The sequence below is a fragment of the Natronorubrum sulfidifaciens JCM 14089 genome (genome assembly GCF_000337735.1).
Classification (GTDB): domain Archaea; phylum Halobacteriota; class Halobacteria; order Halobacteriales; family Natrialbaceae; genus Natronorubrum; species Natronorubrum sulfidifaciens.
Genome location: NZ_AOHX01000037.1, coordinates 54,980 through 109,400, shown reverse-complemented (window position 1 = coordinate 109,400; position 54,421 = coordinate 54,980). Strand labels below are relative to the sequence as shown.

Genomic DNA, 54,421 nt, shown 5'->3' with positions numbered 1-54,421 from the left:
TGCTCGCGAACGTCATCACCCCAGTCGCGACAGTGGTGTTGATGAGCCCCATCGCAATCAACGCCGCGACGAGTCTGGACGCCTCGGCGTTTTCGTTCCTGCTCGCGGTGATGTTCGCCTCCGCGACCTCGTTTATGACGCCCGTGGGCTACCAGACGAATCTGATGGTGTACGGCCCCGGCGGCTACGAGTTTACGGACTTCCTGCGCGTCGGTGGCCCACTTCAGTTCCTGCTGGCGGGCGTCACGACGGCCGGCATCGTCCTCATCTGGGGGCTGTAGCGACGGCCGCCGGATTTCGGCCACCAGTGCCGGTACTCGAGAGGTTTACACGCCACAGCCGCTAGGCTCGCCATGATCCTGTTCTGGCATCGCCGCGACCGACGGACCACGGACAACCGTGGCCTGACCGCGGCGGTCGACGCCGATGAGGGGCTGGTCGTCCCCGTCTACGTCTTCGATCCCGCCGTCACCGAGCAGATGGGTGAGCGCAAACGCGCGTTCGTCGAGCGCACCGTCGGCGCACTTAGACAGCTATACCGAGAGCTGGGGGGCGAACTGGTCGTCAGAACCGGGCCCGCAGCCGACGTGCTTCCTCCCCTCTGTAAAGAGTACGGCGTCGATCGAGTCGTCACCACTGACTGCTTCGATTCGACACACAGAGCGCAGGCTGATGCTGTCGAGGCCGCCCTCGAGATCCCACTCGAGTCCCACGTCGATTCGGTGCTCGTCGATCCCGCCAGCCTCGAGCCATCGTATCCGACGTATTCGCAGTTCGCCGCCGACTGGGAGACACACACGAACGCACCGCCGGCACCCGAACCCACCCCCGACGCGCTCGCCGACATCATGGACACCGAATCGATCCCGACGACCGCGACGGACATCGAGCTTCCGACGGCGGGATACGACGCCGCAAGCGCCCGTCTCGAGTCGTTCTGTGCGTCGGGAATAGTCCACTATCGTGAGACACGGGACGACCTCGCGCGGGCCGTCGCCGAGCCAACACAGGCCGTCTCTCGGCTCTCGCCGTATCTGGCCGTCGGCGCGATCGGAATTCGGGAAGTCTGGCAGCGAGTCACGGACGTCCTCGAGACAGTCGACGGCCGCGACCGACGAAACGTCGAGAAGTACGCCGACGAACTCACCTGGCGCGAACACAACTATCATCTGCTCTCCGACACGCCCACCCTCGAGACCGAGAACTACGACGATCCACCGAACGAGATCGCCTGGCGAACCGATGCCGACGAGTTTGCGGCCTGGAAACGCGGCGAGACGGGGTATCCACTCGTCGACGCCGGAATGCGCCAACTCGAGCGCGAGGGGTACATTCATAACCGGCCGCGACAGGTCGTCGCGAGTTTCCTGACCAAACACCTCCTGATCGACTGGCGACGCGGCGCGGCTCACTTCAGGGACCGACTGCTCGATCACGACCCGGCAATCAACGCCGGCAACTGGCAGTGGATCGCCTCGACGGGCACCGACTCCGTCGACGTGCGAATCTTCGACCCGGTCGCGCAGCTCGCGAAATACGACGCCGAGGCCACGTTCGTCCGCGAGTACGTCCCCGAACTCGAGTCGGTGCCCGCCGACTACATCGTCGAGTGGCCGACGCTCTCGAGCGACCGGCGACAGGCGCTTGCACCCGACTACCCGGCCCCGATCGTCGATCGAAACGGTGCCTACGAACGAGCCCAGCGGGTCTTCGAGCGAGCGCTCGGAAAACGAGACTAAATCGTCTGGCGGGCTACTCGAGTAGCGACCAGAACCGCTCGACGTCGCCCTCGAATCGCTCGAGCAAGGCACGCATCTCCGCGCGGTGGTCGTCGGTGACTTTTACGTGGACCATCCCCTCGTTGGGTTGGCCGTAGACGACGCTTGCCCCCTCGGGAGCGGCGACAATCGCCGGCAGCGCGACCAGATCCTCCTCGCCGTCGACCAGAATCGTCGTCGGCTCCTCGCGGTCGACGGCGTCGACGAGCGCCTCGATCATCGCCGCTGACAGTTCGGCGGGCGGGTTCGTGGCCTCGAGTGTCGTCTCTTCGGTGACGGTCTCGCGGATCTCCTCGTCGACGGCCTCCCGTTTGGTCCGCTCGTCGACGACGGCGACGTCCGGCGGCCGTCCAGCCTCGAGGAAGTGATAGGTAACGACGTCGCCGACGGCGATCAGTGGGCCGTCGACGGCCTCGAGCAGCCGGTTAGCGTCGGTTTCGATCGGACCCATCGGCTCCTTGAGTTCGTGTCGGAGCGCGTCGGGAAGAACCAGCAGTTGCTCGCCGCTGTCGGCAGACACCGAACGGTCGTCCTCGCCAGTCACGGTTACCGGACCTTCAGTGCGTACGAGCCGGGTTCGGTCACCTGCATTTCGGTCGCGATTTCGCTCTCCTCGGGGTGGGCGATGACGACGTAGCCGGCCCAGTCTTCGGTCAGCGACGAGGAGTTACAGGCGTCGCAGGTTTCGTTGTCCGGATCGTTGACCCGGTGACACTCACGACAGACGAGACGGTCAGCGGCCATGGTTATTCACCCGCCGGCGCTTCGTTTCTCTCGTGTTTTTCCTCGAGCCAGCCGTGTTTGCCGAGACCGGGCTGTTTCGCCGTCAGGCCGATCTTCGAGTCACGCGGGTTGCGCTCGTCGATGCTTTTGGTGACGATGCGAGCACGGACGGCGTCGTCGACGCCGAGTGTTTGGTTTGACTCGCTCGAGGCGAGTTGCTGGTTCTCGCCGTCGAAGGCGAGGTACTCGTCGCTGATCTGTGAGACGTGGAGCAGGCCGTCGACGGGACCGATGCCGACGAAGGCACCGAACTCGACGACTTCGACGACGGTGCCGTCGACGACTTCCTGCATCTGAGGATCGAAGGTGACGGCGTCGAAGTCGGCTTCGTAGTAGACGCCCGGTCGGTTGGGCAGCACCGTCCCCTCACCGATGTCGTGGACGTCGGTGACCGAGACGACGCTTCCGACGTCTTCGTCCATGCGGCCTTCGAGTTTGTCCTGCAGCAGTCGCTTCACGAGGTCCGGCGAGACGTCGCCGAGTTCCTCCGGTGGTACTTCTACCGTGTCCTTTAGTCTGACCCGTTTGTACATCTATGGTTGAGTGATCGCTAACTTGTTTCTCCCGCGTAATGCAATTACCGGTACACGCGCTTCGAGTACGCGGTCGCCCAGCGGGCGGTCGTTCGTGACGACATAGTCGACGACGCCCTCACGGGCGAGTTCGACCAGCGCGTCGTCGGCGTACGATGCCTCCGTATCGACGACGAGACAGCGCTCGGTCGCGAGATCGTGACCGACGTTTGCCGCCGTCCCCTCGCGGCCACCCTTCTCGGAGAGTCGACGGAGCTCTTCGATGACGGCCTGTGGGGCCGTCAGTTCGTACCCGTCGAGCACTCGATCGAGTTCGTCGAACAGTCGAACGTCGAGTTCGACCGGCATCATGAGCGCGCTCGTATCGAGGGCGACTTGCGTCGGGGAAGTCATGCTCGTCGCTGTCGTTATTCTTTGAGCGTTCCGAGACCGATCAGCCGCCAGCGGGCACCGATACGGCGGTTGATCGCGATCTTTGCACCCGGTTCGGCCGCAACGGGCCGTTTGAGGTTGACCTCACACTCGCCTTCGCGGGCGCTGGTGACGGCACCGACGGTCGTCGCAGTTCCGACGGTCATCATCAGCGGCTCGCCAGTGCTAATCTCGTCGACGGTCTCGCCCTGTTCGGCACCGACGATACGGTCGAGCAAGTCGACGTCCATGGTGAACTGCTGCCAGGTCGGCGGGAGCGTCCCCAATGGGCCAGCCAGCCGGCCGGCAAGCGCGTCACCTTTCGTCAGTGCGGGGTCGAGTCCGGTGCCGACACCGAGGAGGCCACCCGGCGTGACCGTGTCGGCGGGTTCGCCGCCAGCCTGCAGCGAGCGAACCGTCGTCTCGATTGGCACGTACTCGGTCTGGCCGCCTTCTTCGACTTCACGGCCGGGACGGATCTCAATCTCGTCGTCGACCTCGAGTTCACCCTGAACGAGGCTGCCGCCGAGCACGCCGCCGGCGAGGTTCTCGTGGGTTGTTCCCGGTTTGTTGATGTCGAAACTGCGGGCGACGTGCATCCGGGCGTCGGCCTCGGGGTCTCGATCGGGAGTCGGAATCTCCTCCTCGATCGCCTGCATCAGCAGGTCCATGTTGACCTCCTGACCGGCGGAGACTGGGACGACGGGTGCGTCTTCGGCGACGGTCCCCTCGACGAACTCCTGGATCTCCTCGTAGTTCTGTCGGGCCTGATCGGCGCTGACGAGGTCGACCTTGTTCTGGGCGATGACGATGTTATCGATGCCGATGATGTCAAGCGCCATCAGGTGCTCTTCGGTCTGGGGCTGTGGGACGGGTTCGCTGGCACTGATGACCAACACGGCGCCGTCCATCAGCGATGCGCCAGAGAGCATCGTCGCCATCAGCGTCTCGTGACCTGGGGCGTCGACGAACGAAACGGTCCGCAGCGGCTCACTCGGCGAGCCGTCCGGACACTCCTCTTCGACGGTGTAACATTCGGGTTCGTCAAGCTCCGCACAGTGGCGGAACGTGGCGTCGGCGTAGCCAAGCCTGATGGAGATACCGCGTTTCATCTCCTCTGAGTGCTGGTCAGTCCACGAACCGCTGAGGGCCTGTACCAGCGTGGTCTTGCCGTGGTCGACGTGACCGACGAGCCCGATGTTCACCTCCGGTTGTTGATTTCCTGCCATAAGACGGTGAGTAATCTTAGATAAGGGTTCCGTCGTGCGCTTGATAAACCTACTGTTCTGTGGGCGGTTCTGCCCCGATGGTTGCCATCATTTCACCGACTGTCACGCACAGTGAACCGCCTCGAGGGCAAGCCTCGAGACACTCGCCTTGCTGCCCTGTAGAACCGGTTACGGACGAACAACATGGCCCCAGTTGTACGGACTGCTGTCAGCACGGCCCGCCCCCGTACGCGGGACAGCACCGCCTCAGACGGTTTCCTGTCAGTCATTTCCGGCGCAATCGCGACCCGGACGGCGGTTGCGCCGGGAAATCTTACAGCAATCCGTCTCAGTCGTCGGGGTCAACGACGAACATGGTGCCAGTGACTTCCTCGACAGTCGGTGACGAGTAGCCGATCACGTACTTCCCCTCGAACGGAAACGTCCACGAGTGGCTCGTCCCGCCGTCGCTGCCGGTCCACTGACACGGGCTGTGCATCTCGACCGGTTCGATCTCTCCGGCGCTATCGCTCCACCGCCAGGTCACTTCGGTGTTCGAGTCGACCATTACGGCATCCGGATCGAACGCGGGCTCACTGTCCGGCGATATCTGTATCGTGATCTCCGACTCTCCGGTTCGGTCGACCGGTTCGTAGTCGTCGATCTCGTCGAGGTGTGGATCGTAGCCGTTGTTGTCCTCGGTGGCGTCATCGTCTTCATCGCCGTTGTCATCCCCGAGACAGCCCGCAAGCAGCGCCGCGGTACTGGCTGCCGTTCCGACGAACGTCCGTCGCGTCCACATAATATGTTGCCCTATGGAGCCGTCGGGGATAACAGTTCGTCCGTATTCGACTGGCATACCACGGTTTCCCCGCCTGTCGGTTCGGCTCGTCACCGTCGACGAATCGCTACCTTTGTTCGGCCGCCGGCACCGAACGTGGTCGGCACCGATTCGGTCCGGTTATCGGACGTTATCGAGGTCAACGACTGTGTCGATGTCGGCGGAAAGCCACTGCGTCAACTGTTCCGCCTCCGTACACTCGCGTGGCGCAAACGTACACCGATCCGACCGCTCCCGATATCGGACGACGACACACTCGAGTGCGGGTGCGTGGTCCGTATTCGCCGCCGTAGCCAATCGATCGCCGATGCCGTGGTCGTCGTGGCCGGTTGCAGAACCGCTCATGAGTTGGTACCCTCGGACACGGTAGCTACTACGTGATCGGGACCCACCAAAACCGCTGCTAAGTGCCGTACTGAGGACTCCATACTCCCTCGAGGGGGTCAGTATCGACTGGGAGCCGAGCGCACACGATACTTGAGGCGGCACATCGTCGTCACAACCCTCGGGTGTCGATTCCATAGCGGTACGTTCCCCTCGGTATCGCTCCCGTCGGCGCAGAGCGCCATCGTACCGGCCAAGAGAGCTATTAGCGGGAGTTACGGTGCATCGATCCCCTGTTCCGGCTGTGTCCGCAATGCGATCGGCCGTTCTCGAGTCGGCAACAGCGACACTCGAGCGAGAGCACACTCAGTTGAGCGACGAACGACGGGCGTTCAAACGGTTTCGGGCGCGTGTCGTGGGACTCGAGACGGCCCCCCAGCCGACCGCAGTCGAATCGCACGCAGCCGGACCGCAGGTGTCGGTCCGAACCTGCTCGACGACGCCGCAGCCGAGCGGCCTCGAGTCGATTTCCAACGCCTATCGTGAGACGGTGGTTGCTGTCCCCCACTACGACGAGGTGTACGCCGAACCCTGCCACGAACACATGGCTGGCGAGCTCGGCGCGGCGCTGGCAGCAGCGATCGAACAGGAGTCGCAGTTCCATGCGTCGGTCAAACAATCGGTGCTCATGGCAACCGAGCACGCCGTCGACGCCCGAACACAGCTCATCGACGCCATCGAGGACGAACGGACTGAACTCGAGGCGGCCGGCCGAACCCTCGACACACTCCATGCGGATCTCGAGTCGCTGCGCGCACAGCCGCTGGCACAACTCGAGTTCAACGCGCTTCGGCTGACAAGAGCGCGACTCGAGGCGCTTCGAGTCCGGTGTGACGAGTTCGTTGCTGCCCGACAGGAGACGATCTGGCGGCGGCGACAGCTCACGATCGCCGAGAGCGGGCTGTTCGAACGTTACTGTTATGGCGGGTGTGAGTGGTCGTACCCGGTACTCGCCGCCTTCGCCGCATACGGCGAGCGCCTCGAGCGGACGCTGTCGCGTGTCGACGGCTACGTGCTGACCGCGAAGTAGTGGCGACAACGAGTTCTGGACGGCAAGTCGTTTCAGCAGAAAGACTCGGCAGAGACACGGTTGAAAGATCGTCTCCCGCGGCGTACGCCGCCCGAACCTGTCGTTCCACGCCGTCGCTGGTGTCCGTCCGCGCGTCGATCGTCACCGCCCGACCCTGCGTCGAGACGCGCTCCGGTGTAGCGGCGACTCGGTCGTCGGCCGGATACAGATACATCGACATCCCGGACTCGAGGTTCTGTGCCGTCGCCCACGCTTTCGGGAGCGAGACGACGAACGTGGAGTTGCCGGTCAGCTGGAGCTTGCGTTCGACGGGAACGGTCATGTCGTCGGCCGAGCGTCGTTGACGCATTCAGTAGATCAGTTCGTCGTCGTTTTCGACCATGTACAGCGTTCGAGCAGCGATATTCACGGCGTGATCGCCCACCCGCTCGAGATCACGGATCGTCAACAGCATCCGCGAGACGTCCTCGAGCAGCGCGTCATCGGTCAGTTCGTCGATCGACGTCGTCTCGGCCTCGAGGAGGTCTCGGACGACGACTTCGCTTGCACCTTCACAGAGCGTGTCGACCTCGTCGTCCGTCGCCGCAATCTCGTGGGTCGCCGCCACGTCGTCGGTCGCGTACGCCTCCATCGCCGTCTCGACCATCTCGACGGTCTGTGTCCCGATGTAGTCGATGTCGATCTCTGAGTAGCGCTCCCGTTCGGCCTGCTTGGTGTACTCCGCCAGATTGACCGCGAGATCGCCGATTCGCTCGAGGTCGGTGATGATCTTGAACGAGGCCGCGACGAATCGCAGATCGCCCGCGACGGGCTGTTGCAAGGCGAGCAGTTCGATACATTGCTGCTCGAGATCGAGATAGAGCTGGTTGATCTCGTGGTCGCCCGTGATGATTCCCTCGGCGAGGGCGGTGTCTTTGGTCTCGAGGGCCTCGAGTGCCCGGCGGAGCCGCTGGCAGACGAGAGCACTCATCTCGAGGACGTCCTCGCGCAGTTGCTCGAGTTGGTGTTGGTAGTCAGTTCGTGCCATGGTTATCCAAACTTGCCGGTGATGTAGTCCTCGACGCGGTCGTCGTCGGGGTCTTCGAAGATGGTTGCCGTCTCGTCGAACTCGACGAGTTCGCCGCCGGTGAGGAAGACGGCCGTCTGATCGGAGATGCGGGCGGCCTGTTGCATGTTGTGGGTGACGATGATGACCGTGTACTCCTCGACGAGTTCGTCGATCAAGTCCTCGATCTTCGAGGCGGCGACGGGGTCGAGCGCCGAGGTCGGTTCGTCCATCAGGATGACCTCGGGGTCGGGTGCGATCGCACGGGCGATACACAGGCGCTGCTGTTGGCCACCAGAGAGATCGAGTCCCGAGGAGTCGAGTTTGTCCTTCACTTCGTCCCACAGGGCCGCCCCGCGAAGGGCGCGCTCGACGGCGTCGTCGAGATCGACCTCGTCGGCTTTCCCCTGGATACGCAGCCCGTAAGCAACGTTGTCGTAGATCGACTTGGGGAAGGGGTTGGGTTTCTGGAAGACCTGCCCGACCTTCCGACGCAAGGCGACAGGGTCGACGTCCTCGTCGTAGACGTTCTTCCCGTGGAAAGAGAGGTCGCCCTCGACGCGACAGACGTCGATCTGGTCGTTCATCCGGTTGATCGAGCGTAGGAACGTCGACTTCCCACAGCCCGAGGGGCCGATGATCGCGGTGACCTCGTGTTCGGGGATATCCATCGAGACGCCCGAGATCGCCTGCTCGTCGCCGTAGTAGACGTCGAGGTTGCGGGCTTTCACGACGGTCTCGTGTGTGCGGTCGGTTCGGTCTCTGGACCCGGTCTGTACGTCGGTCGTGATCAGCGATTGATCTGCGTCTTTCGTGGACATGTCATACCTCCGTCTCGTACTTGTGTCGGATGTACATCGCGACCCCGTTCATGACGAACAGGAACGCGAGCAATACGACGATGCCGACCGCAGCGAGGTGGATGAAGTGCTGGCTCGGCTCGTTCGCCCAGTTGTAGATCGTCGTCGGCATCGCGCTAAAGCGGTCGAACGGCCCGTAGGGCATCCGGTTGATGAAGATCGCCCCGACCATGATCAGCGGGGCCGTCTCACCGATCGCGCGGGCGAGCGCCAGAATCGTCCCGGTCATGATACCGGGGATCGCCGCCGGCAGGACGACCCGACGGACTGTCTGCCACTTCGTCGCGCCGGTCGCATACGAGCCGTTACGGACGCCGTCGGGAACCGACCGAATCGCCTCCTGTGCAGAGACGATGATGATCGGCATCACGAGCAAGGCGAGGGCGATCGCCCCGGCGAGTAAGATCGGGCCCATCCCGATCCCGTTGACGAACGCCGCCAGCCCGAGCAGGCCGTAGACGATCGACGGGACGCCCGCAAGGTTCGCCAGGTTCGCCTCGATGAGGCGAGTGATTCTGTTGTCGGGTGCGTACTCCTCCAAGTAGATCGCCGTGCCGACGCCGACGAAAAACGACAGAATCGTGACGAGGACCATCAGCATGATCGAGGCGACGATCGCACCTCTGAAGCCGGATAACTCTTCACGCCGGGAGCCGTCCCGGGTGAAGAAATCGACCAGACTGATGTTGTACTCGGTCAGTCCGACGTAGAAGTCGGTGGCGACGTCGAACAGCAAGAGTGCGAGCATGACGACGCCGAACATCGACGCAGCGAAGATGACCCCGAGGAAGAGTCGGTTCTTCAGGTGCTCCCAGCTGAGGTCGACGTCGCTGAACAGATCGGTGTCGGTATCGGTGCTCATCGGTACTCCTCCTGGAAGCGGCGTTTGAACCAGTCGTTAAGCAGATTCATCGTGAGTGTCATGACGAACAGCAGTAAGCCGACGGCGAACAGCGACTGATACTCGACGGTGCCCACCGCGGTCGTCCCGCGTGCCATCTTCACCATGTACGCCGTCATCGTCATGATCTCGCCGAAGGGGTTGGCGGTGAGATTCGCGGTGAACCCGGCCGCGAGCGTAACCGCCATCGTCTCACCGATCGCTCGAGAGACGGCGAGGATGTACGACGCGAAGACGCCCGAGATCGACGCCGGAAGCACGATCCGCGTCGAGACGTTGAACTTCGTCGCGCCGAGGGCGTACGCGCCGTTTCTGAGCTCGTCCGGGACGGCCGACATGGCGTCCTCACTGATCGAGGAGACCATCGGGATCGTCATGATGCCGACGACCAGCATTCCCGAGAGCAGACTGTATCGACCCATGTTGATGCCGAACAGCGCAGACGCGATCGGGGCGACGAGAACCGGGTTGATGAAAGCGATCGCGAAGTAACCGTAGACGATCGTTGGGATTCCGGCGAGAATTTCGAGGGTCGGTTTGAGTTTCGAGCGGACGCTGTCGGGGGCGTACTCCGAGAGGTAGATCGCGGTCGCCGTCCCGATCGGGATCGAGACAAACGCCGCGCCGACCGTGATCGCGAGGGTCCCGAAGATGATCGGAATCGCGCCGTGAGCCGGCGTCGCGTGGTCGGGTGCCCACCGCGTTCCGGTGAAGAACTCGGTGAACGTAACCGTCTGCTCGGGGCTTGCTCCCATGAGCATCTCGGTCAGCTTCGCGCCGAAGAAGTAACTCGCCGCGTTGTCGATCAGGACGAAAAAGATCGCAAGCGTCGTCAGGACCGTGATCGTCGCACAGCCAAAGAGGATGCGACGAGCACGACGATTGGCCTCGTTATCGGCCTGCACGGGTCCATCGCCGCTGATCCCGGCTCCTGACTCGTGGTGTGATTCAGTGCTCATTGGATGCCTCGAGGCTTATGCGCGCTGTACGGTGAGGTCATCTGGCGACGCGTCGACCTCCTCGAGCCACTCGTCGATCTTCTCGTGGTTCTCGTCGGTCACGTCGTCGGGAGCCGCATAGAAGCCCTCGTCGCGGGCGAACTGCTGTGCGTCGTTGGTGTAAAAGCGTGCGAACGAGCCGATGAGGTCGGTTCGTTCCTCGAGGCTCGCCATGCTGACGAAGGCGAACAGCGGACGAGCCAGCGGCGAGTACAGTCCGTCCTCGATGTTTTCCTCTGTCGGGAGGTAGAAGCCGTCTTCGCTGTCGCTCTCGACTGGGACGGCCTCGATCGGCTGGTCGTCTTCGATCTCACGCAGGTAACCCAGTCCACCCCAGCCGAAGCCGTGTTCGTTGTCCGCGACCGCAGCCATGATCTCGTTGGTCTGGCTGGTCGCGGAGTAGTCGTCACGGATGTTGCCGCGCTCGCCACAGATATTCTCGGTAAAGTAATCGAACGTCCCCGACGCGCTGTCGCGGGCGTGCAGCTGCATCTCCTCGTCGGGCCACTCGTCGCGAACGTCACTCCAGTGGGTAATCTCGCCGGTCGCCTCGAACTCCCAGATCAGCTTGAGTTCCTCGAGAGTGATCTCCTCGAGCCAGGTGTTCTCGGAGTTTTTCACGACTGCGAGCCCGTCGAGGCCGACCTCGAGGAAACCGTAGTTGACATCGTTTTCCTCACAGAGGCCGATTTCTTCCTCGGTGATCTGACGGCTCGCACTCTGATAGTCGGAGTTGGCCCGGCAGAACTCCTGAAAGCCGGCTCCGGTTCCCTCCGGTGCAACGTCGACCAAGACGCTCGGGTACTCGTTTTCGAAGTTCTCGCCGGCCCACGAGGTGATCGGTGCGACCGTGTTCGACCCGGATGCGTCGATCGTTCCGGACAGGTCGCTATCGTCACCACCCATACAGCCCGCGAGTGCGGTCAGCCCCGCCATGCTCGCGCCGGCGAGGAACGTTCGTCGCGATGCAAACCCGGTCTGGTCGCCTTCGGACGTGTTGTCCGTCATCACCCGATCGATTGGGACAGCCATATAAAGAGGGTGCTAATATCTATATATCTTATCTCGTACATCAATAGACGCCTATGTAGACGACCATAGATCGAGCGGTGCCGCTGAAAACAGCCAGTAAAACGGATATTCGGCCAGTTCAAGTTATTCGCGTCCGGTTCCGCAGCTGATTCGAATCATCTTCGAAGGCAATTCTCTCGCGGTTTCGGTGACTTTGATGGCTCATCATTCACGGCACAGATAAGTATATAGTTCTATAGAACACTACGAATTGTACTATACACCTATGTTTGTCTGTTCGCAAGATACCGGACTTTACGCCTTTCTGAAGCGCTAATAGCGCCCTCTGGAAATCCCTCTATAGATTCGAGTAGATTTATATTCCCGTCATCGAAATCGTGCCCTATGGAGACACGCAAGGTCCAGGTGACCGGTGGCTCGACGTACACCGTCTCACTTCCGAAGACGTGGGCCATCGACAACGACATCAGCAGTGGTGCAACCGTCGAAATCTATGCTGAAGACGATATGTTGCTCGTCACGCCACAGCGTGAGACCGATCATCAGGAGGGACAACTCGACGTCTCCGTCCTCGAGGACGAGCAACTCACCCGTGCTGTCCTGACGATGTACGTCAGTGGGTTCGATATCATCCGCCTCGAGGCCGGCCGGATCACAACGGCACAACGGCGGGCGATCCGCAGTGCGATTCAGGGGCTGATCGGCGTCGAAGTCGTCGAGGAGTCGGCCGACTGCGTCGTCGTCCAGGACCTGCTGGACTCCTCGGAGCTGTCGATCGTCAACGCCGTTACGCGAATGCGCCTGATCGCGACCTCGATGCTCGAGGACGCCATCCACGCGCTCGTCGAGAATGACGACGAACGCGCCATCGACGTGGTCGAACGCGACGACGACGTCGACCGACTCTGGCTCGTCGTCTCGCGGATCTTCCGGGCGACGCTGCGCTCGCCACGGGCCGCGGAGTCGCTTGGCGTCTCCCGCGAGGACTGTTTCGATTATCACTCGAGTGCCCGCCAGCTCGAGCGGGTCGCCGACCACGCCGTCAAGATCAGCCAACTCGCGCGCAAACTCGGCGACGTTCCCGAAGACGTCGCCGACGCGTTGCTCGAACTCCACGCCGATACGGCGACGATCCTCGAGAAATCCCTCGATGCGCTGTTCGCCGACGACAGCGCCGAGGCGACCGACCTGAGCCACGACGCCCTCGAGTCGGTGCTGGATATCGACGAGCACACCCGAACCATCGACGATATGCTCCGTGAACTCGATCCCGTACAGGCCCAGTCGCTGGGGCTGATCCTCGACTCGCTCTCCCGGAGCGCCGACTACGGCGGCAATATCGCCGAGACGGCGCTGCAGAAGGCAGCACCACGGCCGTAGACGTTCGATTAATTCGGTTCAGATGGACGTCCGCGATAGCAACTGAACCTACGGTTGTCCCGCTTTTCGATCACGTCTCGCTTTTAGCTAAGAGAGAAACCGCGTGATAGCAGCGGTTATTGAGGCGGCTTTCTGAAACGAATGAGGAATCCGAGTTTGTAGACGATAACCTAGCCACCACGAGTGAGTAGGCGGGGGTAGTTCACAAGCGAATCAATCTTGGAGTTCAACGGAATCCTGTCCACGAAACCGCTCGGACACCGCGGACAGTCAGTACTCTAACAAGCGTATGAGCCGTACATTTTTCTCCGGATTTCTCCCGAGAGAGACGTCGAAACACGTGGCTGTCTATCCATCTCATAGCAACCTTCACTTTTGGAACGGCAGCAGGGATGATTGTACAATGGACAAAAACGTCAATTCAGATACTGTACCGCTCTCGCGGCGGCGATTTGTTATGGCTGGTGGCGCGTTTGGGATCGCATCTCTTGCGGGCTGTGTCTCCGATAGCGACGACGGAAACGGAGGGGCAGGCAGCAGCAACGCTATCGAATTTCAGGACTTCGATACAGACAATCCTCACGAGACGCTTCCACAACCGACCGATGTCCTGTTTGATCACGGCTTCAACGAAGGGGACGAACAGGCACTCGCGAACTTCGAGCCCCGTGACCAACCCCACTACGGCAACCCGGTAATGGAGCCTGGATCAAGCGATTCGTATCTCGACCCGGATACGATCAACTTCGCGTTCGGATCGGGGGAGTCGGCCGCGACGATTTACGCCGACGCGATGGATCCACTCGTCGAGAACATCGAAGCCGAAACCGGCCGTAATGTCGATTTCACCGTCCTCGATAGCAGTGCAGCGCAAGTAGAGGCAATGCGGTCCGACAGACTGCATCTCTCGACGTTCAGTGCGGGGACGGTTCCCTACGCCGTCAATATTGCCGGAGCCGTCCCGTTCGGGATGTTGGTCAAAGAGGGGACGTTCGGCTATCGGCTGTGGGTCTGTGCCCAGCGAGACAACGAAGAGATTACCGAACTGGATGATTTGCGTGGCAAGGTCGTCGCGCACGCCCATGACACCTCGAACTCGGGCCATCTTGCACCGATGGCACTGATGCCCGAGGAAGGAATTATCCCCGGCGAAGACTACGAGATTCAGTTTTCCGGTGATCACAACAACAGCGTCCGTGGCGTTGACATCGGCGACTACGACGCGGGGATGATCGCGAGTAGTTCGTACGGTGACTTCGTTACGTCGGGGAACTTCGATCCGACACGACTTCGGTGTATTTGGATGAGTCCACCGTTTGCCTCCCAACCGTCCTGTTATCACTATCGGCTTCACCCCGACCTTGTCGAGGGAATCAAAGCCGCCCACCTCGAGTACGATTACTCCGGGACATCGATCGAAACCCAGACCGAGCAAAACGAGTTTATCGAGTTCGACTACGCTACGCACCACCATCCAGTCCTGCAGATTCACGAAGCGAACGATATCGAGTACAACATCGGTGACCTATAGCACAGTCTTCGCCACTGTTTCTCGGCAGGCATTCGCGTAAACGTCTCTCGACGTTCCATCCGACCTGAACAGCGACCGACTCAACACACAGCAGCAAATTCAGCCCCCCTCAAGACACAAATGAAAACGGATACAGAGGCGTCGTCTCCGACCGATTGGGATCGTCCCACGATATTCTACAACGAATATGTGAAGTGGACTGTCTATCTACTGATCGTGCTGTTTGCGGCGTGGAGTTACTGGGAGATCCGCATCACTCCCGGCCGTCTTCTCGTCGGACTCGAGCAGTCCAGTCAGCTGATGGCTAACGCGTGGCCGCCTGACTTCACGCCTGAAAGGCGAGAAATGATCTGGCGTGATATTCTGGAAACCCTCGCAATGGCCGTCATCGCGACTATCGGTGGTATTATCCTCTCCGTTCCAGTCGCCATCCTCGGGTCGAGAAACCTCGTCTCCGAGCGAGTGTTCTGGATTGGCCGGACTATTATCGCGACTTCACGCGCGTTTCACGCGCTGATAATCGCGATTATCGTCGTCAAAGCCGTTGGGTTCGGCCCGCTGGCCGGGATCATCACGCTGATGATCAAGACAGTCGGTTTCTTTGGGAAACTGCTTGCCGAGGAGATTGAAGATATTGATCCGACACAGCTCGAGGCGATCGAGGCGACGGGTGCGGGCCGATTCCAGACGTACTTTTACGCCGTCGTTCCGCAGATCACACAGCGATTCGTCGCGCTCTCGATCTACCGCTGGGATATCAACCTTCGAAGCAGTGCCATCGTTGGCATCGTCGGTGCGGGTGGGATCGGTCAGACACTGGTCGCATCATTCGACCGCTTCGAGTACGACTTCTCGGCTGCGATCATCCTGGTCATCATCGCGCTGGTTTTGTTAGGCGAAGCTGTGAGTGCTGTAGCCCGAAAGCGAATCTCGACTGGAGCTGCGGGTGTAGAGACAACTCCCACGAGAGATGCCGGCAGGCGCACCTGGAATCGGTTTACGAGAGGCCAACAGCTACTGCGGTACGGTTCCGTTGCCCTTGTCGCTGGTGTCATCGTCATCTCCTGGCGTCATCTCGAGATGGGCATCGGCGTTGTTCGAACCGCTCCCGCAGAGCTATACGACCTCTGGACCCGAATGTGGCCGCCGTCGACTGGGATCGTCGCGGAGATGGTTGATCCGCTGTTGACATCATTGCATATCGCCATCCTCGGAACCGTGCTCGCAATCGCCCTGTCGATCCCGACGGCGCTTATCGCGGCCGATACAACAACGCCAAACAGAGTTACGTACACACTCGGGAAATTGATCGTCACCACGACGCGCTCTGTGAACGTCATTATCTGGGTCCTCGTGCTCGTTTTGCTGCTCGGACCCGGCGCGCTTGCGGGCGTCGTCGCTATCGGTATCCGGTCGGTTGGGTTCATCGGGAAACTCCTCGCAGAGGCCATCGAAGAGATCGATATGACCCAAGTCGAGGCGATGACCGCGACTGGGGCGAGTCGCCTCGAAACAGCTGTGTATGCCATTGTTCCGCAAGTGAAGCCGGCGTTTATCGGCATCGCGACGTACCGATGGGACTCGAACGTTCGTGCATCGACCGTGATCGGATTCGTTGGTGGTGGTGGGATCGGTAGTCTGCTCATGTCACAAATAAACCAGTTCCAGTGGGCAAACGCGATGACGATCCTGATCGCAATCCTCGGTATCGTTCTTTTCAGCGAAGTCGTCTCTGCGTACGCACGAAAAAAGGTGATGTGACGATCAGTCGGTAGCCCACGCAACGAGGACACTGTATCGCCTTTCGAACACAACGCTTGCAAATAAACAATGTTAGAAACAAAAAACTTGGAGAAGGTGTATCAGACTGGTGACCGCGCGCTGGACGACGTGTCTGTCACACTCGATGGAACCGAGGTCGTCGCGATGATTGGGCCGAGCGGTGCCGGCAAGAGTACGTTCATCAGGTGTATCAACCGACTGGTTGAACCGACCAGCGGTGACGTCTGGCTTGACGACGTCGAACTCACCGCACTCTCGAAGCCGGAACTTCAGCGAGAGCGTCGGAACATCGGAATGGTGTTTCAGGAGTACGGACTCGTCGAGCGTCTGACCGTCATGGAGAACGTCCTCTCAGGGCGGCTCGGCTACGTTGGCTTTTGGCAGTCGCTCCGGCGGAAATTCCCCCCTGATGCTATTGAACACGCCTACGAGACCCTCGAGCGCGTCGGTCTTCGTGGCTACGAGAACAAGCGTGTCGACGCGCTCTCGGGTGGCCAACGCCAACGTGTCGGGATCGCACGAGCAGTGCTCCAGCGACCGAAACTGTTGCTTGTCGACGAACCGACGAGCAGCCTCGATCCGGAAACCTCACACGCGGTGATGGAACTCCTGGCCGAAATCGCGGTCGATACCGATGTTCCAGTCGTGATCAACATCCACGAAGTCCATCTGGCAGAGGAGTTCGCGGATCGGATTCTCGGTCTTTCAGACGGCAGTCTCGTCTTCGATGGACCACCTGCCGAGCTCGATGAGGCGGCGAAAACGCGGGTGTATCAGGGCGCGACCGACAGCGTCGAAGCGTCTCGGTCAACAGGCGAGTCAGCTGACGATCAGCTCAGTCAAGATGAACTGCTGACGAAAAACGGCTAACGGCCGACGGGACGTTCATCCCGGCACTACGTCCAAAAGCGGTACCCTCATCGGACTCGCCCGAATCATCTCTCCGTCACTCGATTTGAGAGGGACTATCGGAGCGCCTCGAGATGTGCGGTGTCGTTTACGCGTTCGAGTGTCCAACTGCCGTTGTACTCGAGGACGTTGAGTGCGGTGTTGTTCTGTGCGATTCGATGACCCCACATACAATCCCCGCTCGTGAGGGCGGCGAGCAGTGTCTTGTTGACGCCGCTGTGAGCAACGATCATGACTACCTCACCACGGTGCTCGTCGACGAGCCATTCGACAAACGGCACAACTCGATCTGCGACGTCTTGTCTGGTCTCACCACCGGGTGGACACCATTCGCTTCGATTCACGTTCGTCTCGGCCCTACTGCGCTCGACAGCGGGTTTGTGACGCTCTTCGAGTCGACCGAAGCTGCGTTCACAGAGCGTGTCGACCGTCGTGATGTCGATCCCGTGTGGTTCGCTCGCGATCGTCGCTGTCTCCAGCGCACGACTGAGCGAACTCGAGTACACGGTATCGAGCTCCGTGTCTCGGAACCGTTCGGCGAGCGCTTTGGCCTGCCGTTTGCCGCGAGCATTGAGTTCGACATCAGTGCGTCCAGCAAGTCGGTTCTGCTCGTTGTAGATCGATTCGCCATGCCTGACGAGTAACAGTCGAAGGTCGTCGTCTGTATTCGGATGGTCTGCCTGAGTCACGTCTCTCGGTACTGAGCCTGCGCTTGATCGGGTTAACCGATTATATGTGCTCTCGATACGGCACGGTCGTGCTCCGGTCTGCTATAGAGGCATCCGTCCCACAGTCGGGCATCGTTTCCACTCGAGTCCGTTCCGGTTCCAACCTGCTTATGCCGGTCGCTCTCGTTCCTGTAACCGTGTCCGAGTTCGCGTTCGAACTCGAGTTGTGTGCCCACCTCGAGAGCCACCAGCCGGGCATCGTCGCCCGCCAGCTTGGAGCCAGCGTCGCCGAGCCCGGTGGCCGAATCCTCGACGTCGTCTGTGTCGAACCTGGCCCAGCTTTCGAGGAGCGACTCGAACTGACGAGCGCGTCCATTCCGGCGGCGGCGATCGAGTCGGACGTCGGCACCGGCCGGGCGCGGTACTGGAAAGACGCCTTCGACTGCCATCCGGATCGTGCCCGTCGAGCCACCGAGCGGGCCTGTGAGATCGGCTTTTTCGAACGCGACCGACGGAAGGGACGCGAGTACGTCCGGCAGGTCGCGCGTTATCCGGAGTGGGACGACCGCATCGTCGGCATCGAGAACAAACCCGACCTCGAGCGGCCGGGCGACCTCGAGGCCCAGCTCCGAACGGACGTCAGCCTCGCGCTGGTCGACGAGGCCGTCCTCGCGACCGAGAGCTACGTCACGCGAGCGCATCTCCACCGCATTCCCGACGCGGTCGGCGTCTGGCGCGTTCATCGCAACGACGACGCATCGACACTCGAGATTGAGATCGTTCGCGAGCCGACGCCGTTGGCCGTCGACGAGTCGGGGATCGAGCCGCTCGAGTACCAGCCGGGGCGGACCGAGATCGCCGTCGTCTCGCCCGAGGCGAAAGCCCGGCGGCGACGACGCATCGCCGAACGTGCCTACGGTAAGGGGTGGCGAACGTACGGGTTTCCCGACTGTGGAGCCTGTCGAGCCGACGACTCGAGCGGCGCGACACTGCCTTACTGTGAGCGGTACGACCGCGTCGTCGACGCCAGCGTGGAGTGTGGGCCGTCGTGTCCGGGCTACGACTCCACAGCAGCCCTCGAGGTGGATCTCGAGGCAGAACGTGACCGTCGAACGCCGTGGGTGGCCGAGCCAGCGGGCAAACGCCGCCGGCAGTCGGGACTCGACCAGTTCGGATAAGCGAGCGACGGTGTCCGTTCCGTTACAGGTCGTACTGCTCGCCGTCGATCGCCAGCGGCTCCTCGAACGCCTCGTCGGCCGGGTAGTAATGGGCGAGATGGACCAGCCGCGTCCGCTCGGCGTTCAGTTCGTCGGCTAACTCGAGTGCTCCCTCTCGAGTCATGTGTTTCGTCCCGAACGTCCGGGGGACGCCGTCGTCGTTCTCGTGGCGACCGCCCAGTGGATGGTACGCACAGAGATGGGCGGGGACGATCGCGTCCGCGAGCAACAGATCAGGGTCGGCGAGCACCGTCCGGGAGGAATCGGGAATGTCGTAGCTCGTATCGCCGGAGAGCGACAGCTTCGCGCCCGTTTCGGGGTCCTCGATCGCGACGCCATAACAGACCAGCGGCGGATGGTCGACCGGCACCAGCGTCACGTCGAACCCACAGATCCGAACCGGCTCAAGCGGCGTCGTCGGATGGACCTCGAGCAACTCGAGGTAGTGATAGTCGTCGCTGACGGTTTCGGCGACACTCTTGCCAGTTTTGGGGTCGGTTTCGTCGGCGGCGTAGACGGGCAGCGAGTCGAGGACGCGAAAGACGTTGCCAAGCCCATCGAGGTGATCGAAGTGGATGTGGGTGATGACGGCAGCGTCCGGCAGGGCCACGTCCTCGCGCAGAAACTGCATACGAAAGTCCGGGCTGAAATCGACCAGCAGCGATTCGCCGGTGCGGTCGTTCTCGACGTGGACCGAAAACCGGGTCCGTTCGACACCGCGTTCGCGGGCCAGCTCGCACGTGTCACAGTCACAGCCGACAGTGGGCGTCCCGGTCGTATCGCCCGTCCCGAGCAGCGTTACGCGCACAGTCCGTGGTCACCTCTCCACTCGAGACACAGTGCGATCGAATCGACGGCGTTCTCGTGTCGCGATTCATCGCTCATTGCGAGTCGATTGGCAGGCAGGGCATATGGGTGTTGCCCGAATCGAGGTGGCCGATCACTCCGACTGCGAATCACCGTCGTACTCGTGTGCCCGCAACAGGTCCGGCTCGACGTCGCGCAGGACCGCCTCGTGGGTCGCCTCGAGCACGACGGGTGGGGCACAGTCGGCCTCCACCGCCTCGAGCCACCGGCCGAGACAGCAACACCACCGATCGCCGGGCTCGAGACCCGGAAAGTCGAACTCGGGCTTCGGGGTAATGAGGTCGTTGCCGTTTTCCCTGCTGAACTCGAGAAACGGCTCGGTCATCACGGCACAGAGCTCGTGGCGACCCCGATCGCCCTCGACGCGACGGCAGCACCCATCTCGGAGAAACCCAGTCATCGGTTCGGTGCTGCAGGGCTCGAGGTCGCCGCCGTAGACGTTCCGGTCCGTAGGCATTGCCGAAGCGTCGGCTGCTGTGGCCAAAAGCAGTGGGGTACCGGACACGACTCGCCTCGAGTGTCCGTCTGCGAGTCACTCGAGACTCGGCGGGTAAACCGGCTCGAGATCACGGGTCTCGAGATACGTCTCGAGAAAATCGGTCCGCTCGCCGATCTCGGCCGGGCGGTGGGAGTCGGTGCCGACGGTGACGGCGACGTCGTACTCCCGGAGCACCTCGAGAAACGACTCGTCGGGGTGGACGATCGTCGTCGCTGCCGTTGCGCGTCCGGCGTTGATTTCGGGGACCGTCCGCGAGTCGGCCAGCGCTCGAGCGACGCGCTCGTAGTGGTCTCTCGTCGCACGCCCGCGCAGCGGCGGCGTTCGTTCGAGCAGATCGAGGTGGGCGGCGACGTCGAACAGCTCCGCGTCGATCATCGTAACGAGCGCGTCGAAGTAGTCGTCGGCGATCGCATCCAGTGCTGCCCCGCTCATCCCCGTGAAGTTCCCCGGTACCTGTACGTTCAGTCCATCGACGGTGTGGACGCTGCCGAGCGTGTATTCGAACTCCGCCTCCGCGAGGAACTCCCGAATCGCGCGCTCGTCGCGGGGGTCGTAGTCCATCTCGACACCGTCGTAGATCTCGAGTGTGATGTCCGCTCGCTCACGGAGGGCCTCGATCGCCCGGCGGCGGCGCTCGTAGGTCAGATCCAGATTGAAACCGTAGACGCTGCGAGCGGTGGCCGGGCGCTCACGGGCGGAGATCGTACAGTGGTCCGTGAGTCCGATTCCCTCGAGGCCGGCCGTGTCGGCGGCGGTGACCATTCGCTCGAGAACGCTGCCGTCGGAGTAGTTCGTGTGGGTGTGGAAATCGTGCATACGGCGACGACACCGGGCTGGCAGTTGGGTGTTTCGCCAGCCGCAGACGTCTCCACACAGCACGTCGCTGGTGGCTCAGTGGCTGTGATCGTGGTCGTGGTCGTGCCCGTGATCGTGTGAGTGGCCGCCGTCGCTGCCGAGGTCGCCGCCCGCGACGAGTGCGTCGTGGTCGCCGCCCATCATATCCATGTTCTTCAGCGTATCTCGTTCTTCGAACTCCTCGACGGCGTCGAGCAGATCCTCTTGAGTCAGCGTCGTCCGGTCTTCGGTCAGCGCCTCGAGGACGGCCTCTCGGAGCACCATCCGGAGGTCGCTGCCGGTCAGCCCCTGTGTCACCTCAGCGATGAGCTGTGGGTCGAACTCCTCGATGTCCATCGTGCGGGTGATGACGCCGAGAATGTCCGCCCGCATACCGCGGTCGGGTTTGGGGAAGTTGATAATCTCGTCGAAGCGTCGCCAGGCGGCGTCGTCCAACTGATCGGGGTGGTTCGTCGCGCCGATCAGGAGGACGTCGTCTTCGATCAGCGAGATGTTGTCGATGCTCTTGAGCAGGGTGTTGACGGCGCGTTTGAGCGCGGCGTGTTCGTCGCTGCGCCGTGTTTTGGCGACGAAGTCGAACTCGTCGATAAAGAGGATACACGGCGACAGCCGTTTGGCGACTTCGAACGTCTTATCGACGTTTTTGGCCGTCTCGCCGAGATACTGGCTCGTGATCATCGAGAGTTTGACCTCGACGAACGGCAGGTCCATATCCTGTGCGAGCGCCTGTGCCGTCGATGTCTTGCCTGTTCCCGGCGGACCGACGAACAGCAGTTTCCCGATCTCGCGCAGGCCGATGTTCGCGAGGTAGTCGCGGTGTTCGATCGCCTTCGAAATCTTGTCGAGTTCGTTCTCCTGATCGTCGGTGAGCACCAGATCGTCGAGCGACATATCGACTTCCTCCGGCGCGCGGACCTCGACGAGGTCGAGCATCTCCTCGTCGTCGTCCTCGTCGAAGTACTCCTCGAGTAAGCCGTCGATCCAGACGCGGTCGGCCTGAATCGGGCGGTTTTGCTCTCGCGCCTCCTCGTGGGTGACGTCGAAGCTGTCGCCGAACTCCTCGTGTGTCGTGAAGTGTTTGGCCAGCGTCGGGTTCTCGAGCAAGCGGTCGTCGTCGACACGCTCGGCGAACCACTGTTCGGCCAACTCCTGTTGGACGAGTGAGATCGTTCCCGAGAACTCGTCGCGGTCGGTAAACATCAACTCCGAGACGGCGTCCCAGGGCTGGCCGACGCCGGTCGCCTCACGTGCGGTGCTGTTCGTGGCTGAGAGCGGCCGGCTGATGCCGGCGTGTGTCTGTCCACCGTCCCCGTCACCGTCGTCGACGCCGCCGGACCAGAATACCCGGCGGAACGACGGTGGGAGATCGTTCTCATCCAGCGTCCGATCGTCCGAATACACGCTCGTCGTGAGCAGGAACTCCACGACATCGAGCGCCGCATCACTCATTCGGTCAACGTATTCACCACATGGTCTTAACGTCGTCGTCATGCGCAACGCATGCGGGAGATACGCTTACTCGCACTCGAGTATCTGTTACGTGGCATAACGGTTTTCGTCCGTGGGTACACACGCATGTGTATGAACGTCCTAGTGGGCCTCGTTGGAAGCGACGAATCGATCAAAACGCTCCGGCGGACGATCGATCGCACACGCGAGGTTGGCGACGAACTCACCGTCGCCGTCGTCGAAAAACCCGAGGCGAAACGCTCACAGACGGAAATGACCGAGCAGGCGGAGACGCTGCTCTCGGAGACGAACATCGACGCAGAGATCATCACGCTCGAGGGCGATCCGGGCAGTTCACTGGTCGACTACGCCGAACAGGGCGAGTACGACCAGCTGGTGATCGGCGGCGGTACGTTGAGTCCGATGGGCAAGATCCAGCTCGGTCCGATCACCGAGTTCGTCCTGTTGAACGCGCCGACGACGGTCAAACTGGTGCGATAACGATGGTTGGAACGCGACCGTACCCCGACGAACCGGCCGGACCGTTTCCCTCGCCGACGACGACGTTCGACGACCGAGAGGGACGACCGATCGAGATCGCCGCCGAAGCCGACTTCGCGGACGCGCTCGACGACGTCGTCGACATGTACGCCCAGTTCGATCCCACTGACCGCGCACAGGGGATTCCACCGACTGGTGAAGCACGCATCCGCAACTGGCTCGAGACGATCGCCGACGAGAGCGTCAACGTCGTCGCCCGCCACGGCGAGGACGTCGTCGCCCACGCAACGCTCGTGCCCGACACCGACGATCCGCAGGCGATCGAAGACCGCGGCGACGTCGAGTGGGAGCTTGCGATTTTCGTCCTGCAGGACTACCAGCGCGCCGGGATCGGGACACGGCTTCTCGAGCATCTGCTCGGACATGCCAGTGACATCGGCATCGAACAGGTGTGGCTGACCGTCGAACGCTGGAACAACCCGGCGATCGCCCTCTATGAACGCGTTGGCTTCGAGTCGACCGGCACCGAGAGCTTCGAACAGGAGATGGCGATCCGACTCGAGTGAGGAGTCATCGACAATGAGTCCGTAGGCGGGTCGAGCGCCCGCTCAGACGGACAGCACCGGCTGGCTCGCGTACGCGAGGACGTACTCCGCGGCTTTCTCCAGGACTTCCGACGATGCTGTGTCAGTCACCGGCTCTCTGGGGAGGACGATGAAGTCGGCGTCGATCGTATCGGCCGTGTCGAGGACGACGTTGCCGGGATGGCGTGTTTTGCGTGTCTGTGAGAAGCCGTCGTCGACGGCGGTCACGAGCGGGACGTCTGTCTCGTCCGCGACGGCCTGTATGCGGTCGAAAAAACCCTGCGTATCCGTCGCGATGGTCTCTTCGTCGACGGTGCCGGCGTTCATCCCCTGAACGACGCCACGGCCGAGCACGAACAGGGCATGAACCGACGCGTCGTAGCGGTCGGCGATCGCAATGGCGTACTCGACGGCGGTCGCGGATTCCTCGCTCCCGTCGACCGGCGCGAGAACAGTATCGACGGTAAACGGCTCGCTGTCGTCCATACGCGGTGATGTGTTCCCCGTCGTCAAAAAGCCACCCGACACCCGCCGGGGATCGACGCGGCAACGTGGTTCGTGCCCGGCGAAGAGCCGCCGGTGTTTAAGCCACCTCGGTCGTAACCATCACGCATGTTCGATACGGTTGTGGTCGCCACCGACGGCTCCGAGAGCGTCAAACGGGCCATCGACGTCGCGCTCGATCTCGCAGCGCGGTTCGACGCCGAGATCCACGCGCTCTCGGTCGTCGATGCCAGCGAGGTCGACGCCTCGCCCCAACAGCTCCGCGACGAACTCCGAACCGCCCTCGAGACGACTGCCGACGCCGCGCTCGCGACCGTCGAGGAGCGTGCGACCGACGACGCCGAGATCACGACCGCCGTCCGTGAGGGTCGACCCGCGGCCGAGATCTGTGAGTACGCCCGCGAGATCGACGCCGATCTGGTCGCCACCGGCACTCGCGGCCGTCACGGCGAGAACCGCCTCCTGCTGGGCAGCGTCGCCGAACGAATCGTGCGTACCTCCCCCGTCCCCGTCCTCTCCGTTCGACAGCTCGATCCGATGGCAGGAGACGACGCGGACACAGCAGCCCAGTAGCCTCGAGCCACGGGTCACCGACTCCTGTCTCGCCGTTCGAGAGGGGAAGTCACTTCCCCACCCGTCCCGCAGGACGTGACATGTACGACGAACTCATCGACAGCGGCGATCTCCCGCTCGCCCGGAAATCCGTCCTTCCGGGCACCGGCTTTTTCCTGCCCGACACCCTCGAGGAGGACCTCGAAGACGAACAGACGGCGGCCGCCCTCGAGGGAGCCGACGTCGCCGTCATCGCCGACCCCGACGCCGACGGTCTCGCCTGCGTCGCCCTCATTCGAGAGGCCTACGACGACGTTCAGGTCGTCCCCGAACCCGACGACGAGAACGACGCGGAGGGAGACGACGAGCCACTCGAGGAGCCCGAACCGACACCCCACAACGTCGCCCTGATCCCCGCAAGCCCCCACGACGTCGAGGACGCACTCGCCCGTGTCGCCGAGTTCGGCGACGAGGGCATCGATATCTTCGTCTGTGACCTCGCGCCGGATCGCTACGAGTACGTCGAGGACGAACTCGAGGCCGCCCTCGAGACCGGAGCCAGCGTCGAGTGGTACGACCACCACCAGTGGGACGACGACGTCGCCGCGGCGGTTCGCGACGCCGGCGCGACGCTGGTCGTTGGCGACTCCGACGAGGAGTGCAGCGCGGACGTCGTCTACCGTTCGCTCGAGTACGAGTTCGGACCGATGTACGAGGAGCTGGCGACTGTCACGCGCGATCACGATCTCTGGCTGCGCGAGGACCCACGCAGCGACGACCTCGCGGATTACGCCTACTGGACCGACCCCGCCGAGTACGTCGAGGTCATCCGCGAGTACGGCGTCGACCTGCCCGACTGGGTTCGTGAGTTCCTCGAAGAACGCCGCGTCGAGAAGGAAGCGCTCATCGAACAGGCCGTCGGTCGCTCGGAGGTCCGCGAAATCGGCGGCTACACGGTCGGGATCACGTACGGTCGCTGTTCACAGAACGAGGTCGCCGAAGCGATGCGCGAGCAGGGGGCCGACGCCTCGGTCGTCGTCAAACCCGCCGGCTCGGCATCGATTCGGGGCACCGACGAGTTCCAGCTGTGTCACAAGGTCGCGGGCAAGGTCAACGGCGGCGGCCACCCGAAGGCCGCGGGCTGTAAACCCGACATCTACGACGATATGCTCGACTACGCGACCCACTGGACGACCCGCGGCGCGGTGACGAAACAGGTCATCCTCGATGCGTTCCGCGACGTCGTCGCCGAGGCCGACGCGGCAGACGACGAACAGGCCGACGAGTAGCTGACTCGAGGGGAGACGCCGACACCGCCTTACTCCTGCGAGAGCACGTACCGCATCACGAGCTGGAGGACGTGGACGAAGACACCAGCGACGGCGATGTAGACGCCGATGGTCTGGAGACCGACAGAAGCGTTGCGACGATCACGAACCTGCCAGATCTCATAGCCCAGTCGGAGCAGAAAACCGAGGAAGATGAGGACGAAGCCGACCAGCAACAGCACCTGCAGGACGAACGTCCCGACGAGGATTACACCGATACCGCCGAGGAAGGCGTAGTTTGCGAACTGACCCCAGTGTTCGAACGTCTTCGAGCGCGCGTAGATGTAGCCCGAAATCAGCGCCGTCAGCAGTGCGGTGACCACCGCTGTAATGCCAAGCACCAGCAGCTGTGTCTCCTGTGGAACAAACGAGATGATTCCGGCACCGAAGATTCCAAAGGCCAGTTGCAAGACGACCATGCCGATAAACGCCACCCCCATGTCGCCGTTCGTGACCCCGCGCTCGGCGATCAGCTCCCCGCCCATGATCGCCGCGCCGTAGACGAGCACGCCGACGATCGGGAACGCAAAGAGGTAGTCGTTGACGACCGCAAGCGGCGTCGCCGCGAAGACGTACATCAGCGCGACGGTGATCGCCATCAGCCCGGTCGCGCCGCCGATCACCTGCACCTCGCGACTCGAGAGGCCGAAGCCACGGCCTGTCTCGTGTGGGGTTTCGAAAGAACTCATGACTCGAGTGTACGCCGTCCGGTCGCAAAAGGATGGTCCTTCCGGTCGACTCGGTCGTCGTTCGACTCGCGCTTACGCGTCGGCGGGGTTCCAGCGGTCCGAGTACGCCGTCCCGCAGGTACACTGTGCGTAGGCGTGGATCACGTCTCCCTCGGCGTAGATGCCGCCGACGTCTTCGTTCTGTTCTTCGGCAAAGGCAAAGACGAACTGAATCTCGTGGTCGCCATCTCCCGGCGTCTCCGGGCAGGTGCCGCCAGTGAGGTCCGCGTCGATGATTCCCTCGAGATCCATCGCGGACTTGGCGAACTGCATCGCTTCCATCCCGGTCGCGGCCTGAAACGCGTTCCGGCCGCGCTCGCCGTCGACGACGATCAGTACGCCGTCGTCGACTTCCTCGCCGAACTCAGCCAATCGGTCGTCGGAGACGTACGAGTCAGCCAGAAACAACGCGACGTCGTCCGGTCGCTCGCCGGCCAGAAACGCTTCGCGTGAGTCAGTCATACCCCTGTATTCCCGCTCGAGGTGGAAAAAAGGCGCTATACTGGTTTCCCGACGGTCGGCAGCTGTCAGCGGTCGAACACCCGTTGCTACCGGTGGCGTCGCTTCTCGAACCCGCGGGCGGATCACTGCTCTTCGAGATCCGACGCGATATCCTGCAGACTGCTACTTGGGGGTTCTCGAGCGTCGTAATAGACGGTCTCGCCCGGCGATCGAAGCCCGTAGAGGAACTCGGGTTCGATGACGTCGACGAGAGCCGAGCCGCCCATTGACACGCCGTGGTCGTCGATCCAGTCGGCGAGGCGATCGGTCGCCCCGGTTGGATCGCGGGCCTGATCGGGTGTCTCGTAGACGCCGGGGATCGAGAGGTCGTCACCAGTTAGCGCCCGTTCGACCCGTGCGAAACACTCGTCGCCATCGACGACGATCCGGACGACCTCGTCGGTCGGGAACGCGTCGCGATCGTCGGCCGGTACCTCGAGACGGACACCGGTTGCCGTCTCCGTACACGTCGACCGGACCGTCTGCACTGACGGGTGGTCGCTCGAAATTCGGTCTGCCATTGACGAAACGAAAATTCGGCTGTGGGGTTATTCGTCGGCGTCTTCGCCGTCGCCGAGCAGCGTGTCGATGTCGGTGCTTCCGGCTTCGACGACCGTGGCGTTGATCTGTGCGACGGCGTCGGAGACTTCGCGACCCCGAACCGTGATGCGGCGGCGCTCGCCGTCACGCGATGGCTTGTAGCCCGTCTGGCGCTCTTTCATCAGCACTTCCTGCAGGTTCGCGCCGGCGACATCCGGGTTGAGCGGTCGCCCGGCTTCGTCGGAGCCACCGGTGATCTCGAGCGTGTAGCCGTCGAGGCCGACTGCCCCGCCGTCGACTTCCTCGCCGATCGACTTGCCGATGAACCGGTTTGCATCCTGTTCTTCCGCCTCGAGCTGGTAGGACGACCCGGAGTCGGGGTCGCCGACGACGACAGTGAAACTTGCCATGTCCGACGGAAGACGGCCGTTGCTCAAAAGAACATCGATACGACCTACAACTGCGCTCCACAAACGGGGCCGCTTTCGGGCGGCGATAGGTCGGGCTCGAACACTCAAGTATCTTCCCCGCCTACGTGTACCCGTGTTCATCGACCCCGAACGACTCGAGCGCCACCTCCGTGAGGAGTTCGGTGGCACGGACGGCCAAGCCCGTGTCGTGGTTCGACAGGCTGTCGACCTCGCGGATGCCGGCCGGTACAAAGCGGACGTCGGCTCCCCACTGACCACCGAGATCGTCATCGACGAACTCGCCGACGCACCCGACGGGACGCCACCGGACCGATGGAACTGGTGGATTGGGTCGCTGGAGCTTGCATACGGCGGCTACAGCCAGTTCGGGATTCGACGGTATCGGACGTATGACTGAGATCGAAACAGCTTTTTGGGCCTTGACTGACTAGTCAGCTAGTGACCGATCCCGACGTCCGCGATGCGATCATGACCGCCACCTACGAAGCGCTCTGCGAGGAAGGCTACAGCGATCTCACTGCGCAGGCGATTGCCGATCGAACCGATCGGAGCAAGGCCGCGCTGTTCTATCACTACGGCTCGAGAGAGGCGCTCGTCGCGGAGTTCATCGAGTATCTGATCGAAGGGTTCGAATCCCGAGTTACCACGATCGAAGACCAACCGGCACTCGAGCGGCTCGCAGCCTTCGTCGACTGGTTTCTCACCGATCCGGACGACGAGGAGTTGGCGTTTCACACCGCATTGCTCGAACTTCGGGCACAGGCCCCCTACAACGACGTGTTCCGTGCGAAACTCCGCGAGAGCGACGACCGCCTCCAGCGTGCACTCGAAGAGATCCTTCGGGACGGGATCGACGAGGGCGTCTTCCAGGACCACGACCCGGCCGCCGTCGCAGCGCTGTTGCTTGCAGCGTTCGACGGGGCACGAATCCGGCAGGTGACGCTGGGACGAAACGAGTACCTCGAGACGATCCGCGCGGGGACGGTGGCACACGTCCTTGCGGACGTCCTCGAACCGGGCATCGAGTTTCCAGCGGAAGTCACGTTCACGTTCCCGCGTGACGAGCGACTCGTCGAGACGAACAGCGCCGACGACCGGGACGAACAATAACGATCGCAATGCAAGAGCGAACGCACGTCGGCTCACGGCAGCGGGATCATCACAACGAACGCGTAACCACACGCAATCGATGTCGTGACAGCCGGGTCGACGATTCGCGGTTGGTTCTGGTCGGTGAGTGAGATGACTGGCAACACCCCACAGCAGATCCGAGAGCGGACTCGCTCGAGTACTGACGGCTCGGTGGCCGACCTCCCGCCACCGTTCCGGGCCGTCGTCGACGAGTCGCTGTCGTCGCCCGACGAGTCGCTTCCCCGCGCGTTGTGTCACGTGGCCGGCGAGTGCAGCGACGACGTGGCCGACCAGACGGAGGCGACCACGACCCGGCTCGAGGACCTGCTCGAGCCGGTCTGTGATGCCGTTGGATTCCTCGAGGGATACGCCCGGCTTCGCCTCGCAGAGGGTGTGACCGGAGACGAGACGGCGGTGGCAGCCGAGACGGTACCCGACTGGATCGCAATGTCGCCGGTCGACCGAGAGACGGCCATTCTCGCCAGCGATTTCCTCCACGCCAGCGCCTACGAGCGAATCGCGAAAACGCCGGTTCCAGACGATCGAAAACTGGAGCTGTACCGGCTGCTGACACACGGCTCGGCGGCGCTTGCCAGCCGATCGCACTCGGCGTTCGAACCGGACAAGCCAGCCGAGACAGGGGTCGATGTGGCAGCGACGCTTGCGGGTGTCGCCGGCGAACTCGGCGTGACGGCCGTCGGCGGCAGCGCTGAAACACGCGACTGCTTGCGGCGCTACAGCCGAGCGATCACGTGCGCACTCGCGTCCCAATCGACGGTCACGGTCGACGACACCGACACTCGAGCGACCGCCGTTGCGGTTCTCTCCGGCCACCAGCCGGTGCGAGTCGAAACGGACCGCGAGCACGACGACCAGTACAGTCCGCCCGTGACCACCGCTGTCGAACGAGCACAAACCGCCCTCGAGCGACTCGCGACGGATGACCGCCCATCGACAGACGATCAGCCAGCCACACGCACACCGCCACCACTCGCTCGCCTCGAGCAAGCGACCCGGCTGCCGTTTCAGGGCGGCTAGTGCGATGCGTGCATATTCGCGTCCGATTTGGCCGGCCTACCCGCTGTCCGTGTTCGTCGCTGGCCTCGGCCACTGGTATCTCGGCGAGTGGAAACGTGGCGTGAGCTGGTTTCTCCTCTATGCGCTCGCGCTTGCGTTTTTGAGTGCTCGGACGCTGTCGGGTGCACTCGAGATCGGCGAGCCGTTTTTCGTGACGGCGTTGCAGTTCGACTCGGTCAGCTACACCGACGTCGCCGTGCCGCTTGCCGTCTTGCTCGTCTGTCTGCTCGATGTCTATCTCCTCGGGCTGACGAAACGGGCGGCCACACAGTCGCCATCGGACGAGCCGTGAAACCGATTCGCTGTGTCGCCGACCCATCACCGCGAACGTGCAACGTTCTCCTACCCACGGCTGCCCCGGCGAGAGGACCTGCCCGCCAACGGTCCCGACCGTCGACAGCTACAAAGTCCAACGTCACCATACTGCAGTCATGCACGTACTCGGTATTCTCGACCACGGCGCACGCGGCGACACACTCGAGCAAGTCGTCGATCGAACCATCGACAGACTCACCGCGGCGGGCCGTGTCGGCGTCGTCAGATACGACGCGACGATCGCAGACGGGATGCACGCCCACGAACCGACGGCTGTCGGTGGCGATGTCATCTACGACCTCGGTGCCGACGGCGACTGGACCGCCACCGGAACTGGAATGGACGTGGCGGACGCGCTCGATCAACTGACGCCGACCTGTGACTACGCCGTCGTCGTCGGCGTCGACGACCTTCGCTACCCGAAACTCGTCGTGGGCTCGAGCGATGTCGATGACGACGACGTCCTCGAAGCCGTCGACACACCCGGCGAACTCGACGTCGAGGCCGTCGTCGCCGCCCTCGAGGAGACCGACCCTCACGAAACTCTCGAGTCGCTGGTCGACCGGGTCAAACGGTCGCCGGCGGCGGAGCGCTCGGGCGCGATCGCGACCTTCACCGGTCGAGTGCGCGCAAAAGACGACCCGGACGACGCACGCACCCAATATCTCGAGTTCGAGAAGTACGAGGGCGTCGCCGACGAGCGAATGGCGGCCCTCGAGACGGATCTCGAGGCGCGTGCGGGCGTGCTCGAGGTCGAACTCTACCACCGGACTGGCATCGTCGAGGACGGCGAAGACATCGTCTTTGTCGTGGTCCTCGCCGGCCACCGCGAGGAGGCGTTTCGAACCGTCGAAGACGGCATCAATCGGCTGAAAGACGAGGTTCCGCTGTTCAAAAAAGAGGTCACAGTCGACGACGAGTTCTGGGTGCACGACCGATCCTGAGGCTGTCGGACGGCACGATTCGAAGATCGGCCGCGAATGTGCGACTGACGTCTCACTGACTGTTGTCCGACAGTATGAGACGGGTCGTACAACGTGACCGCCCCGAGCATCGCTCGCTGTCGACCCACGTCGATTCGGCCAGTCAGACGATATATTCAGGCACTCATATTTCAAAATATTGTATACCGCCGGTAGAAAAGACTGAGTATTAACCACATATGACCCATTGGAAATAATAAATCTGGAACGGTTATAAAACGTCTCGCTGTTTTTGAAACAGTCATAACCGATAGGATAAATGCGGCTGAAACAACGGGTACCCCCCAAATCGTTGAACACAAACGAAACGCGGCTAACCATCCGCCCTTTATAACAGATCTCCCCCACAACGAACGACTGTCGATGAGCACCACAGCCCACCCCTCCACGGAAAGCAAGGAACACCGCCTGAAGCGCTACCTGCGCAACCGCGCAGCAGACGGTGAACTGTACTTCAAAGGCAAGTTCATCGCGGACGAGGTCGGGATGTCCCCCAAAGAGATCGGCGCGCTGATGGTCAAACTCTCGGAGTCAGCAACCGACCTCGAGATCGAGAAGTGGTCGTACACGAGCGCGACCACGTGGCGTGTCGAGCCGGCGTAATCGGCCTCTCCCGTGCCGGCGCGTCCGACCACGCCATCCGGCACACCGTTTTCTCCCCCATCGTCTCCCGCCGTCCTGCCGGTCAGCCGTCGAGAGCCGATTGCCCACGTTGGACGGCCCGTCGACGGCAGCGATAACCGTTCGACGCAAGTCCCGGTGGCTCGCGGTTTCTGACAGGCGCAGTCCAGCGCCGACGCAGTCGATTTATACGCCGTGAGCTCTGAGTAACGAACAATGGATGACGTCGATTCGTCCGGGTTCGGTTCGTCGCGGGCGGACCGGCCGTCACTCGAGGACGGCCCGCCGCTCGAGCACGTCGAGTCGGTGTTTACGGTCTATGAGGTTCGAACCGAGGGCGATCAGCTGGTGTACTACGGCGATCCGCGGACCCATCCCGAACGGGTGATGCGTGAGCTGTGGCCGGCGTTTCGACAGGCGGGGTACGAACCACAGTTGACGACACGGTACGGCGAGTACGTCCTCGTCGCCGAGCCGGTGAGCATTGGCATCGACACGATTCCGTGGACGAACATTCTCCTGTTCGTCGCGACCGTGTTCTCGACGCTGTTCGTCGGCGCCCTGTGGTGGTATCCGTCGATCGATCCGTTCGCCAACCCACTCGAGGTGCTCCACGCCTGGCCGTTTTCGCTCGCGATCCTCTCGGTGCTCGGGATTCACGAACTCGGCCACTACGTGATGAGTCGGTACCACGAGGTCGACGCCTCGTTGCCGTATTTCCTCCCTATCCCGACGATCATCGGGACGATGGGCGCAGTGATCAAGCTGAAGGGACGAATGCCAAACCGGAAGGCCCTGTTCGATATCGGCGTCGCCGGCCCGTTAGCCGGGCTGGTCGCGACGGTGGCCGTCGCCATTATCGGCCTCCATCTGCCCCCGGTGACCGTCCCGGAATCAATTGCCCAGCAAGCGGAGGGTGGCGGGGTTCGACTCGGCATCCCACCGCTGCTCGAGTTGCTCGCGATGGCGGTCGATCAGCCGCTGTACGGTGACGATCCGACGCGAAACGTCAACCCAGTCGTTATCGGTGCCTGGGTCGGGATGTTCGTCACGTTCCTCAACCTGATCCCCGTCGGCCAACTCGATGGTGGCCACATCCTGCGAGCGATGACCGGCGAGTTCTACGAGACAATCGGCGCACTCGTGCCGGCCGTGTTGTTTGGGCTCGCCGCATACCTCTACTACATCGGCGGCTACGGCCTCCAGACGGTGTTCATCTGGGTGTTCTGGGGCCTGCTGGCGATGGTGCTCGCCTCGGCAGGCGCAGCACATCCGGTCACCGAAGAGGAACTTGGCACCTCACGAGTCGTCATCGGCCTCATCACGTTCGGCCTCGGACTGCTCTGTTTCATGCCGGTGCCACTCGAGGTCATCTAGTAGTTCGTCACGCCTGCATTTGCGAGTCGAACCGATCGCGGTTGTCCGGTTCGGCTCGGACGGCGACGCGTGACGGAGTGCTAGTAACGATCACACACCCACTGGAGCTACTCACCGTGAGTGAAGCCCCGATCCGCGAGTGGCTCGCCGTCGAGTGTAATGCCGTGGTCGGCGGCCGTGACTTGCCCGAGTACCGTGAGATCGACATCGAGCGCTGCCTGCACGGCCTCGAGTGCCGATTCGGGTAGCGTGACGACGAGTTCGAAGTCCTCGCCGAACGTTGTCGCTCGCTCGAGTACGTCCCCGTCAGTTGCGACCTCATGGAGGGCGGCAGCGATCGGCACCGAGTCGGACTCGATCGCAAAGCCACAGTCGCTGGCGTCGGCAAGTTGGTGCAGCGACCGGGCGAGGCCGTCACTCGAGTCCATCATCGCCGTCGCGTGGGGGGCAAGTGTCCGCCCGGCCGCGACGCGTGGCTCGAAGCGGAACAGTTCGTTTGCCCGCTCGAGGGCGGCAGCATCGCCACGTTCGAAGAACTCGAGTGCAGCGGCGCTGCGCCCGAGTGTCCCGGTGACACAGACGAGATCACCGGCTCGAGCGCCGCTGCGCGGAACGGGGGCGTCGGTGTGGCCGATGGCCGTCGTCGTCACGGTAAACTCGTCGTGTCCGTCGAGATCACCGCCGACGTAGTTCGCGTCGACACGTTCACAGACATCGCGTGCGCCACGGACGAAGCCGAGCAGTTCCTCGGGATCGAACTCGGGGGCGGCGTAGGCGGCGACGGTCGCGGTCGCCTCCGCCCCCATCGCAGCCACGTCCGACAGCGACGCGCCGACGGCTCGCCAGCCCGCCGTGTAGCGGGTCGTGCCGTCGGGGAAGTCCGTCCGATCGTGGAGCATATCCGTCGTGATTACGAGCCCGTCGATGATGGCGGCGTCGTCGCCGGCAAACTCGAGTTCGCGCGCTAAGAGCGCCAGGGCGGCGCGTTCGTCCATGCACCCCGTTTCGACTCGAGCGCGAAAAACGATGCGGGCCGAGTGGTGGATGTGGGTGTGCGACACGGATTCCGACGGCGATACGATGCTCTTAAATGCCGCGGACGGGAACCACACGCCAATGGCTACGATGTACGACGTTCCGGCGGACGACCTCATCGAGGCGCTCGCCGACGAGCTCGAGGACCGACTCGACGAACCCGACTGGGGCAAGTTCGTAAAGACCGGTGTCGACCGCGAACTCCCACCGGAACAGGAAGACTTCTGGGCAACTCGCGCCGCAAGTCTCCTGCGCAAGGTCGCAGACCGCGGCCCCGTTGGCGTCGAGCGACTCTCGACGGAGTACGGCGGCGGCAAGAACGGTTCGAACCGGTATCAGGTCGCCCCCGACAAGCGCGCAGACGGCTCGAAGAACCTGATCCGAACGCTCCTCCAGCAGCTCGAAGCGGAAGACCTCGTCGAGACTGCAGAGGGTGAGGGTCGCCGTATCACGCCCGAAGGACGCAGCCTGCTCGACGACACCGCCGGTGCCGTTCTCGAAGAGCTCGACCGTCCGGAACTCGAGCGCTACGCGTAAGCGACGAATCCAGTTTTCTCGCCGACACAACCGCAGAGAGCCGTCAGTAGCTCACTGTCGTCCGTAATCATTTTCCGCCGTGCGACGGTAGATGTGTGTAGCTATGAGTGGTTCACCCGACGAGGAGAAACTCGAGGAACTCCGTCAGAAGAAGATGGAACAGCTCCAAGAACAGGCAGAGGGCCAGCAAGGCGGTGCCTCCCAGGAGGCGGCCCAGCAACAGGCCGAAGCTCAAAAGCAAGCCGTCCTACGCCAGCACCTGACCGACGAGGCTCGCAAGCGGCTCAACACGGTCAAGATGAGTAAGCCGCAGTTCGGCGAACAGGTCGAACGACAGGTCGTCACACTCGCCCGCAGCGGTCGCATTCAGGGGAAGATCGACGACGACAAGATGAAACAGCTCCTCCAAGAGCTCAAACCCGACTCGAAGAGCTTCGACATCAAGCGCCGCTAATGGAGCTCGGCGTTCTCTACAGCGGCGGCAAGGATTCGACGCTCGCGGCCCTTCTCTTGGAGGAGTTCTACGACGTAACGCTCGTCACGGCCCACTTCGGCATCAGCGACGACTGGAAACACGCCCGCGAGACCGCCGACGCCATCGACTTCGCGTTCGACCGACTCGAGTTGGACCCCGACGTCGCTCACGACGCCGTCGACCGCATTCGAGCGGACGGCTTCCCGCGAAACGGCATCCAGCAGATCCACCTCCACGCCCTCGAGCGACTGGCTCAGCGAGAGTTCGACGCCATCGCCGACGGCACCCGACGCGACGACCGCGTCCCGACGGTCTCGAGAGCGCAGGCCCAAAGCCTCGAGGACCGCCACGACATCGACTACATCGCACCGCTGTCGGGATTCGGTCGCACCGCCGTCGACCGGTTGGTCGAGGATCGACTCGAGGTGATTGCCGGCCCGAGCGAGGAGATCGATCGGGCCGACTACGAGGCGGAACTGCGGGCGCTTATCGCCGATGAAGACGGGCCAGCAGCGATCGGTGATCTGTTCCCGGACCACGACCAGACGTACGTGACCGGCGTCCACCGCGGCTGAGCGAGACGCGGCCACGCACTGGGCGACGGGCGCCCACCACGCAGTAAATAACAGGATAGAAGTTCGCCGTCCACCAATACTGGGTCATGTACGACGGCATCAAGGGTTTTCGTGACTTCTATCCCGGAGAGATGGCCGCCAGACGGGCGACCATCGACACCTTAGAGGACACTGCCCGCAGCTACGGCTTCCGCGAGATCGGCACCCCCGCACTCGAGCGGGCAGAGATGTGGACTGACAAAAGCGGTGACGACATCGTCGACGAACTCTACTCGTTCGAGGATCAGGGTGGCCGACATGTCACGCTGACCCCGGAGCTGACGCCGACGGTCGCACGGATGGTCGTCGCCAAACAGCAGGCACTTTCGAAGCCGATCAAGTGGTTCTCGACGCGGCCGTTCTGGCGCTACGAGCAGGTCCAGCAGGGCCGCCAGCGGGAGTTCTACCAGACCAACGTCGACATCTTCGGCTCCGAGGAGCCTGAAGCCGACGCCGAAATCCTCGCTTGGGCCGCCGACGCACTGACTGGGTTGGGGCTGACCGGCGAGCACTTCGAGTTCCGCATCTCCCACCGAGACATTCTGGAGGGCGTCCTCGAGAGCTACGAGGCCGACGTCGATACCGAGGCGGCCATCCGCGCAGTCGATAAGAGTGACAAGATCTCTCAGGTCGAGTACCACGACCTGCTGATCGGGGCCGGCCTCTCGGCGGATCAGGCCGTCGAATTCGACGACCTCATCGCCGGCGGCGACCTCGAGGAAGTCAAGGCCTTTGCCGACACCGAGCGCGTCACGGCAGCCGTCGAGAACCTCCAGAACGTCCTCGAGGCCGCTGAGGACTTCGGCGCGCGTGAGTACTGTACGATCTCCCTCGAGACCGCGCGCGGACTCGATTACTACACCGGCGTCGTCTTCGAGTGTTTCGACTCCGCGGGCGAGGTCTCGCGGTCGATCTTCGGCGGCGGCCGTTACGACGACCTCATCGAAGGCTTCGGCGGCCAGCCGACGCCCGCGGTCGGCGTCGCACCGGGCCACGCGACCCTGCCCCTCCTGATGCAGCGCGCGGGCGTCTGGCCCGAAGAGGAAGTGACGACCGACTACTACGTCCTCCAGATCGGCGACACGCGGCCCGAGGCGGCCCGGATTGTCCGCGACCTCCGCGACCGTGGCCACGTCGTCGAAACCGATGTCGCCGGTCGCTCCTTTGGCGCACAACTCAACTACGCCGACTCGATCAACGCCGAGACGGTCGTTATCGTCGGCGAGCAGGACTTAGAGAACGACGAGGTCACGATCAAAGACATGGAATCCGGCGACCAAGCGCAGGTTCCAGTTGACTCGTTCCCCGGCGACCTCGAGCGGCCGACGTTCGACGACCTCGAGTGAGCGCGATGATGTAACGCGGCCCGAAGCAGGCCCCAGCATTAACTACGGCGTCGGTGTACGACCCCCGATGGCCGACGCCGATCGCCCGAACGTCCTCTTTGTGCTCACCGATCAGGAACGATACGACTGTAGCGCGCCCGAGGGGCCGCCCGTCGAGACGCCGACGATGGATCGGCTCTCGAGCGAGGGGATGCGCTTTACACACGCGTTTACGCCGATCAGCATCTGTACGAGCGCCCGCGCATCGTTGCTGACCGGCCGGTATCCGCACAGTCACGGAATGTTGAACAACAGCCACGAGGCCGACTCGATTCAGCCGAACCTTCCGTCCGACCACCCCACGTTCTCCGAACAGTTGGCCGAACACGGCTACGATCTGAGCTACGTCGGCAAGTGGCACGTCGGCCGCGACCAGACCCCCGAGGAGTTCGGTTTCTCGTATCTCGGCGGCAGTGACGTCCACCACGACGACATCGACGACGCGTTCCGCGAGTATCGCCGTGAGCGCGGCGAGCCGATCAAAGCGGTCGAACTCGAGGAGGAGATCTACACGGGAACGAACCCGCGAGACAGCACCGAGGGAACGTTCGTCGCGGCGAAAACGCCGATCGACGTCAAAGAGACCCGCGCCTGGTTTCTCGCCGAGAAAACGATCGAGGCGATCGACGCCCACGCCGAGCGCGACCGAGACGAGCCGTTTTTCCACCGAGCCGATTTCTACGGGCCCCACCATCCCTACGTCGTCCCCGAGCCGTACGCCTCGATGTACGATCCCGACGAGATCGAGCGCCCCGAAAGCTACGCCGAGACCTACGACGGGAAACCACGGGTGCATGAAAACTACCTCTCCTATCGCGGCGTCACCGGATTCGACTGGGAGCTCTGGGCTGAAGCCATCGCGAAGTACTGGGGCTTCGTGACGATGCTCGACGACCAACTCGAGCGCGTGCTCGAGGCGCTCGAGCGAAACGGCCTCGCCGAGGAGACGGTCGTCGTCCACGCCTCGGATCACGGCGACTTCGCCGGCGGCCACCGACAGTTCAACAAGGGACCGCTGATGTACGACGACACCTATCGAATCCCGCTGCAGGTTCGCTGGCCCGGCGTCACCGACCCGGGATCGGTCTGTGACGCTCCCGTTCATCTCCACGACCTCGCGGCGACGTTCCTCGAGATCGGTGACGTGGCGGTCCCGGACGCCTTCGACGCTCGGTGCATCGTGCCCTTGCTCGAGTCCGGCGGCGACTCCGAGCAGGTGCCGGCGACGTGGCCCACCGCCGTCTTCGCCCAGTACCACGGCGACGAGTTCGGCCTCTACACCCAGCGAATGGTCCGCACAGCGCGATACAAGTACGTCTACAACGGGCCGGATATCGACGAACTGTACGATCTCGAGGCCGATCCCGCCGAACTCCAAAATCTAATCGACCACCCGGGCTATACGGACGTTCGACGGGATCTTCGAGAGCGACTCATCGGGTGGATGAAAAAAACGGACGATCCGAATCAGGGCTGGGTCCCGGACGTGCTCCGAGCCGCAAACGAGGACTGAGCCGCATCGTCCGTCACTCGAGGACGACAGCCTCACGTTCGAATCGGTCGTCGGCGGCCCGCCAGCGCCACGAGCCGACCTCGCGTGGCTCGAGCGAGACGATCAGATACGAGCGATCCGGCCAGGTCGCCTGCGCGACGTCGGTCTCGCTTGGCCGTGGCGGCCCGCGGGGGTGAGAGTGATAGAAGCCGACGATCTCCTCGCCGCGCTCTTCGAGGCGCTCGAAAATCTCGAGTTGGGCCTCCGGGTCGATCCGGTAGCGCGTTCGTGGCGTCTCGGCGACGTTTGCGGCTGGGTACTGCGAGCGAGCGCGACTTCGCCCGTCGGGGTCGTATTCGCCGCCAAAGACCCCACAGATCTCCTCGGGGTGGCCGTCGCGGGTGCGCTCGAGGATTGCGTCACGAACGGCGGTCGGAACGACGAGTTCGGGATCGAGTGTCATCAGCTAGTTAGGCGTCTGCCTCGAGTCGATCCAAAAGCGTCTCGAACGGAACCGCGATCTCCGAAAGCGATTCCGGCGGCGTCTCCTCGTCGAAGATGTCGGGCTGGACGATCGGGGCCAGCGCCTCGAGGGTGTCGACCAGCCGCGGGCCGGGCCGGTTGAGGTAGTGATCGCCGTCCATCGCCCAGACGCGACCGTTTTCGACTGCGGTAAGCTCGTCCCAGCCCTCGCGGTCGGTAAGATCCGCCGCGTTGGCGGCGACCTGCTCGAGGCCGAAGCCACAGGGGGCGACGATCACGAGTTCCGGGTCGTATTCGCGGATCTCCTCCCACTCGCGGGGCCGCGAGCGCTCGCCGGCGTCGGCCAGCCCGTACGTGCCGCCGGCCCACTCGACGAGGTCGGCCGTCCAGTGGCCCGCGATCATGGCGGGGTCGGTCCAGTCGAAGATGGCGACCCGTGGCCGGTCGTCGGCCTTGAGGTCGGCCGTTCGTGCTTGGATCGCGTCGATTCGGGACTCGAGGTCGGCCCGCACCTCGCTGGCGCGTTTCTCGCGGCCCGTCGCGTGGCCGACTCGCTCGAGGTCGTCGAGAACGTCGGAAACGCGGTGGGGGTCAGTCGTCAGGATTTCCGGGTTCGTATCGAGCGCGTCGACGGCCTCGGTGATGACCGTCTCGTCGACCGCACAGACGTCACACATCCCCTGCGTGACGATCAGCTCGGGGTCGAGCTCCGCGAGCAGTTCGGTGTCGACGTCGTAGACGCCTCCGTCATCGGCAGTCTCGAGCACCTGACTGTCGATCTCGGCACTCGAGCCGTCGGTGTCGATTCTCGAGGCCGTGACCGACGGGAGCGATTCGATGCCGGGTGGGTGGTCACATTCGTGGGAGACGGCCGCCGGCTCGAGGTCGAGGGCGGCGACGGTTTCGGTCGCCGAAGGAAGCGTCGTAACGATTCGCATGGCTAATCGTTGGTGGTGCATGATCAAAAACAGCGGCTTCTCTCGGATAGAACCGTATCGCAGACCTACGAAGAAAAACACTTACCGCTGTGGTAAAAACAGCAGGGAGAAATGGTCCCCACCAGTCGCAGCCTCAAACAACTCCTCCTATCGCCGGCGACGTTCTTCGACGAGCGACCACCAGCCGAAACGCTCCCCATTGCGGCGGGAATCGTCACGCTGCTCGCGCTCTGTTTCGTCGGTTCGATCCTGCTCGTCGGAGCGATGCTCGCTGGTTCAGTCGACGGGACGGTGACGATGGATAATCCGGATCGCCCGCCCGAACCGATCTGTGACATGCAAGGGGAGATGATGGACGAAGCGATGGACTGTGACGAACCCGAAACGATCGAGCGTGATATGGGTTCGATGGTTCAGGAAGCAGCGTATGACTACCTCTGGATGGCACTGATCGGCCCGTTCGTACTCTGGCTCGTTGGGGGCGTGGTGCTGTTCGGAGCCGGACGGCTTGCGAACGGGGGGCCGTCGTTTGCGGGCTCGCTTTCGCTCGCCGGCTGGGCGGCAGTTCCAGAGTTTTTCCGACTCGCAGTCGGACTCCTCGGGTTACGAATCGCTCTCGAGGACATGACGATCACTGATCCCGACCGGGCAGTAACCGTACTAGAAGCAGCGCTCGCGTCGATACAACCCGTGTTCGTGCTGGCGTCGCTCGCCACACTCGGCTGGCAGTGGTACCTGCTCACCGGCGGACTGAGGCGGGAAGCAGAGCTCTCTCGAGCGGCGGCTGCGGTGAGCGTCGGCGTTCCACTGGGACTGTTCGGCCTGTTCGGTCTCCTGTAGTGGCCCAGCTCTGACACAACCGTTCAGGAACCAGGGTCGCCGGGTTCGGGGCGTCTCAGCCCCACTCTTGTATCAGACGACGACAAAAATATTTCAGATGCTAGTGGAACTTCACGCCGACGTCGTGGAGGTCCTCGTTGTACTTCGCGATGTTGATCACGAGGGGGGTGACGCTTTCGACCTCGGCAGCGTTGGCCAGCGGGCCGACATCGAGTGCGCGCAGTCCCTCGATCTCGTTCGTGAGATTGCGGACGGTCTCTTTGGCGTCAGCGTCGTTTGCAACTAACAGGGTGTCGAGATCGAGGTCGGTGTCGAGGTCCGCGAGCGCGTCGGCTGCGAGATTGTGGAACGCACCGACGACGGGTACCTCGTCGGGGGCGCGCTCGGCGACGAGTTCGGTGACGCTGCCCGTCCCCGGTGGGTGATAATGCAGGCCATCTTCGTCGCCTTTCATCCCGACCGCGGGGGTAACCAGAATCGTCTCCTCGTCGAGACGGTCTTCGACGGCCTCGATCGTGTCGCCGACGTGGTACGGTGGGACGCTGAGGACGACGATATCGGATCGGTCGGCCGCCATTCCGTTTTTGAAGCCTTTGATGTTCGCATCAACACCGCGCGCTTCGAGTTCGGCCTCGTAGTCTTCGGCTGCCTCGCGGGCCTTTTCGGGGTCTCGAGAGCCGATGAGGACCTCGTGGTCCGTCTCGAGCGCAAAGCGCAGGGCCAGTCCCTGTCCGATGTCGCCGGTTCCGCCGAGTAGTGCGATTCGCATGTCCGACACTCGGGACGGCAGCCGAATAAAAGGGTGGGAGGGCGGCCGATCTCGCCGGGTTCTCGCCGGGGCCACCGGCAGACAGCCTACGGTGCGTCCTCGTCGTCCGGATTCATCGCCGCACCGAACGCGCTGTCGTAGGCCTCACGGTTTTTCACCTCGCGAAGCCGCTGCTCGAGCGTCGTCGCGAGTTCCTGTCGGCGGGTTTCGTCGACGGTTGGCTCTCCCTCGAGGGCTGTGAGATCCTGACGGGCCGTCTGTAACGCGGCGACGGCGGCCTCGGTCTCGAGATCCGTCGCCCGGTCGAGGCTGTGTTCGACGTCTTCGAGCGTGGGTTCGGGCATCGAACGGGCTTCGAGTGCGAGCGTCGTGAGGACTGGGCCGGCAGTCGTCGGGTTCGACATCAGTGGCCGTCAGTCGAGTTCTCGCCACGTCCCAGTGGCCGTCACGCGGTCGTCTGCGATATCGAGCGAGCGCTCGTCCGCCGAAGCACCGAGGACGGCCTCGAGTGTCGCCGTATCGGGGTCGTCGATGACTGCCGCGAAATCGCCGGTCGAGGTTTCCTCGTCTTCGACAGCAAGCGACGAGACGATGCTCTCGGCGTCCTCGAGTCCGTCGGATGCGAAGTCGACGAGCGCGCCGCCGTCGCCGTACTGCCCGACGACGACGTCGCCATCGCCAGCGCGCTCGAGGGTCCACGCGAACGCCTCGGAGGAATCCGTCGCCCGGTCGACGGTCCCCGTCGACGCCTCGATCGCTCGGTCGAGTCCGGCCCTCGGGTCGTCGGCTGTATCGACGTCCTCGCCGGTGGCGATCACGAGCGCTTCGTCGCCGACGGCGATCGCCGCGTCAGTGTCGTCGGCAACCGGCGTGTAGACGTCGTAGCCGTCGATCTCAGCCGTCCGCTCGAGTTGCCTGATGAACTCGGCTTCCGGTTCGGCCGTGACCTGTTCGTCGATCGCTGCGGGGTCGATCTGTCCGGTCACGACGAACACGTCGGTCGTCCGAAGTAGTCCCTCGACGGACGATTCCAACGCTCCGTCGTCGAGGAGCCCGCCGAGCCTGAACTGGCCGAGCGTGAGTCCGACGAACAGGTACGTCGAGAGCGCCCCCTCTGAGACGGGCGCGATCATCGGGTCCGCTTCGTACGCCGCCGGAACCGTTTCGTCGGGGTCGGCCGTCTCGAGGTCGTCCCGAACGTACGCCTCGAGGGTCGCCCAATCGACGAAGGCGAACTCGAGGCTACCGTCGTCGATCGTGAGCCACTGGCTGTACGCCGGGAGCGCATCGTCAGCCGACTCCTGTGTGGCGGCCGTGGCAGCGCCTGCGCTGGCGACAGTCGCCATCGTCACCGTCATGCCCACACGTTCCAACACCGCTCGTCGACTCGGTGTCATGCGAAGAGCCCACGTTGCCGATTTCGATATAGCCCGGCCCTTCGTTCATCGGAGACTGACTGTCAGATATCTCGGCGAGTGAAGACGGCGACGGCGACGGCCACGAGGACGACGAAGACCGTAAGCAGGATGGCGGCGTCGAGAACCGCGTACTCCTCGCGGACGAGGATCGCCGTCGGATCGTAGTACCGACTCGGCGTGGCGTCACCGAGCCACTCGTACTCCGGGTCCACCCTCGAGACGCCGTCGACCAGCCAGAGGGAGAGTACCAGACTCAGCGCCGCCGCTCTCGCGGTTCGGACGTGATCGACGAGCACCGAGAGCACGAGACCGATCCCGGCACAGACCAGCAGATAGGGGATAGAAAGCACGTGAGCCATCGCGAGAGCGACCGGATCGAACGACTCGCCGATGACGAGCGCACCGACGTAGACGATGAGCGGGACCCCGACGTTCAAGGCGACCAGCGGAACCCACAGTGCGGCGACCTTCTGGAGGATGACCGATTCACGGGAGACCGGATTCGAGAGCGTGAGATCCATCGTCCGGTTCTGGACGTCGCCAGCGATCAGGCCGGCCCCGACGTACGCGAAGTAGATGGCGACGAGCAACACCCAAAAAAAGGAGTAGATCTCGGCGGCGATGAATCCCTCGATGGTGTGGAGCGCTTCGATGCCGAACAGGTCGAACATGAACTCCGGGAACGCCTCCTCGAAGACGTCCATCTCGTCTTGAACGCCGGGGAACATCGAGAAGTACAGCGCCGACAGCAGGGCGAAGACGGCGACTAACACGACCGAACCCCGAATCCGCTTTCTCGACTCGAGTCGGAAGATCGCCGTCATGTTAGAGATCCCTCCGGACGAAAATGAGGATGGCGACACCCAGCAAGACGAGAAACGCCGCAAGGAGAACGCCGGCGTCGAGGAACGCGTACTCCTCGTGGACGAGGATCGCCGACGGGTCGTAGTACCGACTCGGCGTGAGGTTGCCGATCCACTCGTACTCGGGGTTCAGTTGGGAGAGCCCATCGATCAGCCAGAGGACGAACACGACCACCAGCGCCGTCGCCTGCGCGGTTTCGACGCGGTCGAAAACGACGGAGCAGACGATTCCAACGCCGGCACAGACCAGCAAGTAGGGAATCCCGAGCAGGTGAACCATCACGAGAGCGCCGAACTCGAGTGACTCGTCCAGAAGCGGCGTCCCGACGAGTAACACGGCCACCAACCCGAGATTCAACGCGACCAGTGGGAGCCACAGCGCGCCCACTTTCTGGAGGACGACCGACTCGCGCGAGACCGGCCCTGCGAGCGTAAGATCCAACTGTCGCGTCCGAACGTCTCTCGAGATCATGCCCGCGCTGACGTACGCAAAGTAGAGTCCGGCTAGCAGGATCCAGATAAACGGGAAGATGTAGCCGCCGACGAACCCCTCGATCGTGTGCAACTCTTCGACCCCGAGCATCAAGAGGAGATACTCCGGATACACCGCCTCGAACAGCGCCGCCTCTTCCTGAATGCTCGGGAACACGACGAGGAGAAACGCCGAGAGCAAGACGAGCAGCCCGGTCAGGGTGATCGTCCCACGGAGGAGCGTTCTCGACTCGTTGCGAAGGATGGCCGTCATCAGTCCTCCGTGGCACCGTCGTCCCCGTAGTAGTGTTTGAAGATATCGTCGAGCTGTGGGTCCCCGATACCGACATCGTCGATCTCGAACCGAACGAGATGCGCCAACAGCGCTGCGGCCTCACCAGTGTAGGTGAACCGGACCGTGTTGTCGACGGCCTCGACATCGATCATCTCCGGCGTGATAAACGCCGCCTCGTCGACTGGCTCGGCCAACTGGACCCGAACCTCCTTGCCGCCCCGCTCGAGCAAGTCGTCGATCTCCTCGAGTGCGACCAACTCACCCTCCCGAATGATGCCGACGCGGTCACAGACGCGTTGGACCTCGCTCAAGACGTGTGAGGAGAAGAAGATGGTCTTCCCAGCGTCGCGTTCGGCCTCGAGAAAGGCGTGCATTCGGTCCTGTTTGAGCGGGTCCAGTCCGGCCGTTGGTTCGTCCAGAATCGCGACTGCCGGGTCGTGCATGAACGCCTGAACGATCCCGAGCATTCGTCGGTTCCCCGCCGAGTACGTCTCGATCCGCTTCTCGAGCGGCGGTTCAAAGAGGTCAAGCAGTTCGTCGCGCCGGTCGTCGCCGCGCATCCGGGCGAAGTAATCGAGTGCCTCCCGCCCGGTGAGTCGCTCCTCGAAGCCGAGCGTATCCGGCAGATAGCCGAGATCGGCTTTCGCCGCAGTGAGTGCCCGTCGGTCACGGATATCTGCACCGAGCAGCTCCGCCGTTCCCGACGTCGGCTTGATGAGCCCAAGCAGGAGCCGGATCGTCGTCGTCTTGCCGGCCCCGTTCGGGCCGAGATAGCCGAAGATTTCGCCCCGCCCGACCTCGAAGGAGATGCCGTCGTTCGCGGCGATCTCGCCGTATCGCTTGGTGAGGTCGGCGATCCGAATGGCTGACATGGGGATCATACACTGTGCTGACACTTAAACGTGGGTCACGGACGCTGCCGTGTACGCGGCCGAACGGTCGGGGGAACAGTTACAGCCGGCTGTTTGTAACTATCTCACTCGACAATGGTTTCACCCATCGTGATCGCCCACCGCGGCTACGCCGGCGTCGCCCCCGAAAACACCGTCGCCGCGGCCGTCAACGCCGCCGCGGTCGACGAGACGGCGATGCTCGAGATCGACGTTCAGCCGGCTGCCTGTGGTACACCCGTCGTGATCCACGACGAGCGCCTCGAGGGCCGTCGCAACGGCCGCCCCCTGACCGACGCGTCGGGTCTTGTCCGGGAGACGAGCCTCGAGGACCTTCGGACGGCTCGAGTGCTCGACACCGCGGAACCGATCCCGACACTCACCGAGTTCCTCGAGGCGATTCCCGAGACGGTCGGTGTCAACATCGAGTTGAAAACCCCCGGAACGAGCGAGTTGCGGGTCGGCGAATCGCTTCCCGAGGCTGACCGCGACGACCGGCGTGCGGTCTGGCTGCCGTTCGTCGAGCGCGTCGTCGACGCGTGTGCGAGCTTCGACGGCGAACTCCTCTTCTCGTCGTTCTGTGAGGGCGCACTCGCAGCCCTCCGTGCTGTCGCACCCGCATACGCGGCCGCAACGCTCGTCTGGAACGACCTCGAGGCGGGCCTCGAGATCGCTCGCCGCTACGACTGTGAGGCGATCCACCCACCGCGAAACGCGATCGCTGGGACGGGACTGGCAACGACGTCGTACGCCGGGTTCTCCGACGCGGAGCCCGACATCGACGTCCTCGAGGTCGCCCACGACGAGGGGCGGGCGGTCAACGTCTGGACGGTCACCAACTGGCACCAGTTCGAGCAGCTGGCGGCCGCAGGTGTCGACGGGATCATCGCCGACTATCCGGGATTGGGTGCGGTCTCGAGTGGGGACTGAACTCACTCGGAGTCCGGGTGCGACTCGAACTACGGCCGTCGCGTCGGCAAGTCCTCCGTCGCTGGTCCCTCGAGCACCGTGCCGTCGAGGTCAAAGCGTGAGCCATGGCAGGGACAGTCCCAGCTCTGTTCGGCGTCGTTCCACGTGACGAGACAGGAGAGATGGGGACAGACCGCCGACGCGGTGTGGAGGACACCATCGGCGTCGCGGGCACAGGCGATTGGCTTCCCGCCGCGGCGGACGACCCGTCCCTCACCGGGCTCGAGCGGCCCGGAAGCGGGCGTCAAGAGGGTTCGCGCCCAGTCGGTCGCGAACTGACTCGCGGCGTCGGCGTTCTCAGTCAGGGTCGTGTCGAGTGAGGGTTTCGGCGTAACTCGCAACGGAGAGAACAGGTCGCGTTCGGGCGGGTCCATGTCCGTGATGAGGTCAGCGAGGAGGCGGCCAGCGGCGACACCGTTTGTCATCCCCCAGCCGCGAAAGCCGGTGGCGACGAAGACGTTCTCGGTGCCCGGGCCGGCACGGCCGACGAACGGCACCTTGTCGGCCGGTTCGTAATCCTGATTCGACCATCGGTAGGCGATCGTGTCGACGGGAAACCGGTCGCGTGCCCAGCGCTCGAGGCGACGATACCGTTCTGCGGTCGAGCCACCTTGTCCCGTCTTGTGGCTCTCGCCGCCGACGAGCACGAGCGTGCCGTCGGAGCCGCGATGGGTTCGAACCGACCGAGAGGTGTCCCCCGGCCGGTAGTACATCCCCTCGGGCGGCACGCCGTCGAGGCGAAGCGCGAGCACGTAAGAGCGTGTCGGATGCATCCGGGCGAAGTAGCCCGCCCGATCGAGGAACGGAAACCCCGTCGCGAGGACGACCCGTCGGGCCACCACCGTCGCTGCACGCGTGTGGACGCGACACGGCCGCCCCGGCTCGATATCCGTCACTCGAGTGTGTTCGTAGACGGCCGCGTCCTCGTTGCGTCGGAGTTCGTCGGCGATTCCGAGCAGATAGCGTCGGGGATGAAACCACGCCTGTTCGTCGAATCTGACGGCCGCCTGCGCCCGTTCGAACGGCGGCACCGAGGTCACGTATGTCGCCTCGAGTCCGGCAGCCTGTGCAGCATCGGTTTCGCGCTGAATCCCGTCGGGTTCGTTCCCGTAGAGATACGACGGCTGGCGTTCGAACCCGCACTCGATCCCCAACTCGTCGATTCGGCGTTCGACCTCGTCGATCGCGTCCTCTTGTGCCTGCGCGTACTGACGTGCCTGCCGGCGGCCGAACTCCCGGCGCAGGTGGTCGTAGATCATCCCGTGTTGGCTGGTCAGCTTCGCCGTCGACTTGCCCGTCATCCCCGTTGCCACGCGATCACGTTCGAGGACGGCGACCGACTCCCCCCGATCGGAGAGTTCAAGCGCCGTCGAGAGCCCGGCGATGCCAGCCCCGACGACGCAGACGTCAACCGACCGATTCGTCGTGAGCCGCGTGTCGGGTGGAGCCGTCCGTGATCGACGGTCCGTGTCGCCGCGACCGTCCTCGAGCGTGCTCGCGAGCCAGATCGACGTCGGTTCGCCGGGAAGGTCGCTGCTTGCAGAGCGGTCGGCCATGGGAACTGCAGCGAGCTACACCAGCAGCCGGCAAAAAGGGCTGGGCAGCCGTCGACGGCCGAGACGGATCGCCGTCCGTCAGTTCCGGCGACCCCATATCCCGGCATCGGGACAGCAATCCGTCTCACAGACCGGCTGTGTCGACCGTGACTCGAGTGGTCCGGGGCGTTGACGGTGTTACTCGAGCAGTGCCGGCAACTCGGTGATCGACTCGAGGACGGCCGCGGCGTTCGCATCGTCGTACTTCCGTCGTCCCGCCTCGCCCGTGAGCCCGCCGGTGAGCACACCGACCCCGTAATAAGAGCGGTCGGGGTCGGTCTCGTCGGCGTTGGTAGCCGTTCGGATGTCGTCTAAGGTGTCGCCGACGAACACGACGGTCTCAGCGTCGAATCGCTCGGCGAGTGTCACCAGCGCCTTTGGGTGTGGCTTGCCCTCCTCCCAGTCGTCCATCGTGAACCGACGGTCGACCGGGATCGCGGCCTCGAGGCCGACGCGCTCGAGGGCGATCTCGGCTTCGGCCTCCGGCCGGCCGGTCACGACGCCGACGTCGTAGCCCTCGAGCAACGCCGTGCGCGTCTCGTCGTCGAGCAACAGGGGTTCGTCGTGGATGAAGCCTCGACTCTCGATGTCGGGTTCGTCGCCCTCGAGGCCGCGATAGAGTTCGGCACCGAGATACAGCTGCTGGAAGACGTCACGGAGCCGCTCACAATCAAGGCGATCGGTCACACGCTGGGTCGCCCGTGCGCCGAGTTCGTCGCGAACCGCGGCTTCGGCTGCCTCGAGGCCGCCGCCGTTCTCGGCGATGGCGTCGGTAAAGGTCTCGATCGACTCGTCGTACCCCTCGGCCGTCGCGAGGATGTACAACGCAGCCGCATACGTCAGCTCCCAGTCGTTGTTGAAGCCACCGGCGTCTTTGAACAGCTGGATGTCGGCTTTGCGGATCGTTCGGTCGTAGACGCGGTCGATGGACTCGACGATTGCGCGGCGATAGGAGTCGGCGACGTCGACGAGCACGCCGTCGATATCGAGGACGACGGCATCGGCACGGATGGTCATACGCGAGCTAACGAACCGCTGGGAATAAAGGGCGACGAATCGCGAAGCGAGCAGCGGCCGCACTCGAGACCGCCCGTCCGCTTGCGACGAGTTGGGTTCGAACGTAGACGATCTACGGACAGGAGTCAGATCTCAGAGGGCCACCACACCGACCGCATAGAACGCGAGCAAACCGAGTGCCAGCGCGTACACCACATCGGCCCACAGCCACGACAGCAGATTGACGACGTAGATCACGAAGACGACGGGAACACCGAGCAACACGACCGGCGAGCGCCGCCACTCTGCCCGCGACCGAACCCAGAGCGTGTTCGCATCGCCAGTGCTCGGAAACGCCTGCATCCCGACGGCAACGCCCAGCCAGCCCAGCACGGCTGTGAGGACGACCCACTCGCTCGAGGCCGTCCGAAAGTCGGCGAGCGACTCGAGTGAGAGCGGACTCTCGACGACGGTGGTCACGAGGATGGCGACACCGAGAAACGCCGCCAGTGAAACGACCGTGTTGACCAGAAACGGCGCAACACTGATCACGAACGACTTGCGGTACCGATCCGGCTGGGCATGACGCACGTAGCCCGACGGATCGCCGAATCTGAAGTACGCGACCTCGAGGACGGGGACACCGACGAGGTCGCAGGCCTGCTTGTGGGCGAACTCGTGGACGACAACGCCCGGGAGCACGAGGAGTTGAAGGGCGAGCCAGCACAGCGACCCGATCCCGATCACCGCGAGCGCGAGCACGGCAAGCGCGAGCGCGAGCGCGACGATGACGAGGGCGGTGTCAGCGGGCATCGATGATACAGCTATGGTGACTGTTCCTAATACCGTTACCTCTTGGAAACGAACAGCGCCCCGTCGTGTGCCTGCTGGGACGAGCTATGAGTCCATCGCTCGAGCCACGTACAGCGTCCCCGTCTCGATGGTCCGGCGTTCGACAGGAATCGTGGGCTGGTCGCCACCCAACGTCGTAAACAGGAACTCGGCATCGACCGCGCGGGCGACCTCGAGTGTCGGGCGGTGGAGTTCGGGCGGCAGATTGCGCGCGTAGATCGCGTCCGCGTCGGCGTAGACCGACGGCTCGGGAGCAACGATATCGTCGCGAGCGAATCGAACGCCGTCAGGCACATCGCGGTCGTGAACGTCGGTTGCGGTAACGGAGACGCCGCGTTCGGCGAGCGCCGCCGCCACGTCGGTTCGACGACCGATTCCGACCTCCACGACGCGGTCGTAAGCTGTCAGGGCATCGAGCAACGTCGTCACGTTCCGGCGAGAGTGGGCCACGGCGGGACGTTTATGCCACCCGCGGCCATAGCAGTTGCCATGCTCGTCGATATCGTGCCGGTCGGCAACGTCTCCGCGAACGTCAAGCGGTCGGCCTCCGCCGCGTTGCGATCGGTCTACGACTGCGACGTCACGATCCATGACGCCCAGTCGGTTCCGAACGGTGCCTACGACGCCGACCGGAACCAGTACACCGCCGAGACGTTCATTCAACTCGCCGAACGTGTCGGTCGTGGTGATAAAAACATCGCGATCACGCCACACGACCTCTTCTACCGTCGCCGAAACTACGTCTTCGGACTGGCCTATCTCGATGGCAGCGGCAGCGTCGTCTCGACCTACCGACTCCAGACCTCGAGCGACGGCGGCTTCTCGAACCAGAGCGCGGCCGACATCTTCGAGGACCGCGTCCGCAAGGAGATCGTCCACGAGATCGGCCACACCTACGGCCTCGAACACTGCGACAACAACCGCTGTGTCATGAACTTCTCGCCGACCGTCCGCGAAGTCGACATCAAAGAGGAGAACCTCTGTGGAAGCTGTCAACGACTGATTAGCTAACACTCGGGGGCGTTCTCGAACCGTCTCGGTGTCCCCTGCAGTGTGGGCAACGGCTAGCCGCCTGCCTGTTCGACACGGGACCTGACGACGATGACCGACTCGCGACCAGTCCCGTTTCGTGGTGAGTGGACCCCGCTGTGCGCTCGAGCGCGGTCGACGTGTCACGACGCGGTCGCCGGTTCGACCGATCGCGGAACAACGATTTATTTCTCGACCGTCTAACACGGTTATCCGAATCACCGTGTCACCGCACACCCAGTCCTTGTCGACCGACGCGCGACCCTCGACCAGTCACGATGCTTGTCGCCGTCGGCGATGTCGATGCTGGAGGTGGAGCCAGTGACCGACTCGACCGACGACGACGAAATCGAGATCGAAATCGAACGCGAGACACGGTCGCCGACGGCGGACCGATCGGCCCGTACTGATGAGCGACCACCTCCGTCGGACGCGGTCGACGCCACTGCTCCCGAGCGAGCCCTCGAGGACGAACTCGGTCGAATCGACCTGCTGACGACGCCGGACGGCTACGTCGAGGGACGCGTGACGGGCCTCGAATCGGTGGACGACCGAACGGTCCGACTCGAGGTCACCCTGCCCCACGACGAGGTCGCCGTCTTCACGCTCGAGAAGCCGATCCCTTGGTCCGAGCAGTATCTCCTCGCACGAATCGTCGAGGACGTCGGCTACGACGCCGCATCGATCGGCCATCTCGTCGGGGAGTCGATCTATCTGGCCCGGATAGACCGTGATACACGGGCCGGCGAGGATGCGTGGTGGACACCGCTGACTCGACGCGCCGGCGACGCCGTCGTCGCCTCGCTGATGGGCGATCGGTACCGACTCGAGGAACCCCACTCCCCCGAGTGGCGGCTGGTCGACCCGCTCGAGCGTCCCTCGACTGGGGACGACGACACCACAGCGGCTGCGACGCGCGTCGTCGCCGCCGGACTGATCGTCCTCGGCAGCCTCGTCGCCGCGGCGGGTGCCGTCTTCGGGGCGACGGGTGGGCTCGTCGTCTCGAGTGCCGTGCTCGGGTATGCGCTGCCGGGGCTCGTGCTCGCGTGGTTCGGACTCGCGATCCTCCTCGATGAGTCGTAGTTTGAGATTGCAGAAACCGATCAGCTAACGCGCATTCGCCGTTGAATTCCGAATCGACCGTTCGATCAGGGTGCGTAGTAGTACTCGCCTTCGCTTTTTTGCTGGCGGTCCAGCTGCGAGTCGGGTTTGTTGATCCGCGGGCGCGAGGTTCGTTCGTCCCGGCGGAACGTCACGTCGAGGTTTGCCAGGAACTCGTTCATTCCGTCACGCATCGCCTGTGGCTGGCCAGCACGACCGGACACGGCCGGTTCGCCGTCGAAGACCATCAGCCGGTCGGCGAGCAGGTCGATCGTGTAGATGTCGTGGTCGATGACCATCACGGTCGCGTCCTGCTGTTCGGCGTACCGCCGAATCGCGCTCGTCGCCTGTACACGCTGTTCGACGTCGAGGTGGGCGGACGGCTCGTCGAGCAAGTAGAGGTCGGCGGAGTCGGAGAGACAGGCCGCAATGGCGACCCGCTGGCGTTCACCACCGGAGAGATCAGAGAGGTTCTGCTCCATGATCCGCTCGAGTTGGAGCGGCTGGGCGATTTCTGTGTTCCAGTACGATGAGCCGAACTGGTCGGTGATCGACGAGAGGAAGGCGTCGACCCGCATCGGCTGGTCGATGGTGACGTACTGGGGCTTGTAGGAGATGTCCAGATTCAGGTCCGTGTCGCCGGCATCCGACTCGAGGTTGCCAGTCAACAGCTTCGCGAACGTCGATTTCCCGATTCCGTTCGGGCCGACGATGCCGAGCACTTCGTTCTGGCGGATCTCGCCGCTTTCGACCTCGAGGGTGAACTCGCCGTCGCCGTAGCTCTTGGTGAGATCGGGGTACTCGACGAGCGTATCGCCGCGGGATTCGCTTCGGGGTGCGTGTTCTTCGAACTCGATCGGGTTCGGTCGAATCCGCATATTCTCGTTGTCGAGATAGCCCGAGAGATACTCGTTGATCCCGTTTCGGACCGATTTCGGCGACGTGATGACACCGTAGGCTCCCGGCTCACCGTAGGCGACGTGGAGCGTGTCCGCGAGCAGATCGAGGATCGCGAGGTCGTGTTCGACGACGAGCATCGACTTCTGTTCTTCCTCCGCGAGTTCGCGGATCAGTCGTGCGGCCGTGACCCGCTGGCTCATGTCGAGATACGGCGTGATCTCGTCTAAGAAGTAGAAGTCCGTGTCTCGAGCCAGCGTCGCCGCGAGGGCGACCCGCTGGAGTTCACCGCCCGAGAGGTCGTCGATCGCCTGGTCCATGACGGGGCCGATCTCGAGGCGCT

At 63.3% G+C, this 54,421-nt stretch carries 64 protein-coding genes and 1 pseudogene (2 of these 65 cut by a window edge); 29 read left to right on the top strand and 36 right to left on the bottom strand.

Annotated elements, in window-relative coordinates:
• Together C495_RS08935 and C495_RS08930 are read left to right on the top strand one after the other, a co-directional pair.
• A protein-coding gene (locus C495_RS08935) for an SLC13 family permease (RefSeq protein ID WP_008162109.1) crosses the window boundary here: on the top strand, window positions 1-281 show its end. The gene continues 1,789 nt to the left of window position 1, outside the view; only the last 281 of its 2,070 coding nucleotides appear in the window; the start codon falls outside the window, past its left edge; its stop codon occupies window positions 279-281.
• Between the two features lie 72 nt (window positions 282-353).
• Window positions 354-1,739 carry a cryptochrome/photolyase family protein gene (locus tag C495_RS08930; protein WP_008162108.1) on the top strand — a complete coding sequence of 462 codons (1,386 nt, stop codon included), beginning with the start codon at window positions 354-356 and terminating at the stop codon, window positions 1,737-1,739.
• 13 nt (window positions 1,740-1,752) lie between these two features.
• Here the strand turns inward: C495_RS08930 and C495_RS08925 are convergent, their stop codons facing one another.
• The 7 genes from C495_RS08925 to C495_RS08895 all read right to left on the bottom strand — a co-directional run bounded on the left by C495_RS08925 (window position 1,753) and on the right by C495_RS08895 (window position 5,899).
• Window positions 1,753-2,322: a GTP-dependent dephospho-CoA kinase family protein gene (locus tag C495_RS08925; protein WP_008162106.1), complete on the bottom strand. Its 570-nt coding sequence runs from the start codon at window positions 2,320-2,322 to the stop codon at window positions 1,753-1,755.
• A gap of 2 nt (window positions 2,323-2,324) precedes the next feature.
• The gene (gene spt4 / locus C495_RS08920) at window positions 2,325-2,522 is read right to left on the bottom strand and encodes a transcription elongation factor subunit Spt4 (protein WP_008162104.1); all 198 of its coding nucleotides are present in this window, start codon (window positions 2,520-2,522) and stop codon (window positions 2,325-2,327) included.
• Window positions 2,523-2,524: 2 nt separating this feature from the next.
• Window positions 2,525-3,094, bottom strand: coding sequence for a DNA-directed RNA polymerase (locus C495_RS08915; protein ID WP_008162103.1), 570 nt, complete (start codon window positions 3,092-3,094; stop codon window positions 2,525-2,527).
• Window positions 3,095-3,487 carry a PIN domain-containing protein gene (locus C495_RS08910; RefSeq protein WP_008162101.1) on the bottom strand — a complete coding sequence of 131 codons (393 nt, stop codon included), beginning with the start codon at window positions 3,485-3,487 and terminating at the stop codon, window positions 3,095-3,097. It lies immediately after the preceding gene.
• 14 nt (window positions 3,488-3,501) lie between these two features.
• Window positions 3,502-4,734 carry a translation initiation factor IF-2 subunit gamma gene (locus C495_RS08905; RefSeq protein ID WP_008162100.1) on the bottom strand — a complete coding sequence of 411 codons (1,233 nt, stop codon included), beginning with the start codon at window positions 4,732-4,734 and terminating at the stop codon, window positions 3,502-3,504.
• A gap of 328 nt (window positions 4,735-5,062) precedes the next feature.
• Window positions 5,063-5,515 (bottom strand): cupredoxin domain-containing protein, encoded by a 453-nt coding sequence (locus C495_RS08900; RefSeq protein ID WP_008162097.1) that lies wholly within the window; start codon window positions 5,513-5,515, stop codon window positions 5,063-5,065.
• A 159-nt stretch (window positions 5,516-5,674) separates the two neighbouring features.
• Window positions 5,675-5,899, bottom strand: coding sequence for a DUF7511 domain-containing protein (locus tag C495_RS08895; protein ID WP_008162095.1), 225 nt, complete (start codon window positions 5,897-5,899; stop codon window positions 5,675-5,677).
• A 292-nt stretch (window positions 5,900-6,191) separates the two neighbouring features.
• Here C495_RS08895 and C495_RS08890 point away from each other — a divergent pair, with 292 nt between their 5' ends.
• Window positions 6,192-6,968: a DUF7260 family protein gene (locus tag C495_RS08890; protein WP_008162093.1), complete on the top strand. Its 777-nt coding sequence runs from the start codon at window positions 6,192-6,194 to the stop codon at window positions 6,966-6,968.
• A 349-nt stretch (window positions 6,969-7,317) separates the two neighbouring features.
• On the opposite strand, the gene phoU is transcribed toward C495_RS08890, so the two are convergent.
• Genes phoU through C495_RS08860 form a run of 5 tightly spaced genes read right to left on the bottom strand, consistent with a single transcriptional unit; the run spans window position 7,318 to window position 11,804 of the window.
• Window positions 7,318-7,995, bottom strand: a complete 678-nt coding sequence (gene phoU, locus C495_RS08880; RefSeq protein WP_008162089.1) for a phosphate signaling complex protein PhoU — start codon at window positions 7,993-7,995, stop codon at window positions 7,318-7,320.
• Window positions 7,996-7,997: 2 nt separating this feature from the next.
• A complete protein-coding gene (gene pstB, locus C495_RS08875; RefSeq protein ID WP_008162087.1) occupies window positions 7,998-8,834 on the bottom strand; it encodes a phosphate ABC transporter ATP-binding protein PstB in 837 nt (278 codons plus the stop codon).
• A 1-nt stretch (window position 8,835) separates the two neighbouring features.
• A complete protein-coding gene (gene pstA / locus C495_RS08870) occupies window positions 8,836-9,735 on the bottom strand; it encodes a phosphate ABC transporter permease PstA (protein ID WP_008162085.1) in 900 nt (299 codons plus the stop codon).
• On the bottom strand, window positions 9,732-10,733 hold the full coding sequence (pstC, locus tag C495_RS08865) for a phosphate ABC transporter permease subunit PstC (RefSeq protein ID WP_008162083.1): 1,002 nt from the start codon (window positions 10,731-10,733) through the stop codon (window positions 9,732-9,734). The genes pstA and pstC overlap by 4 nt, the downstream gene beginning before the upstream one ends.
• A gap of 15 nt (window positions 10,734-10,748) precedes the next feature.
• Window positions 10,749-11,804 (bottom strand): PstS family phosphate ABC transporter substrate-binding protein, encoded by a 1,056-nt coding sequence (locus C495_RS08860; RefSeq protein WP_241430598.1) that lies wholly within the window; start codon window positions 11,802-11,804, stop codon window positions 10,749-10,751.
• Window positions 11,805-12,188: 384 nt separating this feature from the next.
• On the opposite strand from C495_RS08860, the gene C495_RS08855 reads away from it, so the two are divergent.
• From C495_RS08855 to phnC, 5 genes and pseudogenes are all read left to right on the top strand, one after another.
• A complete protein-coding gene (locus tag C495_RS08855) occupies window positions 12,189-13,184 on the top strand; it encodes a phosphate uptake regulator PhoU (RefSeq protein WP_008162080.1) in 996 nt (331 codons plus the stop codon).
• 457 nt (window positions 13,185-13,641) lie between these two features.
• A complete protein-coding gene (phnD, locus tag C495_RS08850; protein WP_008162070.1) occupies window positions 13,642-14,715 on the top strand; it encodes a phosphate/phosphite/phosphonate ABC transporter substrate-binding protein in 1,074 nt (357 codons plus the stop codon).
• Window positions 14,716-14,835: 120 nt separating this feature from the next.
• A pseudogene (gene phnE, locus C495_RS18615) lies at window positions 14,836-15,633 on the top strand (phosphonate ABC transporter, permease protein PhnE); the annotation flags it as partial.
• A gap of 9 nt (window positions 15,634-15,642) precedes the next feature.
• Window positions 15,643-16,476, top strand: coding sequence for a phosphonate ABC transporter, permease protein PhnE (gene phnE, locus C495_RS18610; RefSeq protein WP_394295664.1), 834 nt, complete (start codon window positions 15,643-15,645; stop codon window positions 16,474-16,476).
• A gap of 69 nt (window positions 16,477-16,545) precedes the next feature.
• Window positions 16,546-17,367, top strand: coding sequence for a phosphonate ABC transporter ATP-binding protein (gene phnC / locus C495_RS08840; RefSeq protein ID WP_008162067.1), 822 nt, complete (start codon window positions 16,546-16,548; stop codon window positions 17,365-17,367).
• A gap of 95 nt (window positions 17,368-17,462) precedes the next feature.
• Here phnC and C495_RS08835 read toward each other — a convergent pair whose 3' ends face one another.
• Complete coding sequence (locus tag C495_RS08835; RefSeq protein ID WP_008162065.1) at window positions 17,463-18,095, bottom strand: histidine phosphatase family protein; 633 nt, start codon at window positions 18,093-18,095, stop codon at window positions 17,463-17,465.
• A 149-nt stretch (window positions 18,096-18,244) separates the two neighbouring features.
• Here C495_RS08835 and C495_RS08830 point away from each other — a divergent pair, with 149 nt between their 5' ends.
• A complete protein-coding gene (locus C495_RS08830) occupies window positions 18,245-19,252 on the top strand; it encodes a DUF5787 family protein (protein WP_008162063.1) in 1,008 nt (335 codons plus the stop codon).
• Window positions 19,253-19,274: 22 nt separating this feature from the next.
• Here the strand turns inward: C495_RS08830 and C495_RS08825 are convergent, their stop codons facing one another.
• The 4 genes from C495_RS08825 to C495_RS08810 form a co-directional block, all read right to left on the bottom strand.
• On the bottom strand, window positions 19,275-20,099 hold the full coding sequence (locus C495_RS08825) for an MBL fold metallo-hydrolase (protein ID WP_008162061.1): 825 nt from the start codon (window positions 20,097-20,099) through the stop codon (window positions 19,275-19,277).
• Between the two features lie 132 nt (window positions 20,100-20,231).
• Window positions 20,232-20,615 carry a DUF2237 family protein gene (locus C495_RS08820; RefSeq protein ID WP_008162056.1) on the bottom strand — a complete coding sequence of 128 codons (384 nt, stop codon included), beginning with the start codon at window positions 20,613-20,615 and terminating at the stop codon, window positions 20,232-20,234.
• Window positions 20,616-20,690: 75 nt separating this feature from the next.
• Window positions 20,691-21,473 carry a PHP domain-containing protein gene (locus C495_RS08815; protein ID WP_008162055.1) on the bottom strand — a complete coding sequence of 261 codons (783 nt, stop codon included), beginning with the start codon at window positions 21,471-21,473 and terminating at the stop codon, window positions 20,691-20,693.
• Window positions 21,474-21,548: 75 nt separating this feature from the next.
• Window positions 21,549-22,961, bottom strand: a complete 1,413-nt coding sequence (locus tag C495_RS08810) for an ATP-binding protein (protein ID WP_008162054.1) — start codon at window positions 22,959-22,961, stop codon at window positions 21,549-21,551.
• A 132-nt stretch (window positions 22,962-23,093) separates the two neighbouring features.
• On the opposite strand from C495_RS08810, the gene C495_RS08805 reads away from it, so the two are divergent.
• Entirely contained in the window at window positions 23,094-23,462 is a 369-nt protein-coding gene (locus C495_RS08805) for a universal stress protein (RefSeq protein WP_049890253.1), read from the top strand.
• Window positions 23,463-23,464: 2 nt separating this feature from the next.
• Entirely contained in the window at window positions 23,465-24,028 is a 564-nt protein-coding gene (locus tag C495_RS08800) for a GNAT family N-acetyltransferase (protein WP_008162050.1), read from the top strand.
• A 42-nt stretch (window positions 24,029-24,070) separates the two neighbouring features.
• Here the strand turns inward: C495_RS08800 and C495_RS08795 are convergent, their stop codons facing one another.
• Entirely contained in the window at window positions 24,071-24,532 is a 462-nt protein-coding gene (locus C495_RS08795; RefSeq protein WP_008162045.1) for a universal stress protein, read from the bottom strand.
• A gap of 126 nt (window positions 24,533-24,658) precedes the next feature.
• Between C495_RS08795 and C495_RS08790 the strand changes: the two genes are divergently transcribed.
• Both C495_RS08790 and C495_RS08785 read left to right on the top strand, forming a co-directional pair.
• Entirely contained in the window at window positions 24,659-25,123 is a 465-nt protein-coding gene (locus tag C495_RS08790) for a universal stress protein (protein WP_008162044.1), read from the top strand.
• Between the two features lie 80 nt (window positions 25,124-25,203).
• On the top strand, window positions 25,204-26,391 hold the full coding sequence (locus C495_RS08785; RefSeq protein ID WP_008162043.1) for a DHH family phosphoesterase: 1,188 nt from the start codon (window positions 25,204-25,206) through the stop codon (window positions 26,389-26,391).
• Window positions 26,392-26,420: 29 nt separating this feature from the next.
• Here C495_RS08785 and C495_RS08780 read toward each other — a convergent pair whose 3' ends face one another.
• The 4 genes from C495_RS08780 to C495_RS08765 all read right to left on the bottom strand — a co-directional run bounded on the left by C495_RS08780 (window position 26,421) and on the right by C495_RS08765 (window position 28,609).
• Complete coding sequence (locus C495_RS08780; protein WP_008162042.1) at window positions 26,421-27,119, bottom strand: hypothetical protein; 699 nt, start codon at window positions 27,117-27,119, stop codon at window positions 26,421-26,423.
• Between the two features lie 72 nt (window positions 27,120-27,191).
• On the bottom strand, window positions 27,192-27,620 hold the full coding sequence (locus tag C495_RS08775; RefSeq protein WP_008162041.1) for a DUF5807 family protein: 429 nt from the start codon (window positions 27,618-27,620) through the stop codon (window positions 27,192-27,194).
• 122 nt (window positions 27,621-27,742) lie between these two features.
• Entirely contained in the window at window positions 27,743-28,180 is a 438-nt protein-coding gene (locus C495_RS08770) for a DUF7112 family protein (protein WP_008162040.1), read from the bottom strand.
• Between the two features lie 27 nt (window positions 28,181-28,207).
• Entirely contained in the window at window positions 28,208-28,609 is a 402-nt protein-coding gene (locus C495_RS08765) for a 30S ribosomal protein S6e (RefSeq protein WP_008162039.1), read from the bottom strand.
• Window positions 28,610-28,742: 133 nt separating this feature from the next.
• Here C495_RS08765 and C495_RS08760 point away from each other — a divergent pair, with 133 nt between their 5' ends.
• The 7 genes from C495_RS08760 (at window position 28,743) to C495_RS08730 (ending at window position 34,134) form a co-directional block, all read left to right on the top strand.
• Complete coding sequence (locus tag C495_RS08760) at window positions 28,743-29,027, top strand: hypothetical protein (RefSeq protein WP_008162037.1); 285 nt, start codon at window positions 28,743-28,745, stop codon at window positions 29,025-29,027.
• A gap of 41 nt (window positions 29,028-29,068) precedes the next feature.
• Window positions 29,069-29,740 carry a TetR/AcrR family transcriptional regulator gene (locus C495_RS08755; RefSeq protein WP_008162035.1) on the top strand — a complete coding sequence of 224 codons (672 nt, stop codon included), beginning with the start codon at window positions 29,069-29,071 and terminating at the stop codon, window positions 29,738-29,740.
• 132 nt (window positions 29,741-29,872) lie between these two features.
• Window positions 29,873-30,799 carry a polyprenyl synthetase family protein gene (locus tag C495_RS08750; RefSeq protein ID WP_049890231.1) on the top strand — a complete coding sequence of 309 codons (927 nt, stop codon included), beginning with the start codon at window positions 29,873-29,875 and terminating at the stop codon, window positions 30,797-30,799.
• Between the two features lie 4 nt (window positions 30,800-30,803).
• Entirely contained in the window at window positions 30,804-31,130 is a 327-nt protein-coding gene (locus tag C495_RS08745; protein WP_008162024.1) for a hypothetical protein, read from the top strand.
• Window positions 31,131-31,269: 139 nt separating this feature from the next.
• Window positions 31,270-32,097: a molybdopterin synthase gene (locus C495_RS08740; RefSeq protein ID WP_008162023.1), complete on the top strand. Its 828-nt coding sequence runs from the start codon at window positions 31,270-31,272 to the stop codon at window positions 32,095-32,097.
• 402 nt (window positions 32,098-32,499) lie between these two features.
• A complete protein-coding gene (locus C495_RS08735; RefSeq protein ID WP_008162022.1) occupies window positions 32,500-32,739 on the top strand; it encodes a DUF7123 family protein in 240 nt (79 codons plus the stop codon).
• Window positions 32,740-32,973: 234 nt separating this feature from the next.
• Window positions 32,974-34,134 carry a site-2 protease family protein gene (locus tag C495_RS08730; protein ID WP_008162021.1) on the top strand — a complete coding sequence of 387 codons (1,161 nt, stop codon included), beginning with the start codon at window positions 32,974-32,976 and terminating at the stop codon, window positions 34,132-34,134.
• 107 nt (window positions 34,135-34,241) lie between these two features.
• Here C495_RS08730 and thiL read toward each other — a convergent pair whose 3' ends face one another.
• Window positions 34,242-35,129: a thiamine-phosphate kinase gene (gene thiL / locus C495_RS08725; protein WP_008162020.1), complete on the bottom strand. Its 888-nt coding sequence runs from the start codon at window positions 35,127-35,129 to the stop codon at window positions 34,242-34,244.
• Between the two features lie 121 nt (window positions 35,130-35,250).
• On the opposite strand from thiL, the gene C495_RS08720 reads away from it, so the two are divergent.
• The 5 genes from C495_RS08720 (at window position 35,251) to C495_RS08700 (ending at window position 39,693) form a co-directional block, all read left to right on the top strand.
• Complete coding sequence (locus tag C495_RS08720) at window positions 35,251-35,706, top strand: 30S ribosomal protein S19e (RefSeq protein WP_008162018.1); 456 nt, start codon at window positions 35,251-35,253, stop codon at window positions 35,704-35,706.
• Between the two features lie 103 nt (window positions 35,707-35,809).
• Window positions 35,810-36,160: a DNA-binding protein gene (locus C495_RS08715; protein ID WP_008162016.1), complete on the top strand. Its 351-nt coding sequence runs from the start codon at window positions 35,810-35,812 to the stop codon at window positions 36,158-36,160.
• On the top strand, window positions 36,160-36,756 hold the full coding sequence (locus tag C495_RS08710) for a DUF7411 family protein (RefSeq protein WP_008162013.1): 597 nt from the start codon (window positions 36,160-36,162) through the stop codon (window positions 36,754-36,756). The genes C495_RS08715 and C495_RS08710 overlap by 1 nt, the downstream gene beginning before the upstream one ends.
• Window positions 36,757-36,842: 86 nt before the next feature.
• Entirely contained in the window at window positions 36,843-38,141 is a 1,299-nt protein-coding gene (hisS, locus tag C495_RS08705; protein ID WP_008162012.1) for a histidine--tRNA ligase, read from the top strand.
• A gap of 67 nt (window positions 38,142-38,208) precedes the next feature.
• Window positions 38,209-39,693, top strand: coding sequence for a sulfatase-like hydrolase/transferase (locus tag C495_RS08700; RefSeq protein ID WP_008162011.1), 1,485 nt, complete (start codon window positions 38,209-38,211; stop codon window positions 39,691-39,693).
• 13 nt (window positions 39,694-39,706) lie between these two features.
• Here C495_RS08700 and C495_RS08695 read toward each other — a convergent pair whose 3' ends face one another.
• Complete coding sequence (locus C495_RS08695; RefSeq protein WP_008162010.1) at window positions 39,707-40,135, bottom strand: desampylase; 429 nt, start codon at window positions 40,133-40,135, stop codon at window positions 39,707-39,709.
• A gap of 7 nt (window positions 40,136-40,142) precedes the next feature.
• On the bottom strand, window positions 40,143-41,093 hold the full coding sequence (locus C495_RS08690; RefSeq protein ID WP_008162009.1) for a cobalamin-binding protein: 951 nt from the start codon (window positions 41,091-41,093) through the stop codon (window positions 40,143-40,145).
• 111 nt (window positions 41,094-41,204) lie between these two features.
• Here C495_RS08690 and C495_RS08685 point away from each other — a divergent pair, with 111 nt between their 5' ends.
• Window positions 41,205-41,933 (top strand): Yip1 family protein, encoded by a 729-nt coding sequence (locus C495_RS08685; protein WP_008162002.1) that lies wholly within the window; start codon window positions 41,205-41,207, stop codon window positions 41,931-41,933.
• A 100-nt stretch (window positions 41,934-42,033) separates the two neighbouring features.
• Here the strand turns inward: C495_RS08685 and npdG are convergent, their stop codons facing one another.
• From npdG to C495_RS08655, 6 genes are all read right to left on the bottom strand, one after another.
• The gene (gene npdG / locus C495_RS08680) at window positions 42,034-42,702 is read right to left on the bottom strand and encodes an NADPH-dependent F420 reductase (protein ID WP_008162001.1); all 669 of its coding nucleotides are present in this window, start codon (window positions 42,700-42,702) and stop codon (window positions 42,034-42,036) included.
• Window positions 42,703-42,788: 86 nt separating this feature from the next.
• A complete protein-coding gene (locus C495_RS08675; protein WP_008162000.1) occupies window positions 42,789-43,106 on the bottom strand; it encodes a hypothetical protein in 318 nt (105 codons plus the stop codon).
• A gap of 9 nt (window positions 43,107-43,115) precedes the next feature.
• A complete protein-coding gene (locus C495_RS08670; RefSeq protein ID WP_193788010.1) occupies window positions 43,116-44,099 on the bottom strand; it encodes a hypothetical protein in 984 nt (327 codons plus the stop codon).
• 62 nt (window positions 44,100-44,161) lie between these two features.
• On the bottom strand, window positions 44,162-44,944 hold the full coding sequence (locus C495_RS08665; protein WP_008161998.1) for an ABC transporter permease: 783 nt from the start codon (window positions 44,942-44,944) through the stop codon (window positions 44,162-44,164).
• 1 nt (window position 44,945) lies between these two features.
• Window positions 44,946-45,728, bottom strand: coding sequence for an ABC transporter permease subunit (locus tag C495_RS08660; RefSeq protein WP_008161997.1), 783 nt, complete (start codon window positions 45,726-45,728; stop codon window positions 44,946-44,948).
• Complete coding sequence (locus C495_RS08655; RefSeq protein ID WP_008161996.1) at window positions 45,728-46,621, bottom strand: ABC transporter ATP-binding protein; 894 nt, start codon at window positions 46,619-46,621, stop codon at window positions 45,728-45,730. The genes C495_RS08660 and C495_RS08655 overlap by 1 nt, the downstream gene beginning before the upstream one ends.
• A gap of 114 nt (window positions 46,622-46,735) precedes the next feature.
• On the opposite strand from C495_RS08655, the gene C495_RS08650 reads away from it, so the two are divergent.
• The gene (locus C495_RS08650; protein ID WP_008161995.1) at window positions 46,736-47,569 is read left to right on the top strand and encodes a glycerophosphodiester phosphodiesterase; all 834 of its coding nucleotides are present in this window, start codon (window positions 46,736-46,738) and stop codon (window positions 47,567-47,569) included.
• Window positions 47,570-47,598: 29 nt separating this feature from the next.
• On the opposite strand, the gene C495_RS08645 is transcribed toward C495_RS08650, so the two are convergent.
• From C495_RS08645 to C495_RS08630, 4 genes are all read right to left on the bottom strand, one after another.
• A complete protein-coding gene (locus C495_RS08645) occupies window positions 47,599-49,164 on the bottom strand; it encodes an FAD-dependent oxidoreductase (RefSeq protein WP_008161994.1) in 1,566 nt (521 codons plus the stop codon).
• 177 nt (window positions 49,165-49,341) lie between these two features.
• Window positions 49,342-50,214: a TIGR01548 family HAD-type hydrolase gene (locus tag C495_RS08640; RefSeq protein ID WP_049890250.1), complete on the bottom strand. Its 873-nt coding sequence runs from the start codon at window positions 50,212-50,214 to the stop codon at window positions 49,342-49,344.
• 138 nt (window positions 50,215-50,352) lie between these two features.
• Window positions 50,353-51,012: a metalloprotease family protein gene (locus C495_RS08635; protein ID WP_008161992.1), complete on the bottom strand. Its 660-nt coding sequence runs from the start codon at window positions 51,010-51,012 to the stop codon at window positions 50,353-50,355.
• Between the two features lie 84 nt (window positions 51,013-51,096).
• Window positions 51,097-51,501: a UPF0146 family protein gene (locus C495_RS08630; protein WP_008161991.1), complete on the bottom strand. Its 405-nt coding sequence runs from the start codon at window positions 51,499-51,501 to the stop codon at window positions 51,097-51,099.
• A gap of 39 nt (window positions 51,502-51,540) precedes the next feature.
• Here C495_RS08630 and C495_RS08625 point away from each other — a divergent pair, with 39 nt between their 5' ends.
• A complete protein-coding gene (locus C495_RS08625) occupies window positions 51,541-52,062 on the top strand; it encodes an archaemetzincin family Zn-dependent metalloprotease (protein ID WP_008161988.1) in 522 nt (173 codons plus the stop codon).
• A gap of 339 nt (window positions 52,063-52,401) precedes the next feature.
• The gene (locus C495_RS08620) at window positions 52,402-53,163 is read left to right on the top strand and encodes a hypothetical protein (protein WP_338036870.1); all 762 of its coding nucleotides are present in this window, start codon (window positions 52,402-52,404) and stop codon (window positions 53,161-53,163) included.
• Between the two features lie 65 nt (window positions 53,164-53,228).
• Here the strand turns inward: C495_RS08620 and C495_RS08615 are convergent, their stop codons facing one another.
• Window positions 53,229-54,421, bottom strand: the 3' portion of a protein-coding gene (locus C495_RS08615) for a ribosome biogenesis/translation initiation ATPase RLI (RefSeq protein ID WP_008161986.1). It continues 622 nt past the right edge of the window; only the last 1,193 of its 1,815 coding nucleotides appear in the window; its start codon lies off the right edge, out of view — the gene reads right to left on this strand; it ends in the stop codon at window positions 53,229-53,231.

What these genes read in the sequence shown, in the direction of transcription:
- C495_RS08930 (WP_008162108.1), top strand. Translation starts at nt 354, where the DNA reads ATGATCCTGTTCTGGCATCGCCGCGACCGACGGACCACGGACAACCGT.
- spt4 (WP_008162104.1), bottom strand. Translation starts at nt 2,522, where the DNA reads ATGGCCGCTGACCGTCTCGTCTGTCGTGAGTGTCACCGGGTCAACGAT.
- C495_RS08915 (WP_008162103.1), bottom strand. Translation starts at nt 3,094, where the DNA reads ATGTACAAACGGGTCAGACTAAAGGACACGGTAGAAGTACCACCGGAG.
- C495_RS08910 (WP_008162101.1), bottom strand. Translation starts at nt 3,487, where the DNA reads ATGACTTCCCCGACGCAAGTCGCCCTCGATACGAGCGCGCTCATGATG.
- C495_RS08905 (WP_008162100.1), bottom strand. Translation starts at nt 4,734, where the DNA reads ATGGCAGGAAATCAACAACCGGAGGTGAACATCGGGCTCGTCGGTCAC.
- C495_RS08900 (WP_008162097.1), bottom strand. Translation starts at nt 5,515, where the DNA reads ATGTGGACGCGACGGACGTTCGTCGGAACGGCAGCCAGTACCGCGGCG.
- C495_RS08895 (WP_008162095.1), bottom strand. Translation starts at nt 5,899, where the DNA reads ATGAGCGGTTCTGCAACCGGCCACGACGACCACGGCATCGGCGATCGA.
- C495_RS08890 (WP_008162093.1), top strand. Translation starts at nt 6,192, where the DNA reads ATGCGATCGGCCGTTCTCGAGTCGGCAACAGCGACACTCGAGCGAGAG.
- phoU (WP_008162089.1), bottom strand. Translation starts at nt 7,995, where the DNA reads ATGGCACGAACTGACTACCAACACCAACTCGAGCAACTGCGCGAGGAC.
- pstB (WP_008162087.1), bottom strand. Translation starts at nt 8,834, where the DNA reads ATGTCCACGAAAGACGCAGATCAATCGCTGATCACGACCGACGTACAG.
- pstA (WP_008162085.1), bottom strand. Translation starts at nt 9,735, where the DNA reads ATGAGCACCGATACCGACACCGATCTGTTCAGCGACGTCGACCTCAGC.
- pstC (WP_008162083.1), bottom strand. Translation starts at nt 10,733, where the DNA reads ATGAGCACTGAATCACACCACGAGTCAGGAGCCGGGATCAGCGGCGAT.
- C495_RS08860 (WP_241430598.1), bottom strand. Translation starts at nt 11,804, where the DNA reads ATGGCTGTCCCAATCGATCGGGTGATGACGGACAACACGTCCGAAGGC.
- C495_RS08855 (WP_008162080.1), top strand. Translation starts at nt 12,189, where the DNA reads ATGGAGACACGCAAGGTCCAGGTGACCGGTGGCTCGACGTACACCGTC.
- phnD (WP_008162070.1), top strand. Translation starts at nt 13,642, where the DNA reads ATGGCTGGTGGCGCGTTTGGGATCGCATCTCTTGCGGGCTGTGTCTCC.
- phnC (WP_008162067.1), top strand. Translation starts at nt 16,546, where the DNA reads ATGTTAGAAACAAAAAACTTGGAGAAGGTGTATCAGACTGGTGACCGC.
- C495_RS08830 (WP_008162063.1), top strand. Translation starts at nt 18,245, where the DNA reads ATGCCGGTCGCTCTCGTTCCTGTAACCGTGTCCGAGTTCGCGTTCGAA.
- C495_RS08820 (WP_008162056.1), bottom strand. Translation starts at nt 20,615, where the DNA reads ATGCCTACGGACCGGAACGTCTACGGCGGCGACCTCGAGCCCTGCAGC.
- C495_RS08815 (WP_008162055.1), bottom strand. Translation starts at nt 21,473, where the DNA reads ATGCACGATTTCCACACCCACACGAACTACTCCGACGGCAGCGTTCTC.
- C495_RS08810 (WP_008162054.1), bottom strand. Translation starts at nt 22,961, where the DNA reads ATGAGTGATGCGGCGCTCGATGTCGTGGAGTTCCTGCTCACGACGAGC.
- C495_RS08805 (WP_049890253.1), top strand. Translation starts at nt 23,094, where the DNA reads ATGAACGTCCTAGTGGGCCTCGTTGGAAGCGACGAATCGATCAAAACG.
- C495_RS08800 (WP_008162050.1), top strand. Translation starts at nt 23,465, where the DNA reads ATGGTTGGAACGCGACCGTACCCCGACGAACCGGCCGGACCGTTTCCC.
- C495_RS08795 (WP_008162045.1), bottom strand. Translation starts at nt 24,532, where the DNA reads ATGGACGACAGCGAGCCGTTTACCGTCGATACTGTTCTCGCGCCGGTC.
- C495_RS08790 (WP_008162044.1), top strand. Translation starts at nt 24,659, where the DNA reads ATGTTCGATACGGTTGTGGTCGCCACCGACGGCTCCGAGAGCGTCAAA.
- C495_RS08785 (WP_008162043.1), top strand. Translation starts at nt 25,204, where the DNA reads ATGTACGACGAACTCATCGACAGCGGCGATCTCCCGCTCGCCCGGAAA.
- C495_RS08780 (WP_008162042.1), bottom strand. Translation starts at nt 27,119, where the DNA reads ATGAGTTCTTTCGAAACCCCACACGAGACAGGCCGTGGCTTCGGCCTC.
- C495_RS08775 (WP_008162041.1), bottom strand. Translation starts at nt 27,620, where the DNA reads ATGACTGACTCACGCGAAGCGTTTCTGGCCGGCGAGCGACCGGACGAC.
- C495_RS08770 (WP_008162040.1), bottom strand. Translation starts at nt 28,180, where the DNA reads ATGGCAGACCGAATTTCGAGCGACCACCCGTCAGTGCAGACGGTCCGG.
- C495_RS08765 (WP_008162039.1), bottom strand. Translation starts at nt 28,609, where the DNA reads ATGGCAAGTTTCACTGTCGTCGTCGGCGACCCCGACTCCGGGTCGTCC.
- C495_RS08750 (WP_049890231.1), top strand. Translation starts at nt 29,873, where the DNA reads ATGACTGGCAACACCCCACAGCAGATCCGAGAGCGGACTCGCTCGAGT.
- C495_RS08745 (WP_008162024.1), top strand. Translation starts at nt 30,804, where the DNA reads ATGCGTGCATATTCGCGTCCGATTTGGCCGGCCTACCCGCTGTCCGTG.
- C495_RS08740 (WP_008162023.1), top strand. Translation starts at nt 31,270, where the DNA reads ATGCACGTACTCGGTATTCTCGACCACGGCGCACGCGGCGACACACTC.
- C495_RS08735 (WP_008162022.1), top strand. Translation starts at nt 32,500, where the DNA reads ATGAGCACCACAGCCCACCCCTCCACGGAAAGCAAGGAACACCGCCTG.
- C495_RS08730 (WP_008162021.1), top strand. Translation starts at nt 32,974, where the DNA reads ATGGATGACGTCGATTCGTCCGGGTTCGGTTCGTCGCGGGCGGACCGG.
- thiL (WP_008162020.1), bottom strand. Translation starts at nt 35,129, where the DNA reads ATGGACGAACGCGCCGCCCTGGCGCTCTTAGCGCGCGAACTCGAGTTT.
- C495_RS08720 (WP_008162018.1), top strand. Translation starts at nt 35,251, where the DNA reads ATGGCTACGATGTACGACGTTCCGGCGGACGACCTCATCGAGGCGCTC.
- C495_RS08715 (WP_008162016.1), top strand. Translation starts at nt 35,810, where the DNA reads ATGAGTGGTTCACCCGACGAGGAGAAACTCGAGGAACTCCGTCAGAAG.
- C495_RS08710 (WP_008162013.1), top strand. Translation starts at nt 36,160, where the DNA reads ATGGAGCTCGGCGTTCTCTACAGCGGCGGCAAGGATTCGACGCTCGCG.
- hisS (WP_008162012.1), top strand. Translation starts at nt 36,843, where the DNA reads ATGTACGACGGCATCAAGGGTTTTCGTGACTTCTATCCCGGAGAGATG.
- C495_RS08700 (WP_008162011.1), top strand. Translation starts at nt 38,209, where the DNA reads ATGGCCGACGCCGATCGCCCGAACGTCCTCTTTGTGCTCACCGATCAG.
- C495_RS08695 (WP_008162010.1), bottom strand. Translation starts at nt 40,135, where the DNA reads ATGACACTCGATCCCGAACTCGTCGTTCCGACCGCCGTTCGTGACGCA.
- C495_RS08690 (WP_008162009.1), bottom strand. Translation starts at nt 41,093, where the DNA reads ATGCGAATCGTTACGACGCTTCCTTCGGCGACCGAAACCGTCGCCGCC.
- C495_RS08685 (WP_008162002.1), top strand. Translation starts at nt 41,205, where the DNA reads ATGGTCCCCACCAGTCGCAGCCTCAAACAACTCCTCCTATCGCCGGCG.
- npdG (WP_008162001.1), bottom strand. Translation starts at nt 42,702, where the DNA reads ATGCGAATCGCACTACTCGGCGGAACCGGCGACATCGGACAGGGACTG.
- C495_RS08675 (WP_008162000.1), bottom strand. Translation starts at nt 43,106, where the DNA reads ATGTCGAACCCGACGACTGCCGGCCCAGTCCTCACGACGCTCGCACTC.
- C495_RS08670 (WP_193788010.1), bottom strand. Translation starts at nt 44,099, where the DNA reads ATGACACCGAGTCGACGAGCGGTGTTGGAACGTGTGGGCATGACGGTG.
- C495_RS08665 (WP_008161998.1), bottom strand. Translation starts at nt 44,944, where the DNA reads ATGACGGCGATCTTCCGACTCGAGTCGAGAAAGCGGATTCGGGGTTCG.
- C495_RS08660 (WP_008161997.1), bottom strand. Translation starts at nt 45,728, where the DNA reads ATGACGGCCATCCTTCGCAACGAGTCGAGAACGCTCCTCCGTGGGACG.
- C495_RS08655 (WP_008161996.1), bottom strand. Translation starts at nt 46,621, where the DNA reads ATGTCAGCCATTCGGATCGCCGACCTCACCAAGCGATACGGCGAGATC.
- C495_RS08650 (WP_008161995.1), top strand. Translation starts at nt 46,736, where the DNA reads ATGGTTTCACCCATCGTGATCGCCCACCGCGGCTACGCCGGCGTCGCC.
- C495_RS08645 (WP_008161994.1), bottom strand. Translation starts at nt 49,164, where the DNA reads ATGGCCGACCGCTCTGCAAGCAGCGACCTTCCCGGCGAACCGACGTCG.
- C495_RS08635 (WP_008161992.1), bottom strand. Translation starts at nt 51,012, where the DNA reads ATGCCCGCTGACACCGCCCTCGTCATCGTCGCGCTCGCGCTCGCGCTT.
- C495_RS08625 (WP_008161988.1), top strand. Translation starts at nt 51,541, where the DNA reads ATGCTCGTCGATATCGTGCCGGTCGGCAACGTCTCCGCGAACGTCAAG.